Here is a 50,543-nt window from a genome sequence, read left to right as displayed (position 1 = left end):
GCAGTAGCGCCGGTGGTAAAAAGCGTGTGGGTGTTCTTCTCTTTATGTGAGAGCGGCGCCGTTCCTGCACATCCATGTGCCCTCGGCATTAGCGCATCCATGCACGTCATCGCTAGGCTTCTATTAAAAGAAACCCGTAGCTAAGGCTACGGGTTTTTTGCTTTCTGGGATTTCATAGAGCGATTATTTCCTTAATCGTGTTTTATCGTAACGAGCGTTAAATTTCATTTCACCTGATGGACTAAAGTCCAACCTACAAAGGACCTACGGGTGCTTATCCAAGGTGAAACCATTGTTTGTAGGTCGGACTTCAGTCCGTCAACCGTTCAGCGAGTGATTAGCTTGATAGAGTATTTGTCTTGTAGGTCGGACTTCAGTCCGACAACCGGTAAACAAGCGATTATTAACGTGATAGGCCACAAGCATTTACAGTAGGTATTTTTTTCCAGACGTTTATAGTCAATTTATATTGAAAAAAATAGTTAAATTGCATTTCACCTGATGGACTAAAGTCCAACCTACAGAGGTTCTGCGGGTGCTTATCTCAGGTGAAGCCATTGTTTTGTAGGTCGGACTTCAGTCCGACAACCGGTAAACAAGTGATTATTAACGTGATAGGCCACAAGCATTTACAGTAGGTATTTTTCCCCAAGCGTTTATCGTCAATTTATATTGAAAAAAACGTTAAATTTCATTTAACCTGATGGACTAAAGTCCAACCTACAAAGGGCCTGTGCGTGATTCAGGTGATAGGGCGATTGTCTTTAGGTCGGACGTCCGTCAACCGGTTAGCGATTGGTTAACGGGATGGTAGGGTAGTTTGATTAAAACCATTCGTCTTTTATTTTACCGTATTGAAAGTAACCCCACTGGCCGATTCTTCTAAAAGGGGCAAAGGGAAACTTTGGTAAAGGTTTTTGATATAAAGGCAAGTTAGGTACTTCTTCACCGGCAACTTTTTGCGCAAGTCGCTTCCCTGCTTGCACAGTAAAAGAGACACCACTACCGCAATAACCCATCGCATAAAACGTATTATGTTCGTCGTTTTGATAAACATGAGGCATATCATCTAACGACATGCTCAACCATCCTGACCAAGTATAATCATATTTTATTTGTGTTAAAGCCGGAAAGTTACTTTTTAATACGCCAAGAAGCCGATTTGCATAGTAGGGATCTTCAGCGCCTTTACCTGTAATAGCTCCTCGGCCGCCAAATAATATTCTATTATCAGGTAGTTTACGGTAATAGTATTTTAAAGCACGTGTGTCCATGATCACATTACTAGTGAGAAAATTACAAGCGGCGAGTTGCTCTGCTGAAAGCGGTTGCGTGACAATAATCTGAGATAGTACCGGTAACGTTCGGTTTTTAACTAAACTATGAAGATTTTTTGGCGTGTATGCGTTAGAAGCAATAACCACTTTCTTAGCTTTAACTATACCCTTAGGAGTTTGAAGCACCTGACGCTTATTGGCACCATGACCTTCTTCCGTCCAATGTTCAACAGGGCTACTACAATGAATTTTTGCACCGGCTTTACGCGCAAGCTTTTGATAGCCTCTTGCCAGTTTTAGTGGGTTTATTCCCTGCCCGTCTTGATAGCGAATTGCACCAAAGGCATTTTGATCGGCCATATAGTTTTGATGTAAGTCTGCTCGAGATAATATTTCAACATCGTAGTTAAACATTTTTTGTTGCAGCTCGGCGGTTGCTATTAAGCTTTTAAGCATTTTAGGTTTATGGGCAACCCTGATATAGCCAGGATCTTGTTGATCACAATCGATACCTTCAGCAATCAAACTTTGTACCGTATCAACACCCTCGCACATTTCTTGGTAAATGCCGCGCATAACTTCTTCGCCCCATTGCTGCTGCATTGTGGCATAAGGCTTTCTCCCTGACGATTTCAAAATGAAGCCACCATTACGGCCACTGGCACCCCAAGCTGTGCCATTGGCTTCTAATACTGTCGCTTTAATGCCATGCTCTCGTGCTAAATGCAGCGCGGTTGATAAACCCGTAAAGCCAGCACCTATAATAGCGACATCAACGTTGATATCGGCATTGAGCTGGCCATCATCTTCGGGGGCAGGTCCAGAAACGTCAGCCCAATAGCTATTAGGAAATTTTTCTCCGCAACCAGGGGAGTTATCATGTAGTGGATCGTACATATTTTAGCCTTATCTTCTATGTCTATTACTTAGCAAATTTAGGTGTATTACTTTAATTTTCTATACTTAGTTGTTTTTTACCACACGTAAAAAATCACCCGCTGCAACTTTCAGTGCTGTTGCTGACTCTTCAGAGATGACCAGGTGCTCGTCTTGAATATCAAGATAGATTTGTGCGGCTCTAAAGTCAGTTAATTTATTATTACATGCGATGTATCGTGTTTGCTCATTCGTAACTGCTGCTATTTTTACGGGTTTTTTAACGCTAGCCATTACCGTCTTTATTCTATCTAGTGGTGATATCAAGGCAGGCCCTGCGTCATTGACGCCGATGTAATCACCATATTTAAAGCCCTCCTTCTCCAATAGCGCTAATGCAGGTCGAGTACCTGGATGTACTTTATTAATGCCATCGCGAGCACTTTGCGTCATCAGTTTGGTATAAAGGGGGAACTTGGGCATTAGCTCTGAAACAAAGGTCATATCACCGGTACCAAAAAGGTAATTAGAGGTAGCAAAGTCAATGTCACAAAAGTTTTCTTCAAACCAGCTCCAAAAGGGCGATTCGCCGTTTTCGTCAGCATAACCACGCATTTCTGCCATAATGCGATTAGAAAAACGTTCAGGATGCTCACTCATAAATAAGAAGCGAAAGCGCGATAACGCTCGGCCATTGCCTTTAATGCGATAGTCACTTTTTAAAAATAAAGAACAAATTTCGCTACTTCCGGTTAGATCATTGCACAGCGTTAAGGTTTCCAACTCTTTATGAACTTTAAGTTTATCGTTATGGTGTATATGGGTACCAATTCGATGATGAAATAAGGGAAAATCACTACCTGTTGAAGCCTCTATACCACTGGTACCAACAATTTCTTTGCTGTTAGTATCTTCCATCACAAACAAATACCCCTGATTACCAGGAGACTTGATGTCAGCGGCAAAAGATTGCTGAGAGTGCTTAATACGATTAATCAGGTAGTCTTTATCTTCGGGCAGTGACGTAAAGCCGTGGCCCGATTCTTTAGCTATTTGAAATAACGCATCGTAATCATCTTTAGTAATAGGGCGAATAATAATCATAATGTCTCCGGAAAAAATATTCTTAAAGTTTGCACAGTCAGCGCTGAATGTAAGTATATTGGTGCTTTTTTCATGTTTATTCTTACGGGTAAAGTTATTATCTTTAATATACTTGTAAATTGTTAGTACTGTTATTAGCATAATGCTAAGTTATTTTAATCAATTTGATAGTTCTAGGTAGCAAAGTGATCACAGAAGCGGAAGAGAAGCTACTGAATCTTTTAAAAGAAAATGTTAGAGCGAGTATTTCTGAACTTGCCGCTAAACTAAAAGTTTCACGCGCAACAGTGCAAGTTAGAATGGCCAAGCTTGAGCGACTAGGGGTGATAAAAGCTTATACCTTAGAGTTAGGTGAAAGCTATATTGAAAATTTTATTTCAGCACATGTTGCTATTGCCACTGAGCAAGCTAAAGCCATTCAAGTTAGTTCAAAACTGCTGAAAATATCAGAGGTTACAAAAGTGCATTCTATTAATGGTGAATATGACTTGATCGCCATAGTGAAAACCAAAACAACAGAAATTTTAGATAATATTTTGTATGAAATAGCTAAGGTTGATGGTGTTGTACGCACTAACTCATCGATTATCTTAGCAACAAAACAACGGCGTTAATCAAGATTAACCTAGCTTATTTTTAACGAATAACTTTTTATCAAAAGAGGCGTGAAGGTATAAGCTAGTCACATATAAAGTCTAAATAGTGTGGATTCAACATTGCCTAATCTTGTTAAAGGCTTGAAGGGAAGTACTCGCCTAATCATCAATAAAGAGCGTAAGCAGCAAAAAAATTTTTTTTGGCAACCAGCTGATTATGATCGCGCGTCAACCGTTCAGCGAGTGATTAGCTTGATAGGGAAATTGTCTGTAGGTCGGACTTTAGTCCGTCAACCGGTAAACAAGAGATTCAGGTGATAGCACAACAAGCATTTACAGGGGGTATCGTTTCCCAAGCGTTTATCGTCAATTTTTATTGAAAAGAACGTTAAATTTCATTTAACCTGATGGACTAAAGTCCAACCTACAAAGGACCTGTGCGTGATTCAGGTGATAGTGCTATTGTCTGTAGGTCTGACTTTAGTCCGTCAACCGGTAAGCGAGTGATTCAGGTGATAGCACAACAAGCATTTACAGTGGGTATCGTTTCCCAAGCGTTTATCGTCAATTTTTATTGAAAAGAACGTTAAATTTCATTTAACCTGATGGACTAAAGTCCAACCTACAAAGGACCTGTGCGTGATTCAAGTGATAGTGCTATTGTCTGTAGGTCGGACTTTAGTCCGTCAACCGGTAAACAAGTGATTCAGGTGATAGCACAACAAGCATTTACAGGGGGTATTGTTTCCCAAGCGTTTATCGTCAATTTTTATTGAAAAGAACGTTAAATTTCATTTAACCTGATGGACTAAAGTCCAAGCTACAAAGGGCCTGTGCGTGATTCGAGTGATAGTGCTATTGTCTGTAGGTCGGACTTTAGTCCGTCAACCGGTAAACAAGAGATTCAGGTGATAGCACAACAAGCATTTACAGTGGGTATTGTTTCCCAAGCGTTTATCGTCAATTTTTATTGAAAAGAACGTTAAATTTCATTTAACCTGATGGACTAAAGTCCAAGCTACAAAGGACCTGTGCGTGATTCAAGTGATAGTGCTATTGTCTGTAGGTCGGACTTTAGTCCGTCTTCAGTAAAAACTAAAACCAACCGTGCCATATATCGTGTAAAACCGAGGTTTTTTCGAACTCAGTGGTGAAATACAGTAACGCCAGTCCTTTTAAGTTGTCATGCCGTTAATAAATCAGCCTATCCTCATGCGTCTTAGTCGTCTAGGTTTTGCTGTCTAAAGGAGAAAGTGATTAGCAGTTAACCATAGGCTTTCTGTAAAATGAGAAAATATTAGCCGCCGTATAACATTTAATTGCTAGCTTTTTCGTCCCGAATAATAATGTTTTCAATGCTTTTGATGTCAATCAAGGGTTTTTAGATTACTGCGATAGCAGTGGTTGATTGTTCGATATTCTTATTTGATATAAAAAAGCCCTTTATATTCTTTTTGTTCGGTATGATAACAGTCTATTCTTAGCCCATTAATCAGTAATGGGTGTATATTTGACATGTTGCCGGAACAGAAAAATTTAAATCAAACTATGCTAGATACCAAGCAATTGGCGTCTTTTAAGCAGAGTATTCAAGAGTTATCGCCACTACAACTTGCTTGGGCAAGTGGCTATTTAGCGGCGAAAGCCGAAGTGGCTGTTCCTGCGTCAGAGTCTTTAGCCGTTGCTAGTGCCGCGTCGTCGACGTTGACCATTTTATATGGTTCGCAAACGGGCAATGCTAAAGGCGTAGCGAAAGAGCTAGCGGCACAAGCCAGTGCAGAAGGGTTAACCGTTGAACTGAAAAGCATGTCGGAGATTAAACCCAAAGCTATCAAGAATATTAGCCATTTATTAATTGTTGCCAGCACTAACGGCGAAGGTGAAGCGCCTGATGATGCAATTGCCTTACATGAATTTTTGTCATCAAAGAAAGCGCCATCGCTTAAGCATTTACATTACAGCGTCTTAGCTTTAGGTGATACGAGTTATGAGTATTTTTGCCAAACCGGTAAAGACTTTGATAGCTTCCTAGAAAAGCTTGGCGCAAACAGAATTGCGCCGCGGGTTGATTGTGATGTTGATTATGATGCAGATGCGAAAGCATGGTCAAAGCAAGTCATTACCGAGAGTAAATCATTATTAAAAAGTGATACTAGTACCAGCAATGTCGTGCCGCTGCCCAATGTTGTTTCGACTGACTCAAGTTATAGTAAGCAAAACCCGTTTGCTGCAGAGTTATTGCTGAGTCAAAAAATCACTGGCCGAGATTCTGCAAAAGACGTTAGGCATGTAGAAATTGATTTAGCAGACTCTGGCTTGAGCTATCAGCCGGGCGACGCACTTGGAGTTTGGTTTGAAAATGCGCCAGCACTGGTCGAAGAGTTAATCAGTGCCTTGGCGTTTGATGGCGAGCAGCAAGTGACGGTTGGTGCAGAGAGCCTATCATTGAGTCAAGCGTTAACCAGTAAAGTTGAAATTACGCAAACGGCGATAAACTTTGTCGAGTTTTGGGCGAAAGCATCACAGGCTGCACATTTACTGCCCTTATTAGAAGATAAAGCGCTTTTACGCCAGTACGCTGCCAATAATCAAGTTGTTGATATTGTGAAAAGTGCGCCACTTGTTCAAGGTTATGAATTAACTGCGCAAACATTCGTTGATGCACTTCGTAAAATTACACCACGATTGTATTCCATTGCCTCTTCGCAAAGTGAAGTAGAAGAAGAAGTGCATTTAACGGTTGGTCTGGTGCAGTATCAAGCAGGTGACACTATTCGCCAAGGTGGTGCGTCTGGCTTTCTAGCTAATGGCGTTGCAGAGGGCGGAAAAGTTAAGGTGTTTATTGAGCACAACGATAACTTCCGCTTGCCTGCTGATAGTAATACGCCAGTGATCATGATTGGGCCAGGTACAGGTGTTGCACCTTTTAGAGCTTTTATGCAAGAGCGCGAAGCAACAGCTGCGACCGGTGAAAACTGGCTGTTTTTTGGCGATCAAACATTCACTCAAGATTTTTTATATCAAGTAGAGTGGCAAAATTACCTGAAGTCAGGCTTATTAACTAAAATTGATTTGGCTTTCTCGCGTGATCAAGCTAAGAAAATTTATGTGCAAGACAGGTTGCGCGAAAGTGCCAAAGAAGTCTTTGCCTGGTTAGAAAAAGGCGCACACGTTTATGTTTGTGGTGATATGAGCCGTATGGCAAAAGACGTAGAGCAAGCATTACTCGATATTATTGCTGAACAAGGGCAACTATCAAACGAACAAGCAAGTGCTTACCTAAAAGAGTTACGTGACGCTAAGCGTTATCAGAAGGATGTATATTAATGAGCAGCAATCATAGCACTGACAGTGCAGCGCAAAATGGCCCTTTAGTTGTTGAAGGTAAACTTTCAGATAATGAACGCCTTAAGCAAGAAAGTAACTTTTTACGCGGTACTATCGCTGAAGATCTTGAAGATAAAACCACAGGTGGAATGACGGGAGATAACTTTCAGCTGATCCGTTTTCACGGTATGTATCAACAAGACGATAGAGATATCCGCAATGAAAGGGCAAAGCAAAAGCTAGAGCCTTTACATAGCTTAATGCTTAGAGCGCGTCTACCTGGTGGTATCATTACGCCAGCGCAGTGGCTAGGCGTAGATAAGTGGGCAACTGAACATACCATGTACGGCAGTATACGATTAACGACACGTCAAACGTTTCAGTACCATGGTATTTTAAAGCCTAATATCAAAACCGTGCATAAAGCGTTAAATAGTATAGGCATTGACTCCATAGCCACTGCGGCAGATATGAACCGTAATGTGCTATGTACCTCAAACCCTTATCAATCTGAAGTGCACCAAGAAGCATATGAGTGGGCTAAGAAAATCAGTGAACACTTTTTACCGCAAACGCGAGGTTATGCTGAAGTATGGTTAGATGCAGAGAAGGTAGAAGATACTGTAACAGAAGAAGAGCCAATTTTAGGCAGCACATATTTGCCACGCAAGTTTAAAACCGCGGTGGTTATTCCGCCTTTAAATGATGTTGATGTGCATGGTAATGATCTCAGCTTTGTTGCTATCCAAGAGCACGGAAAATTAATTGGTTTTAATGTTTTAGTTGGCGGCGGCTTAGCCATGACCCATGGCGACAAGTCAACTTACCCCAGAAAAGCCGATGACTTTGGTTTTATCCCAGTTGATAAAACCTTGGCGTTTGCTGAAGCGGTTGTCACCACACAAAGAGATTGGGGTAACCGGGTGAATCGCAAAAATGCCAAAACCAAATATACCCTAGATCGTGTCGGCTCTGACGTGTTTAAAGCAGAAGTAGAAAAACGGGCTGGGAGCAGCTTTGCAGCAAGTCGCGCTTACGAATTTACTGAGCGAGGTGACAGAATTGGTTGGTCAAAAGGAATTGACGGTAAATATTATTTAGCGCTATTTATTGAAAATGGCCGTATTTTAGATCAAGCCAATAAAGCACTAAAAACCGGTATGGCTGAGCTTGCAAAAGTACACCAAGGGGATTTTCGCATCACAGCGAATCAAAACATAATTGTCGCCGGTGTGCCCGAGGCTGAAAAAGCGAACATAGAAGCAATCGCGATTAAGTACGGCCTAATGGATGAAGCCACAAGTGCACAACGTAAAAACTCTATGGCTTGTGTGGCGTTTCCAACCTGTCCACTGGCAATGGCAGAAGCCGAGCGCTATTTACCTGGCTTAGTCACCGATGTTGAGGGCATTTTAGCTAAACATAATGTTGCTGAAGAAAGTATTATTTTGCGCGTTACTGGCTGCCCTAATGGCTGTGGTCGTGCCATGCTGGCTGAAATTGGTTTAGTGGGTAAAGGGCCGAGTAAATATAATATGCATTTAGGTGGTAACTTAGCAGGTACGCGTATACCTAAAATGTATAAAGAAAACCTTAACGAAGCCGCGGTTTTACAAGAAATAGACAACTTAGTGGCACTTTGGGTAGCCGAGCGTAATGATGCCGAGGCATTTGGCGATTTTGTGATTCGCGCCGGTATTGTCGATGAAGTAAAAATCAGCAAACGGGACTTTCATGATTAACACTAATAACGCAAGTTACGCACCTGTGATCAATAATAAATTTCCAGCCTCTTTACCCGAGCCGTGGTTAAAGCAATGGAATGAGTTGTTGGAGCAACAAAGCGCAACACAACGTGTTGAATGGGCAATGGAAAACCTACCTTCGCAGTTCGTGTTATCGTCAAGCTTTGGCATTCAGTCGGCAGTGATGCTACACATGTTGACGAAAATTGAGCCCAACATACCAGTATTAGTGACGGATACTGGCCATTTGTTTCCAGAAACCTACCAGTTTATTGAGCAATTAACCGAGCGGCTAAAATTAAACTTGCAGGTATTTAGTGCTAAAGAAAGTGCCGCATGGCAACTAGCTAAGTATGGTAAAGAGTGGCAAGCCGGTGAAGCTGCCTTAAAAGCCTACAATCGTCGTAATAAAGTTGAGCCACTTGAGCGTGGCTTAAGTGAGTTGCAAGCCAATACATGGTTTAGTGGGGTACGACGCCAACAATCAAGTCATAGAGAAGGCTTGTCTGTGGTCAGTATTTTGCGAGGGCGATTTAAAGTTCACCCGATAATCGACTGGACCAATAAAGATGTACATCAATATCTAACTGAGCATAACTTACCTTATCACCCGTTGTGGGAGCAAGGTTATGTTTCCGTTGGTGATGTGCACAGCACACAACCGTTATCGGCAGGTATGGAAGAGAGTGATACCCGCTTTTCAGGTCTACAAAGGGAATGTGGCCTACATACAGACGGTGATGGTATTTAATCCTGTTGCGATTTTACTATCTTGGCTGATGAGTTTTTATCAGCCATTAATGGTGAAGTTTTCCGCTAAATCGTTTTTTATTGCGGTTAAAAAGCTGTCATCGGCGTTATCACTGACCAAATGAGCTAACTCAGTGCCTATGGCAGTAAATTTATAAAATGTCAGTATGCAGTCGGCTTTTTTGGCGACGAAGCTGAGTTGCTTGCCATTATAGTTAAAATGTATTTTTTCTCCTTTAGCAAGAGCATGACTCTCGGTTTCTTGAGCAAACAGTAAGTGGTTGTCTGCTAAGCTTAAAATATCTGCATAACTTAATCCTGCTTGGTTAAGATCGAGGCGTTGCTGGCGTTGGCGATTAAAAAAGTTGAACAGTTTTGGTGGCTGATAAGCACCACTAAGTAGCCAAATATTTTTTTTTCGCGTATCGGCTATTGCTAAGCTACAGGCTTTGGCGAGTAATTTTGCTTCGTTTATACTCATATTTTTAAAGGTTTTTAAAGTTTTCAATGAAAACGAGCCCGGTTGGGCGATTTCCCCTGCCAAAATTTTCGCCCATAAACTTTGCATGGTTTTATTACTGATACCTTCAGCTAAGCTGACAAAGTGACTAAACCAATCTTGGTCGGCGCGATCGGCAATGGTACCATCTGAGCAATATTGCACAGCTTTTAGCATAATCGCTTCAATATTTTGCTGTTGGCGCAATTCGGTTAGTTTTTTTCGGCGAAAACATCTGTCTTCAAGCGGGGCTTGCTTCGGCTCAGGTAAAAAAGCGGCGTCTAATGAATACTTTTTAGCTAACGCGAGGAGTTGTTTTTGCGGTGAGGTATTAGCAATAGAGGATTTAGCACTTTTTGCTGTTTCAATTTGCTGTTCATGCTCGATGATCACCGAATTTTTTTCTGGCTCGATATCTTGGGATTTGCTGACACTTTCATCTGAACTGGCCACCACATTGTTCCTTTACTTTAGTTTATCTGTTTTATAATCAAAGCTAACAATGCCCAATAATTTATCAGAGCGCAATTAACTTTTAATCTTGTTAGTGTGTATTTAGTATGCGTATTATTGATAACAACAGCATTACAATATCTGGCTTAATGAATATAATTAAAACGAATTGTTGAATAATCCGCGCCTGACTTTTATTATGTATATTAATATTAAGGTAATTTTTCGCAATGCTACGCTGAAAAGTTTCAACTAGTAGTTATTTACTAGTGCATAGAGGATGATATGCAAGCTTCAGAAAATACAAACGATGATTTTTTGTTTATCGATGATAGCGAAGAAGATGAATTATTTGACTCTGCTGTTACAGATACATGGAAGGTATTAATTGTTGATGATGATCCTGAAATTCACTCAGTAACTCAACTCGCCTTATCAGATTTAGTGGTTTTAGGGCGACATTTAGAATATATCCACGCCTACTCTGGGCAAGATGCTTGTAAACTGTTAGAAGATCACCAAGATATCGTCTTGGTGTTACTTGATGTTGTGATGGAAAGCGATGATGCTGGCCTAGCCGTGGTCAAGTATATTCGTGAACAATTAAAACGCGAAGACATTCGTATCGTATTGCGTACAGGACAACCAGGTTATGCACCAGAAGAAAGTGTTATTAAAGATTATGATATCAATGACTATAAAACCAAAACGGAATTAACGCGCCGCAAATTAGTGACCACAGTTTATGCGGCAATCCGATCCTATCAACAAATTGATTCTGTCTCGAAAAACCGACAAGGCTTAGAAAAAATTATCGGTGCCGCGGCTAACTTACTTGAACTGCACACAGTGCATGATTACGCTCATGGCGTTTTAGCTGAAATGAAGAAGCTGGTTGCTAATTCCAGCGGTATGTTTTGTGCGCGAGGTCAAGGTATTGTTGAAGGTGCTGATGATCTAAGTTTATATATTTTGGCGCAAGATGGCCGAACTGACGCAGAAGTAAATCAAAAGCTACTGGCGTTAGGCGATCGAAGCGCTAGCCAAAACATCACCAGTTGTTTTCAGCAAAAACAGCATATAATTACTGCCGACTCTTGTTCATTTTATTTTGTTAGTGGTGGTTTTCGTGCGGTAATCCATTTAACGTTAACTCAAGCACTTAGCACCATTGAAATGCAACATATCGAAGTGTTTTTAACGAGTATCGCGACTGGTTACGAAAATGTGCATTTGTTTCAAAAATTGCGTAACGCTGCCTACAAAGATTGGCTTACAGAACTACCGAACCGATTAGATTTTGTTAATTTGCTTGATAAATTTTGTCAAAGCGATGACTCAGAATTAGTCAGTGCCTTGATCGATATTAACCACTTTAGCGACATTAATGATGGTTTAGGTCAAGACGTAGGAAATCAATTATTAATGGCCGTTGCGGCGCGTATTAGTCATTTAAGCGACCAAAACCAACTCGCACGAATCGGTGCCGATGTCTTTGGCATTATCGGTCCGAAAAAATTCGTTAACCCTGAAACACTAATGAACTTATTTAGTCGTCCGTTTGCAGCTGGTGAGCAAAACTTACCTATCAGTGCTTGTATAGGTTTTTGTAGTAAAGGCTCAGCCGGCTCTCGCGGCTTAAGTGTGCTTAATCAAATTAATATCGCGCTTAATTTAGCGAAAAAGTCGCTTCATGAACCATTCGCTTATTACCATCAAGAGATGGAAGATAAAACGCTGTGGCGACTTGGTATGATCAGACAATTGCGTACTGACTTTGCAGATAATCGCTTAGCACTTTGGTATCAACCTCAATTAAGTTTAGCGACCGGCAAAGTTATTGGCGCTGAAGCGCTATTGCGTTGGCAAACCGTGGAAGGTAAATTTATTTCACCGGCGGTATTTATTCCGCTAGCAGAGTACTCAGGCTTAATCATTGAAATAGGGAACTGGGTTGTTGAGCAGGCATGCCAGCAATTGAGTAGGCTAGCCGCGAGCCAGTTTGAAGGTGTTAGTATTTCAGTCAACGTTTCGATACCACAATTTAAACGGGATAACTTTGTTGATACCATTATTGAAATAATTCAGCGCAATCAAGTTGATCCTAGCAAACTAGAGCTTGAAATCACCGAAAACGTGCTGATGGATGAGCCACAGGTTATTATTGACGCTTTGGTGAGACTGAAAAAGCAAGGAATTAGCATCGCACTAGATGATTTTGGTACCGGTTATTCCTCATTAAGCTATTTGCAAAAGTTACCTTTAGATCGCTTAAAAGTAGATCGCTCTTTTGTCAGTGATATTGCTAAAAAAGGTGGTTCAATTATAGCCGACACTATTATCAATTTAGGCCAGCAGATGAACTTAAAGGTTATAGCTGAAGGTATTGAAAATAGTGAACAAGAGCAACAACTTAAAGTGCTTGGTTGTGATGAGGTGCAAGGATTCTACTACGCAAAACCAATGCCAGTAGATGATTTTTTTGCCTTTTTAGAAAAAGTAAACCGAGGCTAGTCCGCTAAATTAACCCGTCATTAACGATGTCAAGGATGTCAAGGTTGCTGCTTAGCACTATTGGCTCTTTGGTAAAGTAACACAATGTAATAGCTCATAGCTTGGGCAATGGACTTTCGTTTGTTGTCTCTGAAGTGCTGTTCTAAAAATTGATAAACACTCAGGCAATAAACTTTATCTTTTTGCGCCGTTCGGCGCTATCAATTTAAGTGAATAAAAAGTATGACTTAGATGTGCTGCGCTATTTAGCGCGAGTGCGCTAGTCATAGCCGGTATTATTAGCAAAAGGCATACCCACAGTCGTTAGAAAAGTAAACGAATAACAGCAATTATACCGTAAGCCAAGGTACAAATATTTTAATACTTTATTGTTTTAATCGTTGCGATAAAACAAATTAATACACTTAATTAAAACGCTTGTTTAAAAATATTTGCTTTCCCTATTTTTTCAAGGCAAACTCATTGACACTTTATTTTTCTAACCTATACCTGATAGAGGTAGGTACGGAAAATATTCACACGTTTGGAGATCGGTTATCCTTACATCGATTTACCATCAATCATAATAAGTCAGGAGAGTAGGCATGTTATTTCAAGGCAAAAGCCTTTCTGCCCAGTTGTTAGATGACGGCATTGTTGAATTTAAATTCGATGCGCAAGGCTCAGTTAACAAATTTGATCAGGCAACATTTAAAGAATATATCGCCGTTGTTGATGCGATCAAAAATTGCAGCGAAGCAAAAGGGGTACTGGTTACCTCAGGAAAATCTACTTTTATTGTCGGTGCCGATATCACCGAGTTTTTAGAGATATTTAAAAAGCCTGAAGCAGAATTAGTACCTTGGATAAAGCAAGGCTCAGATGTTTTTGATGCATTTGAAGATATAGCGCTGCCAACCGTGGTTGCCATTAACGGTTTTGCGTTAGGTGGTGGCTGTGAAATGACCTTAGCTTGCGATTATCGTGTTGCTGATTCCTCATGTTCTATTGGCTTACCGGAAGTGAAGTTAGGCTTAATGCCTGGTTTTGGCGGCACAGTACGTTTACCGCGTGTTATTGGTGCTGATAATGCCATCGAGTGGATGTCAACGGGTAAAGCTTATAAAGCAGAGCAAGCCATGGCTGCTGGATTACTCGATGCCGTTGTCGCCCCAGAGCACTTGCGCGAAGCCGCCTTAAAAATGTTGCAACAAGCCATTGCAGGTAAGTTAGATTGGCGCACAAAACGACAAGCTAAATTGCTGCCACTAACACTTTCCCCAACGGAAACCATCATGACCTTTAACACTTGTAAAGGCATGATTGCAGCTAAAGCGGGTAAGCATTACCCCGCGCCAATGACTATGGTTAAAACCATTGAAGCGGCTGCAGGTTTAGATCGCGCTGGCGCTATGGCGTTAGAAAACGCAGGTTTTGCAACGTTAGCAAAAACCGATGCCGCAACCGCGCAAATCGGTTTGTTCATGGCTGATCAAGTGGTAAAAGGTAAGGCGAAAAAAGCCAGCAAACAAGCCACTAAAGTCGTTGATAAAGCAGCGGTGTTAGGTGCGGGTATTATGGGGGGTGGCATTGCCTATCAGTCGGCTTACACCGGCACTCCAATAGTTATGAAAGACATTAATGACCAAGCATTGGAGCTTGGCCTGTCAACCGCAGCAGGTATTTTAACGAAACAGGTTGATCGTGGCCGCTTAAGTGCCAAGAAAATGGCATCGGTGCTAAATAATATTACCCCAGCGCTCAGCTACGACAGTATGCAAGGCGTGGATGTGGTGGTTGAAGCCGTGGTTGAAAATCCGAAAGTAAAAGCTATGGTATTAGCGGAAGTGGAAAGCCACGTAGGTGAAGACACCATAGTCACATCTAATACCTCAACTATTTCTATCGATTTATTAGCCGAAAGCGTGAAGCGCAAAGACAAGTTTTGTGGCATGCATTTCTTCAACCCGGTAAACAAAATGCCATTAGTCGAGGTTATTCGAGGTAAAGAAACTTCAGATGAAACCGTGGCGGCTGTGGTTGCTTATGCAGCAAAAATGGGCAAGTCACCCATCGTAGTTAATGATTGCCCAGGCTTTTATATCAACCGTGTTTTATTCCCTTACTTTGCGGCATTTAGTTATTTATTGCTTGAAGGTGCAGACTTTACTGCGGTAGATAAAGTAATGGAAAAACAGTTTGGTTGGCCAATGGGTCCAGCACACTTGCTTGATGTTATTGGGATAGATACCGCTGATCATTGTACCGGTGTGATGTCTGCTGGCTTTCCTAGTCGTATGGGTAAAATCGATAATGATCCTGTCAGTGCACTATATAATAATCAACGATTGGGTCAGAAAAACGGCAAAGGCTTCTATGACTATGGCAAAGACAAGCGTGGTCGGCCAACTAAAGTGGCAGCACAAGCCGCTTATGAGGTAATTGCTAGTGTTGAGCAAAAAGACTTTAGCCAAGACGAAATTATAGCTCGCTTGATGATCCCTATGGTCAATGAAGTAGTGCGCTGTTTGGAAGAAGGTGTGGTTGATACTGCAGCTGAGGCGGATATGGGCTTAATCTACGGCTTAGGTTTTCCACCGTTTAGAGGGGGCGCAATTCGTTATTTAGAAACCTTAGGCTTAGATAACTTTATTGCCATGGCGGATAAGTACGCGCATTTAGGTGAAATTTATCAAGTAACTGACGGTATGCGCGCCATGGCGGCATCCGGCCAATCATACTTTACAACCGACGTTAAAACAGCTTAGGCGAAGGAGAAAATCATGAAAGAAGTCGTTATTGTCGATTGCATCCGTACCCCAATGGGGCGCTCAAAAGCTGGTGTTTTTCGTAATGTGCGTGCTGAAACTTTATCAGCACATTTAATGCAACAATTATTAGTTAGAAATCCAAATTTAGACCCTGCACTCATTGAAGATATTATCTGGGGTAATGTTAAGCAAACTAAAGAGCAAGGCTTTAATATTGCGCGTAATGCGCAACTGTTAACCGATATTCCAAAATCAACCGGTGCGGTTACGGTTAACCGCTTATGTGGTTCGTCGATGCAAGCCTTGCATGACGCTACCACCAACATTATGGCTGGCCAAGGTGATGTGTTTATGGTTGGTGGCGTTGAGCACATGGGCCATGTGCCCATGATGTATGATGTGGATTTTGATCCCGCTCTGAGTAAGCATATTGCTCGCGCTGCCGGTAACATGGGCTTAACCGCAGAGTTACTTGGTATGCAGCATGGTGTTACCCGAGCAGAGCAAGATGCCTTTGCCGCGCGCTCTCATCAGCTTGCCCATAAGGCAACAGTTGAGGGACGTTGGGCTAATGAAATTGTGCCGACATTAGGTCATGATGCGATAGGTGCGTTAACCTTGATTGAACACGATGAAGTGATTCGCCCTGAAACGACCGTTGAAAGCCTGGCCGGATTACGTCCTGTATTTGACCCGGTTAATGGTACTGTAACTGCGGGCACCTCTTCAGCATTATCAGATGGTGCTTCAGCCATGCTGGTTATGTCAGCAGAAAAAGCAAAAGCTTTAGGCTTAACACCACGGGTGAAAATTCGTGGTATGGGGGTTGCAGGTTGCGATCCGTCCACTATGGGCTTTGGTCCTGTGCCTGCCACGAAAAAGGCATTAAAGCGTGCCGGTTTAACGTTAGCTGATATTGAGTTAGCTGAATTTAACGAAGCCTTCGCTGCCCAAGCACTATCGTGTGTTCGCGCTTTAGGTTTAGAAGATAAAATGGATGACATGATCAACCTTAACGGTGGCGCGATTGCCTTAGGGCACCCACTAGGTTGCTCAGGTAGTCGTATTTCAGGCACCTTAATTAACTTAATGGAAGCGCAAGACGCTAACATAGGTTTAGCGACAATGTGTATTGGCTTGGGGCAAGGTATTGCCACGGTATTTGAGCGCGTTTAATGCTTTTTTGAAAAGTCACGTTAAGTCGAACAATCAAAGCCCAACTTAGGTTGGGCTTTTTGTTGAGAAGTAAAAACTCAGTGCGACACTTAATCTGTACTATGCTTATAGCACTCTGTTTGCGGAATGTTCTGTAAACGTGGTGAGTTTGGCTAAGTAACGGAGAAAACAGATGCCACTGATCACAGTAAGTATCATAGAAAATGTCTTTAGCGCGAAAGAAAAAGAGAACATTATTGCAAAACTAACTGACGCTATGGTGGAAATTGAAGGCGAGGGGATGCGACCCGTGACCTGGGTAAAAATTGAAGAAGTACCCGAAGGTCAATGGGGCATAGCCGGCACCTCAATTACTACGGCCATGGCCCAAGCTATGCGAAAAGCGTAGCAAACTAGATACCTAAGCAGGCAAAGCTGCTTAGGTATACTTTTATTAGGCGTGATTTTCCATGCGATATAGCACTACGTCTAAATCGCCCAGTTGTGAGTCTGAGTGGGTATACGCTTTCACCATATCCATACCGAGCTTTTTCATTACCGCAATAGAGCCGTTATTATCAGGTACCGCAATGGCGCTAAAGTATTTGTTTTCTGGCAATTTAGTCAGTGCTTGCTGTACTTGTAACGCAGCTTCTGTGGCAAAGCCTTTGCCCCAAGTCGATTGCTTAAACCGCCAACCTAACTCAATATCGTGCCATTTTGGTTGTGCTGAAAAAAAGTCCATCGGTCGTACTAATATCCAGCCAATATCTTGTTGGTTTTCAATCATGGTAACTTTCCAAAGACCCCAGCCTTTAGCAGGGTTTTTATAGGCATTGTGGCGAGGTATAAAGATGTTGTAAATATCATCACGGCTAGTCTTTTTTCCACCATTGATATAGCGCATTACCGCGGGATCTTGATCTAATTGAAACAGAAACTCTCCGTCGCTATCTTCAATCAGTTTATATTGTAGACGCGCAGAGTTTTCAATATTCATAAATAGCCTAAGTAGGTAAAGTGTAAAACGTTATCATAATAGCATTTGCGATTATTTTCATTAACTCAGAGTAAAATAGAGGGTCTGGTAGACATAGATCTTTGACTGCCCTATGATGACGGGCAAACAATAACTTCTAACCTTTGGTACATTATGAATTTTAAAAAAATCACCCTAAGTTCAGCGGTATTACTCGCAATTTTTGGTCTGGCTGGCTGTGGTCAAGATACAGCGCCAACTGCCTCAACAACAGATGTTAGTACGTCGGAAAACGTCAAAGCGGTTACTTACCCCAAGACAAAAAAAGTTGACGTGGTAGATGAGTATTTTGGCACCAAGGTCACCGATGCTTATCGTTGGTTAGAAGATGATATGAGCGCGGAAACAGCGGCTTGGGTTAAGGCACAAAATAAAACTACCTACGATTATTTAGCCCAAATACCGTATCGAGATAAAATTAAATCACGACTAGCGACATTACTCGATTATGAAAAAATCGGTATGCCGTTTATTGCTGGTGACTATAACTATTTTTTTAAAAACGATGGCTTACAAAATCAGTCAGTATTGTATCGCCAAAAAGCAGACGCACCGGCAGAGGTGTTTCTCGACCCAAATACCTTTAGTGAAGATGGTACAGTGTCGTTAGCCAATATCGAGTTTAGTGAAGATGGCTCGCTGGCGGTTTATTTAATTTCAGAAGGTGGCAGCGATTGGCGAAAAGCGCGCATTATTGATACCAAAACCAAAGCTGTGCTTGAGTCAGAGTTGGTGGATATTAAATTTAGTGGCTTATCTTGGCTAGGCAATGAAGGCTTTTATTATTCGAGCTATGATAAACCCAAAGGCAGTGAGCTATCGGCGAAAACAGATCAGCACAAATTGTATTACCACAAACTTGGCACAGCACAGGCACAAGATGTCTTAGTTTTTGGTGGCACAGATGCCCAGAAACACCGCTATGTTAGTGGTGAAGTCACTAAAGATGGTAAATATTTACTCGTTTATGCTGCTGTTTCAACCTCAGGAAATAAACTTTTTCTTCAAGATCTCACGCAAGCGAACGCGCCGTTAGTTGCTGTGGTGGATAACACAGACTCCGACACGCATTTAGTGGCAAGCCAAGGTGATGATTTATTATTTGTCACCAATATGGATGCACCTAATAAGCGAGTTGTCAAAGTTAACGCCTTAGCACTAACGCCTAAAAATTGGCAAGATGTTATTGCTGAAACGGACAATGTATTATCGGTTTCAACTGGTGGCAATTACCTGTTTGCCAAGTACATGAAAGATGCAACCTCTTATATTCAGCAATATGATCTAGCGGGTAACAAGGTGCGCGATATCACCCTGCCAGAAGTGGGCACAGCCAGAGGCTTTAGTGGCAAAAAGTCACAATCAACATTGTATTACTCGTTTAGTAACCAAAAAACCCCAAGCACCATTTTTAGTTTAGATGTTGCCAGTGGTGAATCAAAAGTGCACCTTAAATCGAAAGTGAAATTTAACAGTGACAACTTCGAGTCAAAACAAGTGTTTTATCGCTCGAAAGACGGCACTAAAGTGCCGATGATTATTACCCACAAGAAAGGCATAGTGCTAGATGGTAGTAACCCGACAATTTTATACGGTTACGGTGGTTTTAACATTAGCTTACAACCCCAGTTTAGTTCCACGCGTGCCGCCTGGTTGGAGTTAGGCGGTGTTTATGCCGTGGCTAACTTACGCGGTGGCGGCGAATACGGTAAAGCATGGCATAACGCCGGTACCAAAATGCAAAAACAAAATGTTTTTGATGACTTTATTGCCGCGGCAGAATACTTGATTAGCGAAAAAATAACCTCGTCAGGCAAGCTTGCAGTGATGGGCGGCTCTAATGGTGGCTTGTTAGTTGGCGCTGTGATGACACAACGTCCTGAGTTATTTCAAGTAGCATTGCCGGCGGTTGGGGTGTTAGATATGTTGCGCTACCATACCTTTACCTCTGGCGCAGGCTGGGCTTATGATTATGGCAAGTCTGATGACAGTGCCGAGATGTTTCAATACCTACTAGGTTACTCGCCATTGCATAATGTTAAAGCTGGTACACAATACCCCGCCACCTTGATCACAACCGGCGATCACGATGACCGCGTGGTTCCCGCGCATTCATTTAAATTTGCCGCCGAATTACAGGCCAAACAAGCTGGCGCTAAACCCACCTTGATCCGCATTGAAACCGATGCCGGTCATGGTGCCGGAACGCCGATCAGCAAAACCATAGATCAATATGCCGATATTTATGGCTTTACCTTGTTTAATATGGGTATCAAGGATATTTAAACCCTAGAATTACCCGCATAAAAAAGCCCAGAAGTCTGGGCTTTTTTTTCGCTAGTATTGGCTTTTACAACATCTACGCAGTAACTAGCTGCGACTGAAAAAAGTGCTTAAGCAAAGGTGTTTTGTAAAGGTGGCACAACTTGCTTTTTACGGCTCATTACGCCAGGCAACCAGGCCTTGCCATCAGTTAGTTTAGTATTGTAGGCTTGTTCTACTATGCTGCTATCATCGCTAACAACCAGTAACTCAGAGCCCTCTTGCATGATGTCTGTCAGTAATAACATCACAGTGTGACGATTACCTTCGGCCTTGACGGCTTGTAAGTCAGCATGCAGTTCGGCTTTCATGTCATCAAATAAAGCCAAATCAATGACTTCTAATTGACCTATGCCAACAAGGTTATCATTCATGTTAAAGTCTTTAAAATCACGCATCACTAGTTCGCGCACCGGCGTACCTTGCACGGAAGACTTAACGGTAAACATTTCCATGCCTAAAGCTTTATAATCTTCGATACCGGCAATTTCTGCTAAAGCTTCTACACATTTTATATCGGCGGTAGTACAGGTTGGCGATTTAAAAATAACGGTATCAGATAAAATGGCGCACATCATGGCGCCGGCGATGTTTTTTGGGATTTCAACATTGTGAAAATCATACATCATTTTAATGATAGTGTTAGTACAACCGACAGGACGTACCCAGATTTCTAACGGCGTGGCTGTGGTAATATCACCGAGTTTATGGTGATCGATAATACCTAATACGGTGCAGTCATCGATGTCATCAGGGCCTTGGATACGATCTGAATGATCAAGGATATAGATACCCGCAGTGTCGGCAAAGGTTAATTTAAGTTCAGGTTGCTCTAGACCAAATTTATCGAGAATAAATAAGGTTTCAGGAGATAACTCGCCTAAACGTGCAGGCCTGACATCTTCACCGATAGCGGTTTTTAGGTATGAAAGGGCGATAGCTGAGCATATTGAATCTGAGTCAGGAACCTTGTGTCCTACGGCGTAAGCGGGCATAGCGTGTGTTCTCCAAGTGCCTCAAGCATAGTTATGGCACGATTAAATAATGGGGTTATAAAAAATATGGCGCATATTCTAACAAAAAACTTTAGGTGCCGACTAGCAGTCATTTTAAGCTCACTAGCGAGACATTTTGCCTGTGATGTACTTTCTCGAAGCTAGGCGCTTTAAGCTTGGATTTTATTGCGTTAATATTGCGAAGTAATAAAAAAAGATTTGTTCAAAATAACAGCTCTCGTTTACCGAGAGTTTTTTGTAATAGAGGAACTTATGTCGAAATTAACATCATTAGTAGCGATGGTTGCCTTGGTAAGTACTAGCTCACTTGCAAGCGACGTTATTACTATCGAAGATATCCCAAAAATAAAGTCAGTACGCGATAGCATTATTAGCCCAAACGGGGAGTATATTGCCTTTACCCGCTCATTACCCAGAGAGTTATATGTCGATAAAGATGGTCGTAGTTATAACCAACTTTTTATCAGTGACATTCAAGGTAACGCACGTCCTTTTGTTACCGGTAAAGTCAATGTTGCCGGCTTAGAATGGTCAGCAGATGGCAAATATGTTTATTTCCTTGCTAAATTTAATCAAGATAAATTTACTCAGCTATATCGTATTCCGGTTGATGGTGGTGAACGTCAACGGGTTTTAGGTTTAAAAGACACATCAATAAGCCGTTATGATATTAGCCCTGATGGCAAGCAAGTGGCTTTATTAGCCATGCCAGCAAAAGACAAATCAGAAAAAAAACTTAAAGAGTTAGGTTTTAAAGCGCAAGTTTACGAAATGGGTTTGAAAAACAAACAATTATTTGTGACCGATTTGAGCATGCAGCAAACCGAGCTGAACTTAGATGCTATCAATATTAACGGTTATGTCAGTGATATGAATTGGGCGGCAGATAACCAGCAATTATTAGTAAAAACGCAAGCAACGGCGTTAATTGATGATACCTATACAAAAGCGCAGTGGCACGTTATGAACTTAGCCGAGCAAAAGGTGACTATGTCAATTGCCACTGAAGGAAAACTAGGAACGGCGGAGTTTTCAAAGAGTGGTAAACATATCGCTGTTATTGGCGCAGAAGACAAGCATGATCCTGCTACCGGGCGTTTATACCTAGCCAATGCAGAAACAGGCGCAATACAAGACTGGTTACCTAACTTTGCCGGCCATGTGAGCGATATTGCATGGTCACATAACAGCGATACACTCAACTTTATTGCACAAGTGGGCACTGAAAGTATCGTGGCGAACATCAAGCCAGGGAGTAAGCGTTATAAAACTAAGCTCAAAGCAGGGAAAGTTATTGCGTCGCAGCTATCGCTTTCAAGCTCAGATAAAACCATTGCGGTTAAAGGTCACACTGCCACGCACCCGAATGAAAGTTTTGTACTTCGCGGTAAAAAGCTGACAAAAGTGACAGACTCTAACCCTTGGCTAAAAAATAAGCGTTTTGCAAAGCAAGAAGTGATTAGCTTAAAAGCCCGAGATGGTGTTGAAGTGGATGGTATCCTCGTTTATCCCCTTGATTATAAAAAAGGCCAACGCTATCCCTTGATCATGCAAGTGCATGGTGGTCCAGAAAGTCATGAGAAAAATGGTTGGGTTACGGCTTATTCAAAACCGGGGCAAATGGGGGCAGCACGCGGTTACGCGGTATTTTACCCTAATTACCGCGGCTCGACGGGTAAAGGAGTCGCTTACTCAAAACTGGGGCAAAATGACTATGCGGGCGCCGAGTTTGACGATTTAGTGGATATGAAAAACCACCTCGTAAATATCGGCTTAGTCGACACTAAGCGGGTTGGTATCACAGGGGGCTCTTATGGCGGTTATGCCTCAGCGTGGGCCGCGACTAAATTAACTGAGCATTTTGCCGCTAGCGTAATGTTTGTTGGTATTTCTAATCAATTATCTAAATTTGGTACCACAGATATCCCAAATGAAATGCATTTAGTCCATGCCCGTTCTTATCCGTGGGATAAGTGGCAGTATTACCTAGAGCGCAGCCCTATCTATTGGGCACATCAGTCAAAAACACCACTGCTAATTATGCACGGTAAAGATGACCCGCGTGTGCATCCAGCGCAATCGATGGAAATGTACCGCTACATGAAAGTACAAGGTAAAGATGTACGTTTAGTGTATTACCCAGGTGAAGGTCATGGTAACCGTAAAGTCGCAGCACAATATGACTATAGCTTGCGTTTAATGCGCTGGATGGATAACTATTTGATGGCAGGAAATACCACCATGCCAGATTATAAGTTAGACCACAAAGCGAAATTAAAGGCGAAAAAAGCCAAGTCGGATAGCGAAAGTGAGGCTAAAACTAGCGCATAAACGCAAAGCTAAATTATGTGAACGCAAGTTGTAAGTTAGCTTAAGCCCGATAATGTAGTCGCATTATCGGGCTTTATCGTTAAAGCGCAACCAAAACACTTGTTTGCTGCAGTCCTAAGTTAACTTAGTAGTTAAGCTTAGTGGTTTTGCCCCAGAAAACTTTATAGGAGAAAATGGTATAACCGATAATCATAGGTAACACTAGGGTTGCGCCAACAAAAATAAACCACAAGGATTCACGCGCACTGGCGGCTTCATAAATAGTCAACTGAAAAGGCACTATGTAGGGATAAAAGCTGTAGGCTAGGCCGAAAAAGCACAAGATAAAGAGCATGATGGCGGAAAAAAATGGGTACCAGCAGCCGGTATCATTTGCAACGGGAACCTTGCGTAAATATTTATCGACAGCGAAAAAAGTAAAGCTAAACAAGGCTATAATGGGAATTAATACTAAGGCTTGTATGCCACCGAGCCATTTATCCATGATCCTAGCATCAAGTAACAAGTTGCTAACACAGACCAGTATAATACCCACCGCCATCAAGATATTGGCAACTTTTGCCCAGCTTGCAGCGCGGCGTTGCAAGTCGCCTTCTGTTTTCATCACTAACCATGTTGCGCCAATAAAGCAATAACCAGCGGTTACACAAATGGCTGACAAAATGGCAAAGCCCAAGCTTAACCAGCTATCATCAAATGCCGTGATATAGCGCCCCAACATATAGCCTTGAGACAAGGTTGCCAATACAGAGCCAAGCTTAAAGGCCAGCTCCCATTTTTGTTTATCGGCACTGGGGGCTTTGGTGCGAAAGTCAAAGGATACGCCGCGTAAAATTAACCCAGCTAACATTAACGCCGTGGGTAAGTATAACGCTTGAAAAATAATGGAATGTGCTTTTGGGAAGGCGATCAGTAAAAGACCCACTGCCAACACCAGCCAAGTTTCATTAGCATCCCAAAAAGGGCCAATTGAGTAAATCATAGTGTCGCGTTGTTGACTATTGTCTAACGGCAGCAGTACGCCGACACCTAAGTCATAACCATCGAGTATGGCATAAATCAAAAAAGACAACGCCATTAAGCCAATGAATGCGCTAGGCAACCAATCTAGTGTGGTATCTAACATTATTTCACTCCTTGGTTTTCAGTATTTGCTTGTTTATCCGCGAACTCAATATCTGTAGTGGTTGTCGCGCCGGTAATTGATGTATTGCCTTGCTCCAGTATTACCGCTCGATTAGCCATTACAAAAAGTGTGCGAATATAAGCGACAAGCAAAAAGCCATAAATGAGTATGTATAGTGTTAATGAGATAACTATATTCTCAGGGGCGGTCGTTGTTACCGCATCTTTGGTGCGTAAAATGCCGGTAACCAAAAAGGGCTGACGACCAATTTCGGTGACATACCAGCCGGCTAAGGTTGCAATCCAGCCTGAGAACGTCATCACAAGCCCAGTCTTTAAAAGCCAAGGCGGATAGCGTTTTTTAATGACATATTGATAAGTCGCTAGCCAAGAAAATAACCACATTAATATACCGATGGCAATCATAATGCGAAAACTAAAAAAAACGGGCGCAACGGGCGGGTGCGCATCGACAAAATCATTCAAACCCTGAATTTCGCCTTGGCTATCATGCGTTAAAATAAGGCTCGCCATGTTGGGTATTTTTATTTCAAAGTGATTTTTGCGCTGTGTCTGATCAGGTAGTGCGAATAGCAATAAAGGCACACCCGTATCGGTTTGCCAAACACCTTCCATTGCGGCAATTTTTGCCGGTTGGTGTTTTAAGGTATTTAGGCCATGCAAATCACCGATAAACATTTGTATTGGGATTAATATCGCCGCCAAGGCCACGGAAAAGTTCAGCGCATGCTTGACCGATTGTTTATTGTCGCCTCTAAGCAGCCGATACGCGGAAATACCTGAAATGAGAAAGGCAGCAGTTAAGCCAGAAGCAAGTAACATGTGCATCAGTCGATACGGCATCGAAGGGTTGAAAATAACCTCAAGCCAACTGGTGACATGGGCAACGCCGTCTATCATTTCGATGCCAGCGGGTGTTTGCATCCAAGAGTCTAACGATAATATCCAAAATGCCGACAAGCTTGTGCCTATGGCGACTAAAATGGTGGCCAGGGTGTGGACACGGTTAGACACGCGATTCATACCAAAGAGCATAATGGATAAAAATGAGGCTTCTAGGAAAAAGGCTGTCATTACCTCATAGCCTAATAAGGGCCCAGCAATATTGCCGACTGTTTCCATATAACCCGGCCAGTTAGTGCCAAATTGAAATGACATAGTAATGCCGCTGACAACGCCTATGGCGAAGGTGAGGGCAAATATGCGCACCCAAAAGCGGTAAACGCGCAACCAAGTTTCATCTTGGCTTAGGTTATAGCGCACTTTAAAAAATACTAGTATCCAGCAAAGGGCGATATTGATGGTGGGAAATAAAATATGGAAGCTAATATTGGCAGCAAATTGGATGCGTGAAAGCATGAAACTTGTGTCATTGGCGAGGGTGACTGCATCGAACATCTGAGTTACTCCAGATAGTGTAATTGCCTAAGCTAATTAATTTAATGTCGTGAAAATAACGTGTTTGTCTGTTTATCTTAGAAAATATATGCCTTTAACGCGAAGTGTATTGAATTCGCTACCTCAGCAGTAACTTGTCTTTCACATCTAATAGTTTGCTGATCCCTTCGCCAAGCTTAAGTAGCGCAGCAAGCTTGTCCGATGACATACCTTGTAGCTCTGTGGTCCACAACGTTACCATTTCCAGTAGATCATGCATTTGCTTGACCCGCATTTGCGCATATTGGTCGGCTTCACTAGTAGCTTGTTCCATTAAGGCATCGCGCAGGGTCGATAGCGTTGGATCTAATTCACGCTTGCGGCGCTCTAGCACTAAAGTACGGGCGATCTCCCAAATATCACTTGGTGCTGAAAAGTACTCTTTTCTGTCACCGGGAATATGCTGTAACTTGATCAGATTCCAAGATTTAAGCTCTTTTAAGCCCATACTGACATTTGAGCGAGAGATTTGTAATGCTTCACTGATCTGATCGGCGTTTAGTGGTGCTTCGGTTAGGACGATCAGCGCATACATTTGCCCTAACGTACGATTTAAGCCCCAGCGAGAGCCCATTTCACCAAAATGTAATACCAGTGATTGCGTCATAGGTGTAATTTTCATTTTGCTACTCTTTTGTTGTTTTCGAACTTTCAGTAATTTGTGAAAATTGTAGTCGGTTTTTGATCTAAGTCAAGTAGATGAGGTGAGAAAAATGACATTTGTCACATTGCAGGCGTGAGCACTTTATCTATTTTCAAGAGTACATGATTGGTCGGGGTTGGGAGGATTAAAAAAATACCAGAAGACAAAAGCAGCGAGCACCATTGGTGCCGCTAACGCTGAACTTTTGTATGCGAACCGTTGCTAGTGATTAATTGTTAGCCAAAGTTTTCGCTGAGCTGGGCGATCTTTTCAGCGCTATGATTAACTTCAACGCTTTTAGTAGAGACGGCACTTGCTAACTGCGTATTGTGTTTAGAAATATTGCTAATGTCATGAACGCCTTGCGTAATTTGCTCAGCAACTACACTTTGTTGTTCTGATGCCGTGGCAATTTGTGCGGTCATATCATTCACGTTTTGAATATTTTCAATAATACTATACATAGCTTGCTTGATTGACTTTGATTGCACACTACAGTCATCGGCATGGCTCTTATTCGCTAACATAACTTGGTTCCAAGTTTTTAAGGTTTGCTGTAGCTCTGCCACTGAAAGTTGTATTTGTTCTGTGGCACTTTGGGTTCTACTGGCTAAGGTGCGCACTTCATCGGCCACCACAGCAAATCCTCGACCTTGTTCACCTGCTCTGGCAGCTTCAATGGCGGCATTGAGCGCAAGTAAATTGGTTTGATCGGCGATGCCTTGTATTTCAGTCATGACAGTGGATATTTTATCGATATCATTGACTAATTCATTCGCATTGGTAGCAGCGTTTTCGACGTCATTGGCTAACTGGGTGATTTTAGTTTCATTACCTTCGACAACACCAATATTTTGTCGACACTCTGCCTCAACCGCTGACACTTGCTCATGGGCCATATTAGTGCTCTGATTGACCTCTTTAATGGTGGCACTCATTTGGGTAATTGCAGTGGCAAACTGGTCAATATGTTGGTTTTCTTCTTGAATACTGGTGTGCATTTCTGTTGCTGTTTGTGCAAGTTCTTCGGCAAGGGTTGCTAAGGTTTTGCCGGTATCTCTGCTACGGCCTAAAATGGTTTTTATTCTCGCCTGATAAAGCTCTGCTGGGTATTTGAGTATGTTAATAGCGCCTTTACCGAGAAAAATAAGCCGTGATGGGCTATCAAAACTTTGTTTGGTCTTCGCGAGCTGTCGCGGCATATAAATCAACTCTTCCGCGAAGATAGTGATAAAAATCACCATACATAGCGATAAAATGAGCACTGCGCTTAGCGCGCCGATTAATAGCCAGTTTAAGGTAATGGCGGCCATAAAAACTAAAGCTGCAATAATACGTTTTAAAGTGATATTAGCTTGAATATCAACCACAGGTTTATTGTTATTTAACTTTTGATATAGCGCTTGCGCTTGTGCTTTTTGCTGTTCACTGGGTAATGACCTAACCGATTGATAACCAACAATACTACCATCATTGACCAAGGGCGTGACATAGGCATCTACCCAGTAGTAGTCGCCATTTTTACAGCGATTTTTAATGACGCCACGCCATGAGTCGCCACGTTTTAATTTTTCCCATAAGTCTTTAAAAGCCGCTTTAGGCATATCAGGATGGCGTACGATATTATGATGTTGGCCAACGAGTTCTGCCAAGTCGTAGCCAGAAATATGGCAGAATTCTGGGTTTGCATAGGTGATAGTGCCTTTAAGATCTGTGGTAGAAACCAGTTGTTCTTGTGCAGAAAAAGTATGTTCAATTTCAGTGCTTACACTCATAACATCATCGTCCCTGGGCTAGTTGCTTTAGATAATATATTTATCACTATAGGTGATAAATACAGGATATTATAGCTAAATTCCAAGACGCTAAATAAATTTACTGCCTTCACGGCAGCTAATAGTCGCGATAGTTACAAATTTAAAGGGGCTAAAAAATGCAGGGGGCTAAGCAAATAAAGCACTGGCTGGTTAGCACAGTGCTTAAGAGAAATGAGGCGTTATTGGTAATAGGCTAAACAGGCTTGTACTTCATTTTTTGAGCCCATGATCACTTCAACGCGTTGATGAATATCAGTTGGTTCAATATCCATAATGCGACCTTGGCTGGTCATGGCTAAGCCACCTGCTTGTTCAAGTAAGAAACTCATCGGGTTGGCTTCATACATTAAGCGTAATTTATAAGGTTTTTCTGGATTTTTGTTATCGGCAGGATAAGTAAATAAACCGCCACGACATAAAACCCGATGAATATCGCCAACCATGGCCGCTATCCAACGCATGTTAAAGTTTTTGCCCCGTGGCCCAGTATCACCGGCCAATAAATCATTAATATAATTTTGCATGGGTTGTTGCCAAAAACGTTGGTTTGACATATTGATGGCAAACTCTTGGGTATCTTGAGGTACTTGGACATTACGTTCAACTTGCAAGTAGCCGCCATGGGTGCGATCTAAAACATAAAAGTGGGTGCCACTGCCGGTGGTCATTACCAGCATAGTTGACGGGCCGTAAAGAACATAGCCGGCGCAGACTTGTTTATTGCCTGCTTGTTTAAACATGTTGGGATCACTCGCGTCCATATCCGCTGGCGCTTGGTGAATTGAAAATATAGTACCAATTAACGAGTTTATGTCGATATTTGAACTCCCGTCTAGTGGATCAAATGAGACAATATATTTGCCGTTTTCATCACCCGCCACTGAGCTGTCTTCTTCTTCTGAAGAAATAGCTTTGACAAAGCCAGACTCTAATAAAATATCTTTGAAAAGTTCATTGGCCACTACATCAAGCTTCTTTTGCACTTCACCTTGAATATTTTCATCTAATGTTGACCCCATCAAACCACTTAAATGCGCTTGGCTAACGCGAAAAGAGATTTCTTTCGTTGCAGCTAGAATGGTTTTAATTAACGAAATTAAATCTAATGGAACATTATCTTTGCGTAAAGCGGGAGCTAGTCGTTGCATAGGGTTACCTAATTACTTTAGAGTAAGACTCAAATTGTATATTGTATTTAATTTTTAATATTATGGTATATTGTCAAAATATCAAAAGTTGTTTTAATCAAGCGATAAAGTAAGCTAACTAAGTGTTGAGTTTACTTTGACGGCGATTATAACAAGAACCAAAGTATTTTCAGTATTTCTATTATTTAATTTTACACACTGCAGGGATTTAATATGAAGTTTTTCGTTAGGGCTATGGTATTTTGTTGGCTTTTTGTATCTTCGATACAAGCGCAAGAAGCAAGCAGTTACGCCGAATTTATTAAAGACAAACAGCACCATCAAGGTTTCTTCTCATTTTATCTTGATCAAGAAACCGGCAAAGTATTTCTTGAAATAAGCAACTTTGAGCAAGCGTTTTTATTTCAAAGTAGTCTGCCACATGGTGTTGGCTCTAATGATATTGGTTTAGATCGGGGGCAATTAGGCGCTACTCGCATCGTACGCTTTGAAAGAGTGGGTAATAAAGTGTTGTTACGTCAACTTAATACCGATTATCGTGCAGATAGTGATAATAAGCTCGAGCAACAAGCCATAGATGAAGCGTTTGCAAGTTCAATTATCTGGGGCTTTAAAGTCAGCCACAGCTCAGTGGATAATAGCAAAACACTCATTGATTATACGCCATTTTTGTTATCGGATATTCATAACTTATCGGCACAGCTAAAAGCAACAAAACAGGGGCGTTTTAGTATAGATCTTAGCCGCAGTGCTATCTATGAAAAGCGTAGTAAAGCCTTTCCAAATAATACTGAACTTGAAGCTACCGTAACCTTCAAAGGTAGTGATGCAGGTGCCTATTTACGCTCGGTAACGCCAGATGCCTCTGCGGTCACTGTGAACTTACATCACTCATTAATCAAGCTACCCGATGACGGCTACCAAACGCGTGTTTTTCATCCCTATAGTGGTTATTGGCAGCATGCCTATGCCGATTACGCGAGTGCCATTGATGAGCCGTTAATTAAGCGTAATATTCCACGCCACCGTTTACATAAGCAAGATCCTACAGCAGCCGTGAGTGAGGCGGTTGAGCCGATTGTTTACTATTTAGATGCCGGCGTACCTGAGCCGGTGAAAACGGCGTTACTTGATGGCGCGCGCTGGTGGCAACAAGCATTTGAGGCAATTGGTTATAAAGATGCTTTCCAAGTGAAAATATTACCCGCTGACGCCGACCCTATGGATGTTCGTTATAATGTTATTCAATGGGTACATAGAGCAACGCGCGGTTGGTCGTATGGCTCATCGGTTATCGACCCTCGTACCGGAGAGATCATTAAAGGCCATGTTACTTTGGGCTCGTTACGGGTACGTCAAGATTATTTAATTGCGCTAGGTTTAACTTCACCGTTTAAAGCGGCCAATGCCGACACCAGTGCCATGAAGGAAATGGCCTTAGCACGCATTCGTCAATTATCGGCCCATGAAGTGGGGCACACTTTAGGCATAGCACATAACTTTGCGGCCAGTGTTAATGATCGCGCGTCTGTGATGGACTACCCACATCCACTCATCACTATTGAAAATGGTGAGATCAGCTTAGCTAACGCCTATGCAGAGGGGATAGGTGCATGGGATAAGTACGTTATTGCCTACGGTTATGCTGATGTACCAGCAGCGCAAGAAGCAAGCTTTTTGGCGGACTTAGTGGCGAACACGCAAGCATTAGGGCTCGAGTACGTTTCTGACCCCGATGCGAGGCCACAATCAGGCGCGCATGCAACCGGGCACTTATGGGACAATGGCGTAGACGCAGCGAAAGAACTACAACGGGTATTAGAAGTTAGGGCATTGGCATTGCAAAACTTTGGCTTGCATAGTATCCCCGTTGGCGCACCTATGTCTGAACTTGAACAAGTCTTGGTACCCATTTACAACTTTCATCGCTTTCAAGTACAAGCCGCTGCCAAGTTAGTTGCTGGTGTTGAATATGGCTATCAAATACGTGATGAACAGTTTAACAATCAACAAAAAATGGTTACTGGTAAAGCGCAACATGCAGCATTAGCAGCATTAATCAGCACTTTATCAACTCAGACGCTGACCTTGCCGGCAGCTATTAGTGCTTTGATCCCACCGAAAGCTTATGGCTACAGCCGAGATCGTGAAAGCTTTGTTAGTCGAACCGGTTTAACCTTTGACCCTATAAGTGCTGCAGAGGCCAGTGCCAAGCACACCTTATCACAGTTACTTAATGCGCAGCGCTTAGCGAGATTACAACAGCAAACCATGCTTGATAAAGAAGTGCCGTCGGTCGGTTTTTTACTTAACGAACTCGTGGCAAGCACCATTAAGTCAGCGCCTAAACAGGCGAGTGAATTATTAGTACAGCAACGTGTTAATCAGCAGTTAGTTGAGCATTTGTTAAAGTTATGGCACAGCACAGAAGTGGTACCAGAAGTACGAGCTGAAGTTTTTGTTACTTTGCAAGATCTAACCCAGTGGTTAACGGATAAACGCAGCATCAGAAAATATAAAGGCTCGCTGGCGCACTTTCAATTATTGGCACAACAAATTAAATACAGTTTAGCCCATGATAAATCGTCAACGCCGACGACAAATATTACCTTGCCACCAGGTTCACCCATTGGCAGTAACTAAAGACTAAAAAATCATACAAGATCGCTGGCTCAGCTTTTCTCAATAAGTCACTGTCAGCTTATTGAGAAAAGACGCTGACTAGGAAGGTAGCCAGCGTGTTGTGCTATGGGCACTTGCGTTAAGTGTATAAACACAGAAAGTAGCTCTGCAACAATCAAATTCAACATAGTACTAATCTTGAAAAATTTTATTGATATCGATGTGCTCAAGTGTCGATATCACAATGCTGTCAAGCCACTAATACAGTCGTTGCTCGCACTTAAATCAAGGTGAGCGGCCACATTAATGTTGGTTGTGTTTATCGCTTGTCTTTAGCCTCAAAACAGTCTCATTTCATATAGCTTTCGCTTGCCAAATTGGCAGGTTATACTAGCCCAGTTAACTTTTTCATTGCACGCAGGCAAATCTATGGCGGTAAACCAGATCGTCTGTGGCAATAAACAGCCTGCTTTTTTAAGTGTTGAAAAATTCACCACAGCAAGCGACTTGCTGTACTTGTGCTACTACCAATATGAAATAGCTGGCATTTACATGCATGCGATTAGGGTTATCAAACTCAGTAGTCAAAACCCGTTTTAGTCAATCACTAAGTCACGCATAATTGTGTGCAAAAAAGTTGCGGTTTATTGAGCATTTTAAGCACCAAGCGCTTGCTCGTTATGATGCAACGCTTAGACATTAATCAATTAGGGACGACTTTTTGAAAGCGCAAAAAAGCACCATTTTATTATCCCGGTTATTGCCATTGTTAGCGGCGATTATAGCGGTTTCACCATTAGCCATAGATATGTACTTACCTGGTATGCCAACCTTGGCTGACTACTTCTCAACCACTATGCCTTTAGTACAAAATAGCCTCAGTATTTATTTGCTTGGTTACGCCGTTGGATTACTAGTGTTTGGTCCTCTGGCAGACAAATACTCACCCCGAGTATTAGTGATGCTAGGGCTAACTGGATTTACTGTCACATCGCTTGCACTGACTTTGGTTAATAGCATTGAACAGTTTATCGCCTTGCGCTTTTTGCAAGCTTTTCTTAGCGCCGCCGCTACCGTTGTGGTACCTGGTATTATCAGGCAACTTTACGGCAAGGATACCGCTAAAGGCTTATCTTATGTCAGTATGATCATGATGCTTGCGCCTATGATAGCGCCGAGTATTGGTAGTGTATTGCTGCAACATAGTTGGCAATTAATTTTTTATGTTTTAGCGGGCTATGCGTTAGTTGTTTTTATTGGCAGCTATTATCAATTACCCGATGTGGATAAAATTCATTCCTCAGTTAAATTAACCGTATTGCAGCGTTATCAAGTTGTGTTTCGTAATCGTGCTGCGCGTTTTGATTTATTAACGGCAATGTTGGTTTCTCTGGCATTTTTTGCTTATATCACGGCAATATCATTTGTTTATTTAACCGTTTTTAAGGTTTCTGAGTTTGAGTTTAGCTTGCTGTTTGCCATTAATATTTTAGCCTTGATGACCGCACACTTTACGAATACGCGACTAGTGGGGCGAGTAGGCTCACGCAGAATGCTAGGTTTTGGTGTGCTAGTGGCGTTTGTGGCTTCTAGCAGCCTGTTATTGGCAAGCATATTGAACTTGCCCTTGGTCTATCATGTCTTAGCGATATTGCCGTTAATGGGCAGTTTATCCATGATTTCAGTTAATGCTGATGCCTTAATTCTACAGCAATTTTCAGCGCATGCTGGCACAGTAACGGCCGTTAACGGTACTTTGCGTTTTGGCATCGGTTCACTTGCTGGACCCATTTTAGCGTTATGTTATGACGGCAGTGCTTTACCTTTTGCACTCTTAATGGCGGTGGCGATTTATCTTGTTATAATTTGCCAATTTTGCGGATATAAACTAAGACAAGCAGCGGAGGATGTGTGAAAAATATAGCAGTGATTTTATCAGGATGTGGTGTTTATGATGGCACTGAAATTCACGAGGCGGTATTAACCTTACTTGCTATTGAACAAGCAGGCGCTAAATATCGTTGTTTTGCGCCGAATATTAACCAACACCATGTGATAAATCATTTATCTGGTGAGGTGATGGCAGCAGAGCAACGCAATGTGTTAATTGAGTCAGCGCGTATTGCCCGAGGTGATGTTGAAGATCTCAGTGAACTCATCGTAGCAGAGTTTGACGCTTTGATCGTACCCGGGGGCTTTGGCGCCGCGAAAAACTTAAGTGATTTCGCCATCAATGCAGACTCTTACACAGTTAATAAGCAGGTGCTTTCGGCTTGCCAAGGCTTTGCTAACGCCAGTAAGCCTGCAGGCTATATGTGCATTGCGCCGGCGATGGTGCCGATAATTTACGGCAGTAATGTGCAAGCAACCATAGGCCATGATGTCGGCGTGGCACAGTCGTTAACCGCGGCGGGGCTTGCTCATCAAAACTGTGCGGTGGATGATATTGTTGTTGAAACGCAGCATAAATTGGTATCAACGCCAGCGTATATGCTGGCAACGTCGTTAACTGAAGCAGCTAGTGGAATTAACAAATTGGTGGCAAAAGTTATCGATTTGACAAACTAAGCTTTACCTTGCCAAATCACAGCGCTGCATTTGCCTTACTCTTAGTCTTGTGTTGGCGCTTTATCTTGCTCGGCCGCAGCTTTTAATTCTGCTTGTTGTAAGCGCCATTTTTTACGCTCGGCGTAGTAATGATCCCAAACACAGGGGTTACATGCACCGCCGCCACAGCAATCGTCGTCGGCAGGGGGAAAGGGTTTTTCGAGTAATTCTGTCATTATAGCTCACCAAGTTCATGGCTAATACGTCGTTATTAAACGGCTATGATAGCATGTTCAGCGCTTGATATTGAACATAAAAAAAGCTCTGCAGGCAGAGCTTTTTTTATCGGGTTGTCGCTAGGCTAGCACTTATTCAAAGTCAGCAAGTTTCTTTTCAAGGTAGTGAATATTAGCACCACCATTAACAAAGCCTTGATCATTTAAAATATCGAGATGCAAAGCAACATTGGTTTTAATGCCATCGACAACGAGCTCGCTTAAGGCATTACGCATACGCGCAATCGCTACATCACGATTGTCGCCCCAAGTGATCAACTTACCTATCATGGAGTCGTAATGAGGAGGCACAGAGTAGTCAGCATAAATGTGTGAATCCCAGCGTACACCTAAGCCACCTGGTGGATGAAAGCGAGTAATTTTACCCGGTGAAGGAATAAAGCTGCGTGGGTCTTCAGCGTTAATACGACATTCAATAGAGTGACCGGAGATTTTAATATCTTCTTGGGTATAAGATAATGGTTGGCCCGCGGCAATGCGCAGTTGCTCTTTCACTAAATCAACACCAGTGACCATTTCGGTAATGGTATGCTCAACTTGGATACGGGTATTCATTTCAATGAAATAAAACTCGCCGTTCTCGTATAAAAACTCAAAAGTACCAGCGCCACGATAATTAATTTCGATACAGGCATTACAACAACGTTCACCGATTTTTGCCCGCATTTCCGGGGTAATACCCGGCGCCGGAGCTTCTTCAACCACTTTTTGATGGCGACGTTGCATTGAACAATCTCGCTCACCTAAGTGAATCGCACCACCTTGACCATCGGCCATGATCTGTACTTCGACATGACGTGGGTTTTCAAGGAATTTTTCCATGTAAACCATGTCGTTATTAAAGCTTGATAAAGCTTCAGACTTGGTCATTTTAATGGCTTCTATTAAATCTTCCTCACTGCGTACCACACGCATACCACGGCCGCCACCACCACCAGAAGCTTTAATGATCACTGGGTAGCCAATGCGCTTGCCGTGGGCTAAATTTAACTCATCATCATCGGTTAACGGACCATCTGAGCCAGGAACACAAGGCACACCAGCGGCTTTCATGGCTTTAATGGCAGAGACTTTATCACCCATTAAGCGAATGCTTTCTGCTTTTGGGCCAATAAAGGCAAAGCCAGACTTCTCAACTTGTTCAGCGAAGTCTGCATTTTCAGCAAGGAAACCATAACCCGGATGAATTGCCACGGCATCTGTTACTTCAGCTGCGGTAATAATGGCCGGAATGTTTAAGTAACTATCAAGCGCCGAAGGTTTACCAATACAAATGGTTTCGTCCGCTAACAGCACGTGCTTAAGATTTTTATCGGCGGTAGAATGTACAGCCACCGTTTTAATGCCAAGCTCTTTACAAGCTCGCAGAACTCTTAAGGCAATTTCGCCGCGATTGGCGATAACAACTTTATCTAACATGAAAATACCCTTAATGGTTGGGCTTATTCAATGATGAATAGCGGTTGATCAAATTCAATAGCGTCTTCGTTTTGCGCTAAAATTTGTTTGATAACACCAGATTTATCGGCTTCAATTTGATTCATCATTTTCATTGCCTCTAAGATACATAGCGTATCACCGGCATTGACATGTTGACCCACTTCAACAAATGCTGGCGCATCTGGAGAGCTTGCTGAATAAAAGGTACCTACCATAGGCGAACGAACAACGTGACCTGTTTCTGTTGGTGCTGCTTCAACCGCAGGTGCGGCTGGAGCTGCAGGTGCCGGTGCCGGTGCAGCAGCAGGAGCGGCATGCATGGCGGGCGCAGCTTGTACTAGTGTACCGCCGCGACTGATGCGAACAGACTCTTCGCCTTCTGAAATTTCTAATTCGTTGATGCCTGACTCTTCTACTAATTCAATCAGCTTCTTGATTTTACGAATATCCATGTGAATACCTTATTGTCTTCATTATTTAATCTAGTGTGTGGAAACTTAAACGATATATTGTCGCCTAAGTATTTATTTGTTTTCTTGTAACCAGTGTTGTGCCGCGGCTAAGGCATACTCATAACCTTTTGCCCCTAAGCCACTAATAACGCCTATGGCAATATCTGATAAATATGAATGTTGCCTAAATGCCTCGCGCGCATGAACATTGGATAAATGCACTTCAATAAACGGAATATTTACAGCAAGCAATGCATCCCTCAGTGCAACGCTCGTGTGTGTGAGTGCTGCAGGGTTGATAATGATAAAATCTACTTGCTGAAAACTTTGGTGAATTTCATCGATGAGTTGAAATTCAGCATTGGACTGTAAATGAGTGAACTTCATACCCATTTTGGCAGCCATGGCAGATAAATTTTGCATAATTTCAGCGAGCGATAACGTACCATATATAGTAGGTTCGCGTTTCCCCAACATGTTCAAATTGGGACCATTTAGAACTAAAACGTTAAACTTTGCTGTCATCTTCGGCAATAACACCTTGATTGCTATGTGATATCAATATCATGACACATTTTATTAGGTCAATGCATTAAAATTGACTCAAATGTCACATTTTATATTGTTTGCCGATTATTATAGTGTTTTCGCAGAATATAGCAGCAAAATACTGGTCTTATCACTTAGCGAAGAAAAAATAGCGATTCTAATTAGGTAAGTTTTCATAAATTGGCTAGACTTTACTAGCAAGGAATTATAATTAATTCATTGATTTAATCAGCACTTGGCAACCCCAAATCGGTTAAATGATGTTACGTCGCTTCATGTTAATGACAAGGATGCAATGATTAACAATAAACTTTTAAAAATTGTGCTCACAGTTTTGCTTTTAAGCCCGCCAGTTGAGGCAATTCACCTAATTTCAAATGTCACTGCTGATACGCGTTCGTTGTCAGTCAGTCAACTGCGTCGCATTTATACGATGCGTCAACTGTATTGGCAAAATGGCACACCTATCGTAATTTATGTGCTACCTAGTCAAGCGCCTTTACATCAACAGTTTTGTAAAGATAAATTAGCGCTTTTCCCCTATCAACTCGATCGAATTTGGCAAAAGCTAACATTTTCAGGCTATGGAGTTGCGCCGATTCAAGTGGCTAATCAACAGGCGTTACTACAAGCGGTGAAAACCACAAAAGGTGCAATAGGTTATGTGGAGACATTATCGGAGGTCAAGGATGTTAACGTCATTCAAATTGATGATTAGGCCAATTAATTTTTCATATGCGCTGCAGCTGCTATGTCATTTTTGTCTAGCATTTGCAGTGAGTGCTAAAGAGGTTAACCATGATGATTTGCAGATTCATGGCTTTGTAGCGCAGGGTATAATCGATGCCAATCACAGTAATTATATCAATTCAGATACAAGCTTATCACTGGAATTAACTGAAATCGGCATTAACGCATCATATCAACTGAATGATGATTTTCGTGTTGCTGGGCAGGCGGTCTACTTAAATGGCGGTAACCGTTATCATGCCGGTCCGCGTATTGATTACTTGCTATTACAGTGGAATGCTTTTCACAGTGAGCACTGGCAAGCTAACTTTTATTTTGGTCGAGTAAAGAATAATCACTGGTTATACTCTAGCACGCGCGATATTCCCTTTGCGCGCCCGTCCATTATTATTCCTCAGGTTGTCTATTTTGACGGTTTTCGTGACGTTGCCGTCGGTGGTGATGGCGCGGCCATGAAGCTGCGTTATAGTGATGATGATGTCGGTGAAATTGATTTCAATTTTAGTCGCGGTAAAAGTGCAATTTCCGAGCGACAATCAGATGTTATTATTGGCGAACTGGCTTTAGGCAAGCTAGATCATGATCTTGATATGCAAGCGAGTATTTATTGGCAACCGCCATTTTCAGGCTGGCGCTTTGGTTTGTCGGCGCTTGATTCGACGTTTGCTTATCAGCAAGCAGAAGTCGACAATTATTTTGACAGTGACTTTGTCTACCAATTTTATACCGCCAGTGCACTGTATGAAGGTGAGTTATGGCAATTTAGCATGGAGTTGTTCCAGCAACGCTTTGTCACCGAGGGTTTTTACTTCCCAGGTTTTTTTCAAGACAACTTAGGCCAGGGGTATTACCTACAGACTCGGTATCAGCTTACCGATAAATTATCCATATTAGCGCGACATGAGCGTTTTTATGCCGATAAAGATGATAAAAATGGCAGTAAACTCAAGCAAAAATCCGGTGGACGCATACCGTCATATTTTGCTTTTCACCACGATAATATGCTGGGTATTTCATATGACTTAGGCAGCAATTTTCGACTCAATGCTGAATACCATTGGATGCAAGGTGGCGCTAGGTTGTCGCCAATAGTGCAGCCTGATCCCATTGCTAATGCACAGAAAAACTGGCAAGTTTGGGCGATTCAACTTATGTATTGGTTTTAGTTATGAAGCTCAAGTTTGTCAGCGTTTCGGCGAAGTTTTTTGTGCTGGTTGTCGGCGCTTTATTAGTCTTAAGTTTATCCCTTGCCATGCTATCAATTTCGCGGCTAGAGCAAGAGTTTGCACACTATCAAAGTAATAAGTTACGTCAAGGTAAGGCGCAATTTGCCATGCAAAGTCGTATTCAGCGTGAACAAGCTGGCATTTGGTTGGAGTCGTTTACTGACCTAATTCAATTAAAGCAGCAAGAAAATTTTCAGCAAGCCGCTGTTGCACTCAAACAACAATTTGATTCGCTACAGATTAACCATAATGTGGAAGCGCTTTGGCTAGTATCAAGCGAGTTAACGCCAATTTATCAATCATCCTCGTTATCAAGGCAAGCGCTGAGCAGTATGGCTAGAGTGAAAGAAACTTTAGCACCAGACAGTTATTTAAGCTGTCAACAACGCTGCTTACAGTTGGTGTCTATTCCGGTGTTAAACGCTCGTAAGGACATGGCAATTGTCACTATGGCAATTTCTTTAGTTGATGTTATTTATGCGATTAATCAAGCGCTTGAAAACCAAGTGGCAATTGTGGCTTTTGCCAAGACACCGCAGGTAACATTAGCGCAAGCCAAAATCGTGACATCGTCAGCAACAAATTTAATGTCGGCACTTTTTAACCAAAACCCAAATAGTCATAAGGTGCGAAATGTGGTTGCTGATGGCTTACAAGTAGAGCATCTAACCCGTAGTTATTTGATTAATTTGCTGCCATTAGCGTCTTCCTCATCACAAGACTTCTACTTGACCCTAGTTGATGATGTCAGTTCATTCACCGAAAAATATCAAAGCTATCGCATGCAATTTGTCTTATCGGTGGTTGCTATCTTTATCATTATTGCGTTATTGGTGCACTTTGTTGCTGGACCTTTTACCAAAAGAATACTGGTGCTTTCTGATTTACTGCCCTTGCTTGCGCAGAAAGAGTTTGAACAATTTCGTGCCGTAACTATTAGCCAGTCGAAGTTATTCCCAGATGAAGTCGATATTTTAATTAACGCCTCGACCGAGTTAAGTTATGAGCTAGAGCAGCTTAATCGTGCTGTAACACAAAAAACTAAAGAATTAGAAAACATAGCCATGTATGACTTGCTAACAGGGTTAGCTAATCGAAATATGTTGAACTATCAACTGCGCAAGCAGTTAATTAGTGCCACACGCAACAACAGTAATGTTGGCATTCTGTTTCTTGATTTAGATGATTTTAAAAAGGTCAATGATAGTCACGGTCATGGTGAAGGTGACAAATTGTTGGTTGAAGCGGCGAAACGCATTTCGCACAATGTTGCCAATTTAGGAACTGTTTGTCGTTTTGGCGGTGATGAATTTGTCATAGTGTTAAACGAAAACACGCCAGATCAGGTGGCAAAAAGACTGGCCAAAGCCATTTTAGCGAGCTTTCATCAGCCGATTAAAGTTGATAGCGCCATGTTTTATGTTACTTGTAGCATCGGGATTGCAATGACAGAGGGCAAGTTAATTAAAGCGAGTGAATTGGTTAGCCATGCCGATATTGCCATGTATGAGGCCAAAGATAACGGTGGTGATCAGTACTTTATTTATCATGGTGATATGTTTCAGCGCGTGGCACACCGAGTCATGATGGAAGGTGAGGTAAAGCAAGCTCTCGCCAAAGGGCAGTTTAGTTTAAGTTTACAGCCACAACTGGTGGCTAAAACCAATAAAGTTTATGGCTTTGAGGCGCTATTGCGTTGGCAACATCCAGAGCGTGGTATGGTATCACCTGATGACTTTATTCCGATTTTAGAAAACTCAGAGCATATGATAGCACTGGGTTATTGGGTTATTCGTCGGTGCTTTCAACTGTCAAAAAAGATCAAGCAAGTTGGGCTTGATGATGTGGTAATTGCCATTAACTTGTCAGCGGCCCAGTTTACTGACGTAAACTTGCCCGATTATTTAAATAGCCTACTCGATGAGTTTCAATTAACCGCAGCGAGTTTCGAGCTAGAGTTGACCGAGCAAACGCTCGTTAAAGATATTGATAAGGCCATCATCAGCATGGATAACTTGCGATTACTAGGTTTTAGTTTTGCGATTGATGATTTTGGTACCGGCTATTCGTCGTTGGCTTATTTAAAACGTATGCCAGTTGATGTTATTAAAATTGATAAAAGTTTTGTTTTTGGCATGCTCGAGAATAATGCCGATTTTCAAATTATTATGTCAACGATTGCTATGGTGAAAAACTTAGGCTTAACGGTTATTGCTGAGGGAGTGGAAACACAGGCCCAGTTGCGTAGTTTGACCGAAAATGATTGTGACCTTATCCAAGGCTACTTTTTTTCTAAACCGATCCCAGAAACCGAGCTTTTTGAATTTATCGACAGTGAAATTGTTGATGGTAAATGGCGAGTCGATCTCATTGCTAAGCCGACAAGCCACTAAGTTTAAAACCGAAAGTTAATGCCCTAGCATTAACTGCACTGCTTACAGCAAGCTTTTTATGGTGCGAAGGTTTGTCTAACATGTGCAGCAAACTCATCGGCCGCCATAAAGCCAGTCACTCGGCGTTGTGGTAATTCATCGCCGTTTAAATCAAAGAATAAAATGGACGGTAAGCCAAATATGCCAAAGTGTGACATTAACTCAACACTGTCTTTTGAACCGGTATCGGTTAAGTCGATTTGCAATAATACGGTGTTGGCCAGCGCACTTTGCACCTGAGCTGCAAAAAACGTATATTCTTCAAATTCTTTACATGCGACACACCAGTCGGCATACAGGTCTACCATGACGGTTTTTCCTTGTGCATTAGCACTGGCAATGGCTTGGTTCATTTCCGTTAGATTTTTCACTTGCTCAAAGCTACGTTGTGCGCTTTGCTGACTAACGACAGTATGATTGCTAGGGTAAAGCAATTGGTAAGCTTTATTGGCGCCAACAAAGAAAATTAAAAAGATCACTATGCTACGCAAGCCAAAGCCAAAGCTTTTAGCAGAGCCTTGATTTACGGTATAAAAGTATCCCGCGGTAGCTAAAATAAGTAACGTCCAAAGTAGCTCTATCGCAACTGCAGGTAAGAAGCGCTCAAGTAAGAATATTGGCACTGCCAGTAATAATAAACCAAAGATGTTCTTAATTACCTCCATCCAGTTACCGGCTTTAGGTAGTAACTTACCGCCAGAACTGCCTAAAATTAGTAGCGGTAAGCCCATGCCTAAACTTAAGGCATAAAGTGCTGAAGCGCCAAGCAAAATATCTCCAGACTGAGAGATATAAAGTAGCGCACCTGTTAATGGTGCTGTCGTACACGGAGAGGCCACTAAGCCTGAAATGGCGCCCATGGCTAAAACACCAAAATAAGAGCCACTTTTTTGATTGTTACTTAATTGATTTAATTTGTTTTGCCAACGATTAGGTAGGGCTAAGTTAAAGAGGCCGAACATTGATAAAGCTAAGAAAATAAACAAGATACTTAAGGTGATCAGTACTACTGGGTGCTGAAACATGGCTTGAAACTGTGCGCCTGCAATAGCAACCACAATACCTAACAGTGTATAAGTTATCGCCATGCCTTGTACATAAGTAAAGGATAATGCGAAAGCCCGCTTTGTTGATAGTTTTTTACCTTGACCAACAATGATACCTGTTAGGATCGGGTACATAGGAAAAACACAAGGGGTAAAAGATAGCAGCAAACCACCGACAAAAAATGCCACTAAGGTAAGCCAAAGGCTATCGCTTTTTAGCATGTCAGCCAACTGGTGCTGTTCACTGCTATTTGCATTGCTATTATTGTTGCTTGTGCTTGCTGCCGGCGTTGAAGGCTGGTCGACAGTCAGTGCCGATAAGACCTGCTGCGGGTCGCTATCTGCGAAAGTGACAGCAGTTAAAGGCATTGTTTTTGTGGTTGGTGGATAGCATAAACCTTTATAAGCACATCCTTGGTAGCGCACTGTTAAGCTAGCATTAGCGCCGGCTTGTTCAATATCTAGCAGTAAGTTTAATTGTTCGGTATAGACTTGTTGGACACCAAAAAACTCATCTTCATGATGCTCACCTTGAGGTAAGTTAACGGGCACCAATGTGGCATTGTCAGTACTAAATTTAAATTGGTGACGATACAAGTAATAACCATCAGCAATATTAAAGCTAACTTGTAGCTTGTTTTTCTGTTGATGAAAATCAAAAATAAAAGCGTCATCAACTTTTAAAAATTCATTGTCATTACTAAATAATGACGATGGGCTACTAAAAATAGACTCTTGAGCATTCACTAACAAGGAGGGCACAAAAGATAAGGTAGCAACAATTAACCAAAAAACAGCAACAACTTTTTTCATAACCGTTATTTTAAAACTCATATATCCAGTGACATTATTGGCAATCGCCTTGCTGGATGTTCAAGGTGAAAGCTAAAGATTTTAGGCCGTACTTTAGTGCAGTTAAGACCATGAGCATTGTTTAGTAGCGCCTAACTAGCAAAGGCCTGTGCGAGTTACAACACACCCCACATATATTGTGCCATAGCTTGATTAAAGCACGACCACGTACGCTATCGCTCCACCTTAGTGTACGTGGGTTGATGCATTTGGCTAACGACCTTTGAGCAATTATCGCATCAGTTTACGCGAATATTCTTTGATCAGTAAGGTGTAAATTGTTAATAAGTGGTGCTTATTTTATCAACTGCAATTGGCATGCTTGAAAAAGACCTGCAAAGCCCCATATAAGTTTCATTAAAGATTTTTTAGGTGCGACTATGTTTCGCTTGTTATTCGTATTTTTTATTATCATTCCGATTATTGAAATTTCAGTTCTACTGCAAGTTGGTTCAGTATTGGGTTTATGGCCAACCATTGCTATTGTGATATTTACCGCATGGCTTGGGGCTAAGTATGTTCGCCAGCAAGGTCTGGCGACGTTAAATTCAGTGCAGTCTAAAATGGCGCAGGGGCAAATGCCCTCAGATGAAATAGTCACTGGGCTGATGTTATTAGTAGCGGGTGTTTTGTTAGTCACGCCCGGTTTTGTCACTGATATTTTTGGTTTAAGCTTGTTGGTACCTGCTGTGCGTAGCACCATAGTGTCGAGTGTTAAACCCCACATGGCTAGTAACGCTAGCGCAACAAGTTTTCATTTTCAGCAACACAATGATTTTTCGTCACCACCACCAGAGTCGTATCAAGATAATATTCAACCACCGCATAAAGGCACGACCTTAGATGGTGAGTATGAGCGCAAAGATTAGTGCTTAAATAGAGTGACGACCCGCGCTTGAGCGCAGAATAAATTTGATACACATTTGCTCCGTCGGTTTAGTATGCAGTGGTTGTTGCGAGCAAGTGGGTAAATAAACGACAAAAAAATTAAAAATTAGACTTGTGATGTTTTATTTTATCCCCATCTTACATCTACGAGTAAATAGCACCATGCTTTTATCCATTATTTTTATTAAATAGAACTTTTCTGGAGAACAAAAATGAGTATTCGTCCATTACACGATCGTGTGATCATTAAGCGCAAAGAAGTAGAGTCAAAATCTGCTGGTGGTATTGTTTTAACGGGTAGTGCTGCGGAAAAATCAACTCGCGGTGAAGTTGTTGCCGTTGGTAAAGGTAGAATGCTAGAGAACGGTGATGTTCGTCCGTTAGATGTAAAAATTGGCGATCAAGTTATTTTCAGTGAAGGTTACGGCGTAAAAACTGAAAAGATTGACGGTGAAGAAGTGCTTATTTTGTCAGAAGCAGACATTCTGGCAATCGTCGAATAATTAAAAAATTTTCCTCTCATTTTATTGTATTGATAATTTTTGGTACAAAACAGTTTATAAGGAGTCATGAAAATGGCAGCAAAAGACGTATTATTTGGTAATGACGCACGCGTAAAAATGCTTAAAGGCGTTAACGTACTTGCAGATGCGGTAAAAGTTACTTTAGGCCCGAAAGGTCGTAATGTAGTGTTAGACAAGTCATTTGGCGGACCAACGATCACTAAAGATGGTGTATCAGTTGCTAAAGAAATCGAATTAGAAGATAAGTTCGAAAACATGGGCGCACAAATGGTGAAAGAAGTTGCCTCTAAAGCCAATGACGAAGCCGGTGACGGTACGACAACTGCAACTGTATTAGCACAAGCAATTGTTAACGAAGGTTTAAAATCAATCGCTGCGGGTATGAACCCAATGGACCTTAAACGTGGTATCGACAAAGCTGTTGTTGCAGCTGTTGAATCCTTAAAAGGTTTATCGCAAGAATGTAGTGACAACAAAGCCATTGAACAAGTTGGTACTATTTCAGCTAACTCAGATGAAACTGTCGGTAAAATCATTGCCACAGCAATGGATAAAGTTGGTACAGAAGGGGTTATTACAGTTGAAGAAGGTCAAGCCTTAATTGATGAGCTTGACGTTGTTGAAGGTATGCAATTTGATCGCGGTTACTTATCGCCTTACTTTATCAACAACCAAGAAAGTGGCAGCGTAGAATTAGAAAATCCTTTCATCTTATTAGTGGACAAAAAAATCTCTAATATCCGTGAATTGTTAACAACATTGGAAGGCGTTGCGAAAGCAGGTAAACCAATCTTGATTATTGCTGAAGACGTTGAAGGTGAAGCACTAGCGACACTCGTTGTGAACAACATGCGCGGTATTGTTAAAGTAGCAGCAGTTAAAGCACCAGGTTTCGGCGACCGTCGTAAAGCTATGTTACAAGACATTGCGACACTAACTAAAGCCACGGTGATTTCTGAAGAAATCGGCATGGAGCTGGAAAAAGCAACCTTAGAAGATTTAGGTCAAGCCAAGCGCGTTGTTATCTCAAAAGATAATACTACTATCATCGATGGCATTGGTGAAGAAGCAGAAATTCAAGCACGCGTTGCGCAAATTCGCGGCCAAATTGAAGATTCTTCTTCAGACTACGACAAAGAGAAACTACAAGAGCGTTTAGCTAAACTAGCTGGCGGTGTTGCAGTAATTAAGATTGGTGCTGCAACTGAAGTTGAAATGAAAGAGAAAAAAGCCCGCGTTGAAGATGCCTTGCATGCAACTCGTGCCGCAGTTGAAGAAGGTGTAGTTGCCGGTGGTGGTGTTGCCCTAATTCGTGCTGCTGATGCTATTAAAGACCTGGAAGGCATCAACGAAGACCAAACTCATGGTATTAACGTAGCTATTCGTGCGATGTCTGCGCCTTTACGTCAAATCGCCACTAACTCAGGTGATGAAGCGTCAGTGGTATTAAACGAAGTACGCAACGGCGGCACAGGTAACTACGGTTACAACGCCGGTAACAGCACGTACGGTGACATGCTAGAAATGGGTATTCTTGACCCAACGAAAGTGACACGTAGCGCGTTACAATTTGCGGCCTCAGTAGCTGGCCTAATGTTAACCACAGAAGCCATGATCACTGACGCACCAGTGAAAGATGCTGCCGCACCGGCAATGCCTGATATGGGCGGCATGGGTGGTATGGGCGGTGGTATGCCCGGCATGATGTAATTTATGCTTGATTAAATTGCCTACTTCATCGTTGCTTTATTACTCGTTTAAGAAACACTAAGCGTCGTAAATAAAGCGCCTTGCCTACATGGATGTAGGTGCTTAGATTACGTCGGGAACAGGTAATCTGTAAATTAAACAATTTACTCGGCGCATAAATAGCCTTAGCTAGTTAACGCTTTAAATAAAAAAACCTGCTTCGGCAGGTTTTTTGTTTTTGGCTGGCACTAACGCCGTGTCAAATACACAGGTCTTTATGTCTTGTGCTGTCATGCTTAAAGGCGGCGTGACAAGTTGTTCGTGCATGTTTGGCAACATTTATCACAGAGACCATGAATATTGCGATGGCTGTGGCTTCGGTTGAATTTAGCGCTAACCAAGCTGGCAATGATGATAATCATAAGCGCAATAAAACTCTCACCTTGCCTTATGACCTTCACAGTTTCAAGATAGCTAAACTCAGCATTTACTCTGCATTAGAATCGATGGGAGCTCGCTAATGTGAGATCGATGACCTTGGTAAAATTTTATTGGGCAGTTACAATGTCGATGGCTATCCACTCGTATTGAGGTAAGGTTTTTGTACTTAACGTGGTAGTAGCGAAATCAAGCTTAATTTATCATCTTAGGCAAGGGTTTAGTTACGCAGTTTAGTGTGAGTTCGAAAAACCATTAAATTTAAAAGTAATGCTCGCTGAACAGCGGGTTTATCATGCAGGATAAAAAATGAAAAATATAATGAAAGCGTCTTCGTTAGCTATCGCACTTAGTGTTGTAATGCCGAGTCTGGCAGCAGAGTTTAGTTTCTCTTCAAATATCAACCAAGATGCCGAAACATTAGTGCTGCTTTATAGTCAAGACGGTAAAAACAAGCAATTTAACCGTTATAATAAACAGTTTAATCAACAATTACAGCGCACCATAACTATCGCAAACTTTAGCGGCGAATATGGCAGTGTTGCTGAAGTTATTGCTCCGCATAATAGCAACTACCAGCGAGTACTTGTGGTGGGAACTGGTAAGAAAAAAGAATTAGACAAAGCCCGTAGTGCCAAACTTGGTGGTAATATTCATGCGCGCTTATTAAGTGATAAAGTGGCATCAGCCAGTGTTGTTTTTGAAGATCTTAGCGGCGCAGTTAATAATGCAGCGTTAGCAGCAAACTTTGCCAACGGTGCTAACTTGCGCGACCACCGTTTTGAAAAGTACAAGCAAAAACCTAGTACTAATACCGTTAACTATACTTTTGATGTTGATAATACTAAAAAAACTAAAAAAGCCTATAAGCGCCTAGCGAACATTCAAGCAGGCGTGTTTTTGGCGCGTGACTTAACCTCTGAAGTTGCCACGCACATGACGCCAGTTGACTTTGCTAATGCCGCTAAAGAACTAGAGTCATTGGGTGTTAGCGTTACTGTGTTAGAGCCAAAACAATTGCAAGCACTTGGTATGGGCGCACTTGAAGCGGTAGGCCGTGGTAGCGATCAAGGTGCTCGCCTCGTAGTTGCACATTATAGAGGTTCAAACGCTGCGCCAATCGCCTTAGTGGGTAAAGGCATTACCTTTGATTCAGGCGGATACAGCATTAAAACCGGCGCATCGATTGCGCGCATGAAATCGGATATGGCTGGCGCGGCAGCAGTATTAGGCACAGTTAAAGCCATGGCACTAGAAAAAGCCGATATCAACGTGGTTGCCGTTATGGGCATGGCCGCTAATATGGTATCGCAATTTGCCGTTGCACCAGGCGATGTGGTGCGCACGGCTGAAGGCTTAAGTGTTGAAATACTCAATACCGATGCCGAAGGCCGCTTAGTGCTAAGTGATGCCATGTGGTATGCCCGCGAGCACTTTAAGCCTGAGATCATGATAGATGTGGCGACCTTAACCGGCTCTAAAGTCAGAGCTGTGGGTAACGAGTACGCAGCGGTATTTTCAAAAGATGATGAATTAGTCACCCAACTTACCTTTGCCGGCAAGCAGGTTAACGAAAACTTATGGCGTTTACCGTTAGGCTACAAAGACGCATTAAAGTCAGACATTGCTGATTTAACCAATACTGGCTCTCACGGACCAGGGGCGACGACTGCTGCGAGCTTTTTAGAGCACTTTGCCGGAGATACCCGTTGGGTACACATTGATATTGCTGGCAATGCCCTGATAACTAAAGGCAAGGATGAGCTAGCCGCTGGCGGCACCGGTTTTGGCGTGCGCTTGCTGAGTGAATGGCTGTTAAATAATTAAGTCTCTTAAAGCGTTAAAATTTAAAAAAACCTGCCTCGGCAGGTTTTTTTGTTTTCAGTCAGCAAGCGCCTCTGCTTAGCTAATCTCAGTTCGGGTTAATGGACTTTATAACCAGTCGCTGTGATTGATGTAGCGCAATATCCAACGCGTTTTGCATATTATCGATAGCGTATTAGCTCGGCATAATTTACAAACGACTTTAAACTTAAGCGCATTTGCCATAATGCGTAGCTTATTAAGCTCAATTGTTAATCGTTAACAAAAAAAGCCCAAATATGATTATTCGGGCTTTCATTTAAAGGCTAGTTGAGGCTGACTAGGCGCAGCTTAATATCAGCATTAAACCCTAGTCTCAGCTGATGCATGCTATGTCGTCTGTGGCTAAAAGTAGATCGGCGAACCAGGGCCAACAGGCAAGCCTAGGGCAAATACCCAAAGATAAAATAATGCTATCCAACCCACTAAGAAAGCCAAGCTGTAAGGTAGCATGGTAGCGATTAAGGTCCCTATCCCCATGTCTTTTTTATACTTAGTGGCGACCGCGAGGATCAGGCCAAAATAGCTCATCATGGGGGTGATCAAGTTGGTCACTGAGTCACCAATACGATAAGCAGCCTGAATTGTTTCGGGGGCATAGCCAATTAACATTAGCATAGGCACAAAAATTGGCGCGGTAGCAGCCCACTGCGCTGATGATGAGCCTAAGGTAAGGTTAATTAGCGCACACATTAAAATAAATAATACAAACACTTCTGGGCCTGACATTTTTAACGTTTGTAATAGTTCTGCGCCATTAATCGCTAATATGGTGCCTAAATTGGTCCAGTTAAAAAAAGCAACAAATTGTGCGGCAAAAAATACCAGCACAATATACATGCTTAGTGAGCCCATGCTTTTGCTCATGGCATCAATCACATCACGATCGTTTTTCATGGTGCCTACCACTTTGCCGTAAACAAAGCCGGGGATGGCAAAAGTGATAAAAATAAAGGCAACAATACCTTTTAAGAATGGCGAGCC

The 50,543-nt window shown here is 42.1% G+C and carries 37 protein-coding genes (1 of these 37 only partly in view); 21 read left to right on the top strand and 16 right to left on the bottom strand.

Annotation, left to right across the window (positions count from 1 at the left end; genetic code table 11):
• Nucleotides 1-824: 824 nt before the first annotated feature.
• Together B6K83_RS10915 and astA are read right to left on the bottom strand one after the other, a co-directional pair.
• The gene (locus tag B6K83_RS10915; RefSeq protein ID WP_085284946.1) at nucleotides 825-2,174 is read right to left on the bottom strand and encodes an NAD(P)/FAD-dependent oxidoreductase; all 1,350 of its coding nucleotides are present in this window, start codon (nucleotides 2,172-2,174) and stop codon (nucleotides 825-827) included.
• A gap of 66 nt (nucleotides 2,175-2,240) precedes the next feature.
• Nucleotides 2,241-3,257, bottom strand: coding sequence for an arginine N-succinyltransferase (astA, locus tag B6K83_RS10910; protein WP_085284960.1), 1,017 nt, complete (start codon nucleotides 3,255-3,257; stop codon nucleotides 2,241-2,243).
• A gap of 185 nt (nucleotides 3,258-3,442) precedes the next feature.
• On the opposite strand from astA, the gene B6K83_RS10905 reads away from it, so the two are divergent.
• From B6K83_RS10905 to B6K83_RS10890, 5 genes are all read left to right on the top strand, one after another.
• The gene (locus B6K83_RS10905) at nucleotides 3,443-3,871 is read left to right on the top strand and encodes an Lrp/AsnC family transcriptional regulator (RefSeq protein ID WP_085284945.1); all 429 of its coding nucleotides are present in this window, start codon (nucleotides 3,443-3,445) and stop codon (nucleotides 3,869-3,871) included.
• A gap of 815 nt (nucleotides 3,872-4,686) precedes the next feature.
• The gene (locus tag B6K83_RS18320) at nucleotides 4,687-4,827 is read left to right on the top strand and encodes a hypothetical protein (RefSeq protein WP_158088341.1); all 141 of its coding nucleotides are present in this window, start codon (nucleotides 4,687-4,689) and stop codon (nucleotides 4,825-4,827) included.
• Nucleotides 4,828-5,368: 541 nt separating this feature from the next.
• On the top strand, nucleotides 5,369-7,180 hold the full coding sequence (locus tag B6K83_RS10900) for an assimilatory sulfite reductase (NADPH) flavoprotein subunit (protein WP_085284944.1): 1,812 nt from the start codon (nucleotides 5,369-5,371) through the stop codon (nucleotides 7,178-7,180).
• Nucleotides 7,180-8,922: an assimilatory sulfite reductase (NADPH) hemoprotein subunit gene (gene cysI, locus B6K83_RS10895; protein ID WP_085284943.1), complete on the top strand. Its 1,743-nt coding sequence runs from the start codon at nucleotides 7,180-7,182 to the stop codon at nucleotides 8,920-8,922. The genes B6K83_RS10900 and cysI overlap by 1 nt, the downstream gene beginning before the upstream one ends.
• Complete coding sequence (locus B6K83_RS10890; RefSeq protein ID WP_085284942.1) at nucleotides 8,915-9,676, top strand: phosphoadenylyl-sulfate reductase; 762 nt, start codon at nucleotides 8,915-8,917, stop codon at nucleotides 9,674-9,676. Before cysI ends, B6K83_RS10890 begins: the two co-directional genes overlap by 8 nt.
• 39 nt (nucleotides 9,677-9,715) lie before the next feature.
• Here B6K83_RS10890 and B6K83_RS10885 read toward each other — a convergent pair whose 3' ends face one another.
• Nucleotides 9,716-10,627: a TIGR03899 family protein gene (locus B6K83_RS10885; RefSeq protein WP_158088340.1), complete on the bottom strand. Its 912-nt coding sequence runs from the start codon at nucleotides 10,625-10,627 to the stop codon at nucleotides 9,716-9,718.
• 285 nt (nucleotides 10,628-10,912) lie between these two features.
• Here B6K83_RS10885 and B6K83_RS10880 point away from each other — a divergent pair, with 285 nt between their 5' ends.
• From B6K83_RS10880 to B6K83_RS10865, 4 genes are all read left to right on the top strand, one after another.
• Nucleotides 10,913-13,141, top strand: coding sequence for a bifunctional diguanylate cyclase/phosphodiesterase (locus tag B6K83_RS10880; protein ID WP_085284941.1), 2,229 nt, complete (start codon nucleotides 10,913-10,915; stop codon nucleotides 13,139-13,141).
• A 584-nt stretch (nucleotides 13,142-13,725) separates the two neighbouring features.
• Complete coding sequence (gene fadB / locus B6K83_RS10875; RefSeq protein WP_085284940.1) at nucleotides 13,726-15,888, top strand: fatty acid oxidation complex subunit alpha FadB; 2,163 nt, start codon at nucleotides 13,726-13,728, stop codon at nucleotides 15,886-15,888.
• A gap of 15 nt (nucleotides 15,889-15,903) precedes the next feature.
• On the top strand, nucleotides 15,904-17,067 hold the full coding sequence (fadA, locus tag B6K83_RS10870; protein WP_085284939.1) for an acetyl-CoA C-acyltransferase FadA: 1,164 nt from the start codon (nucleotides 15,904-15,906) through the stop codon (nucleotides 17,065-17,067).
• A 172-nt stretch (nucleotides 17,068-17,239) separates the two neighbouring features.
• The gene (locus tag B6K83_RS10865) at nucleotides 17,240-17,455 is read left to right on the top strand and encodes a tautomerase family protein (protein WP_085284938.1); all 216 of its coding nucleotides are present in this window, start codon (nucleotides 17,240-17,242) and stop codon (nucleotides 17,453-17,455) included.
• 45 nt (nucleotides 17,456-17,500) lie between these two features.
• Here B6K83_RS10865 and B6K83_RS10860 read toward each other — a convergent pair whose 3' ends face one another.
• Nucleotides 17,501-18,046, bottom strand: a complete 546-nt coding sequence (locus B6K83_RS10860; protein ID WP_085284937.1) for a GNAT family N-acetyltransferase — start codon at nucleotides 18,044-18,046, stop codon at nucleotides 17,501-17,503.
• Nucleotides 18,047-18,199: 153 nt separating this feature from the next.
• On the opposite strand from B6K83_RS10860, the gene B6K83_RS10855 reads away from it, so the two are divergent.
• Entirely contained in the window at nucleotides 18,200-20,371 is a 2,172-nt protein-coding gene (locus tag B6K83_RS10855) for a prolyl oligopeptidase family serine peptidase (RefSeq protein ID WP_085284936.1), read from the top strand.
• Nucleotides 20,372-20,478: 107 nt separating this feature from the next.
• Here B6K83_RS10855 and B6K83_RS10850 read toward each other — a convergent pair whose 3' ends face one another.
• Entirely contained in the window at nucleotides 20,479-21,402 is a 924-nt protein-coding gene (locus B6K83_RS10850) for a manganese-dependent inorganic pyrophosphatase (RefSeq protein WP_085284935.1), read from the bottom strand.
• Nucleotides 21,403-21,702: 300 nt separating this feature from the next.
• On the opposite strand from B6K83_RS10850, the gene B6K83_RS10845 reads away from it, so the two are divergent.
• Nucleotides 21,703-23,754, top strand: a complete 2,052-nt coding sequence (locus tag B6K83_RS10845) for a S9 family peptidase (protein WP_408607211.1) — start codon at nucleotides 21,703-21,705, stop codon at nucleotides 23,752-23,754.
• Between the two features lie 124 nt (nucleotides 23,755-23,878).
• On the opposite strand, the gene B6K83_RS10840 is transcribed toward B6K83_RS10845, so the two are convergent.
• The 5 genes from B6K83_RS10840 to B6K83_RS10820 all read right to left on the bottom strand — a co-directional run bounded on the left by B6K83_RS10840 (nucleotide 23,879) and on the right by B6K83_RS10820 (nucleotide 29,945).
• Nucleotides 23,879-24,880 carry a cytochrome d ubiquinol oxidase subunit II gene (locus tag B6K83_RS10840; protein WP_085284933.1) on the bottom strand — a complete coding sequence of 334 codons (1,002 nt, stop codon included), beginning with the start codon at nucleotides 24,878-24,880 and terminating at the stop codon, nucleotides 23,879-23,881.
• A complete protein-coding gene (locus B6K83_RS10835; protein WP_198951681.1) occupies nucleotides 24,880-26,298 on the bottom strand; it encodes a cytochrome ubiquinol oxidase subunit I in 1,419 nt (472 codons plus the stop codon). The genes B6K83_RS10840 and B6K83_RS10835 overlap by 1 nt, the downstream gene beginning before the upstream one ends.
• Before the next feature lie 118 nt (nucleotides 26,299-26,416).
• Entirely contained in the window at nucleotides 26,417-26,959 is a 543-nt protein-coding gene (locus tag B6K83_RS10830) for a GbsR/MarR family transcriptional regulator (RefSeq protein WP_085284932.1), read from the bottom strand.
• 257 nt (nucleotides 26,960-27,216) lie between these two features.
• A complete protein-coding gene (locus B6K83_RS10825) occupies nucleotides 27,217-28,755 on the bottom strand; it encodes a methyl-accepting chemotaxis protein (protein ID WP_085284931.1) in 1,539 nt (512 codons plus the stop codon).
• A 221-nt stretch (nucleotides 28,756-28,976) separates the two neighbouring features.
• The gene (locus tag B6K83_RS10820; RefSeq protein WP_085284930.1) at nucleotides 28,977-29,945 is read right to left on the bottom strand and encodes a class 1 fructose-bisphosphatase; all 969 of its coding nucleotides are present in this window, start codon (nucleotides 29,943-29,945) and stop codon (nucleotides 28,977-28,979) included.
• A gap of 213 nt (nucleotides 29,946-30,158) precedes the next feature.
• Between B6K83_RS10820 and B6K83_RS10815 the strand changes: the two genes are divergently transcribed.
• From B6K83_RS10815 to elbB, 3 genes are all read left to right on the top strand, one after another.
• Nucleotides 30,159-32,588: a zinc-dependent metalloprotease gene (locus B6K83_RS10815; RefSeq protein WP_085284929.1), complete on the top strand. Its 2,430-nt coding sequence runs from the start codon at nucleotides 30,159-30,161 to the stop codon at nucleotides 32,586-32,588.
• 700 nt (nucleotides 32,589-33,288) lie between these two features.
• Nucleotides 33,289-34,482, top strand: a complete 1,194-nt coding sequence (locus B6K83_RS10810; protein WP_085284928.1) for a multidrug effflux MFS transporter — start codon at nucleotides 33,289-33,291, stop codon at nucleotides 34,480-34,482.
• Nucleotides 34,479-35,135, top strand: a complete 657-nt coding sequence (gene elbB / locus B6K83_RS10805; RefSeq protein WP_085284927.1) for an isoprenoid biosynthesis glyoxalase ElbB — start codon at nucleotides 34,479-34,481, stop codon at nucleotides 35,133-35,135. Before B6K83_RS10810 ends, elbB begins: the two co-directional genes overlap by 4 nt.
• 41 nt (nucleotides 35,136-35,176) lie before the next feature.
• Here elbB and B6K83_RS10800 read toward each other — a convergent pair whose 3' ends face one another.
• From B6K83_RS10800 to aroQ, 4 genes are all read right to left on the bottom strand, one after another.
• Complete coding sequence (locus tag B6K83_RS10800) at nucleotides 35,177-35,350, bottom strand: oxidoreductase-like domain-containing protein (RefSeq protein WP_085284926.1); 174 nt, start codon at nucleotides 35,348-35,350, stop codon at nucleotides 35,177-35,179.
• Nucleotides 35,351-35,482: 132 nt separating this feature from the next.
• Entirely contained in the window at nucleotides 35,483-36,829 is a 1,347-nt protein-coding gene (accC, locus tag B6K83_RS10795) for an acetyl-CoA carboxylase biotin carboxylase subunit (protein ID WP_085284925.1), read from the bottom strand.
• A 23-nt stretch (nucleotides 36,830-36,852) separates the two neighbouring features.
• A complete protein-coding gene (gene accB, locus B6K83_RS10790; RefSeq protein ID WP_085284924.1) occupies nucleotides 36,853-37,302 on the bottom strand; it encodes an acetyl-CoA carboxylase biotin carboxyl carrier protein in 450 nt (149 codons plus the stop codon).
• A 72-nt stretch (nucleotides 37,303-37,374) separates the two neighbouring features.
• Nucleotides 37,375-37,827 (bottom strand): type II 3-dehydroquinate dehydratase, encoded by a 453-nt coding sequence (gene aroQ / locus B6K83_RS10785; RefSeq protein WP_085284923.1) that lies wholly within the window; start codon nucleotides 37,825-37,827, stop codon nucleotides 37,375-37,377.
• 319 nt (nucleotides 37,828-38,146) lie between these two features.
• Here aroQ and B6K83_RS10780 point away from each other — a divergent pair, with 319 nt between their 5' ends.
• From B6K83_RS10780 to B6K83_RS10770, 3 genes are read left to right on the top strand one after another with little or no spacing between them, the layout of a single operon-like run.
• Nucleotides 38,147-38,569, top strand: a complete 423-nt coding sequence (locus B6K83_RS10780) for a hypothetical protein (protein WP_085284922.1) — start codon at nucleotides 38,147-38,149, stop codon at nucleotides 38,567-38,569.
• A 58-nt stretch (nucleotides 38,570-38,627) separates the two neighbouring features.
• Nucleotides 38,628-39,767 carry a TonB-dependent receptor gene (locus tag B6K83_RS10775; protein ID WP_139175533.1) on the top strand — a complete coding sequence of 380 codons (1,140 nt, stop codon included), beginning with the start codon at nucleotides 38,628-38,630 and terminating at the stop codon, nucleotides 39,765-39,767.
• A gap of 2 nt (nucleotides 39,768-39,769) precedes the next feature.
• Nucleotides 39,770-42,220, top strand: coding sequence for a bifunctional diguanylate cyclase/phosphodiesterase (locus tag B6K83_RS10770; protein ID WP_085284920.1), 2,451 nt, complete (start codon nucleotides 39,770-39,772; stop codon nucleotides 42,218-42,220).
• A 56-nt stretch (nucleotides 42,221-42,276) separates the two neighbouring features.
• On the opposite strand, the gene B6K83_RS10765 is transcribed toward B6K83_RS10770, so the two are convergent.
• Nucleotides 42,277-44,139 carry a protein-disulfide reductase DsbD gene (locus B6K83_RS10765; protein ID WP_233143951.1) on the bottom strand — a complete coding sequence of 621 codons (1,863 nt, stop codon included), beginning with the start codon at nucleotides 44,137-44,139 and terminating at the stop codon, nucleotides 42,277-42,279.
• 398 nt (nucleotides 44,140-44,537) lie between these two features.
• Here B6K83_RS10765 and B6K83_RS10760 point away from each other — a divergent pair, with 398 nt between their 5' ends.
• The 4 genes from B6K83_RS10760 (at nucleotide 44,538) to B6K83_RS10745 (ending at nucleotide 49,523) form a co-directional block, all read left to right on the top strand.
• The gene (locus tag B6K83_RS10760; protein WP_085284919.1) at nucleotides 44,538-45,026 is read left to right on the top strand and encodes an FxsA family protein; all 489 of its coding nucleotides are present in this window, start codon (nucleotides 44,538-44,540) and stop codon (nucleotides 45,024-45,026) included.
• Between the two features lie 231 nt (nucleotides 45,027-45,257).
• Nucleotides 45,258-45,548: a co-chaperone GroES gene (locus B6K83_RS10755; RefSeq protein WP_085284918.1), complete on the top strand. Its 291-nt coding sequence runs from the start codon at nucleotides 45,258-45,260 to the stop codon at nucleotides 45,546-45,548.
• A 72-nt stretch (nucleotides 45,549-45,620) separates the two neighbouring features.
• Nucleotides 45,621-47,279 (top strand): chaperonin GroEL, encoded by a 1,659-nt coding sequence (groL, locus tag B6K83_RS10750; protein ID WP_085284917.1) that lies wholly within the window; start codon nucleotides 45,621-45,623, stop codon nucleotides 47,277-47,279.
• Nucleotides 47,280-48,005: 726 nt separating this feature from the next.
• The gene (locus tag B6K83_RS10745) at nucleotides 48,006-49,523 is read left to right on the top strand and encodes a leucyl aminopeptidase (RefSeq protein ID WP_085284916.1); all 1,518 of its coding nucleotides are present in this window, start codon (nucleotides 48,006-48,008) and stop codon (nucleotides 49,521-49,523) included.
• A gap of 381 nt (nucleotides 49,524-49,904) precedes the next feature.
• Here the strand turns inward: B6K83_RS10745 and B6K83_RS10740 are convergent, their stop codons facing one another.
• Nucleotides 49,905-50,543 carry the 3' end of an AbgT family transporter gene (locus tag B6K83_RS10740; protein ID WP_085284915.1) on the bottom strand. Its footprint extends 936 nt past the window's final position, so the window shows 639 of its 1,575 coding nt (coding positions 937-1,575); its start codon lies off the right edge, out of view; it ends in the stop codon at nucleotides 49,905-49,907.

Origin of the sequence: Colwellia chukchiensis (assembly GCF_002104455.1) — a bacterium.
Lineage (GTDB): Bacteria > Pseudomonadota > Gammaproteobacteria > Enterobacterales > Alteromonadaceae > Cognaticolwellia > Cognaticolwellia chukchiensis.
The sequence above is the reverse complement of the archived record's forward strand: the minus strand, read 5'-3'. Positions and strand labels throughout refer to the sequence as shown.

What these genes read in the sequence shown, in the direction of transcription:
- B6K83_RS10915 (WP_085284946.1), bottom strand. Translation starts at nt 2,174, where the DNA reads ATGTACGATCCACTACATGATAACTCCCCTGGTTGCGGAGAAAAATTT.
- astA (WP_085284960.1), bottom strand. Translation starts at nt 3,257, where the DNA reads ATGATTATTATTCGCCCTATTACTAAAGATGATTACGATGCGTTATTT.
- B6K83_RS10900 (WP_085284944.1), top strand. Translation starts at nt 5,369, where the DNA reads ATGTTGCCGGAACAGAAAAATTTAAATCAAACTATGCTAGATACCAAG.
- cysI (WP_085284943.1), top strand. Translation starts at nt 7,180, where the DNA reads ATGAGCAGCAATCATAGCACTGACAGTGCAGCGCAAAATGGCCCTTTA.
- B6K83_RS10890 (WP_085284942.1), top strand. Translation starts at nt 8,915, where the DNA reads ATGATTAACACTAATAACGCAAGTTACGCACCTGTGATCAATAATAAA.
- B6K83_RS10880 (WP_085284941.1), top strand. Translation starts at nt 10,913, where the DNA reads ATGCAAGCTTCAGAAAATACAAACGATGATTTTTTGTTTATCGATGAT.
- fadB (WP_085284940.1), top strand. Translation starts at nt 13,726, where the DNA reads ATGTTATTTCAAGGCAAAAGCCTTTCTGCCCAGTTGTTAGATGACGGC.
- fadA (WP_085284939.1), top strand. Translation starts at nt 15,904, where the DNA reads ATGAAAGAAGTCGTTATTGTCGATTGCATCCGTACCCCAATGGGGCGC.
- B6K83_RS10865 (WP_085284938.1), top strand. Translation starts at nt 17,240, where the DNA reads ATGCCACTGATCACAGTAAGTATCATAGAAAATGTCTTTAGCGCGAAA.
- B6K83_RS10860 (WP_085284937.1), bottom strand. Translation starts at nt 18,046, where the DNA reads ATGAATATTGAAAACTCTGCGCGTCTACAATATAAACTGATTGAAGAT.
- B6K83_RS10855 (WP_085284936.1), top strand. Translation starts at nt 18,200, where the DNA reads ATGAATTTTAAAAAAATCACCCTAAGTTCAGCGGTATTACTCGCAATT.
- B6K83_RS10850 (WP_085284935.1), bottom strand. Translation starts at nt 21,402, where the DNA reads ATGCCCGCTTACGCCGTAGGACACAAGGTTCCTGACTCAGATTCAATA.
- B6K83_RS10845 (WP_408607211.1), top strand. Translation starts at nt 21,703, where the DNA reads ATGGTTGCCTTGGTAAGTACTAGCTCACTTGCAAGCGACGTTATTACT.
- B6K83_RS10840 (WP_085284933.1), bottom strand. Translation starts at nt 24,880, where the DNA reads ATGTTAGATACCACACTAGATTGGTTGCCTAGCGCATTCATTGGCTTA.
- B6K83_RS10835 (WP_198951681.1), bottom strand. Translation starts at nt 26,298, where the DNA reads ATGTTCGATGCAGTCACCCTCGCCAATGACACAAGTTTCATGCTTTCA.
- B6K83_RS10830 (WP_085284932.1), bottom strand. Translation starts at nt 26,959, where the DNA reads ATGAAAATTACACCTATGACGCAATCACTGGTATTACATTTTGGTGAA.
- B6K83_RS10825 (WP_085284931.1), bottom strand. Translation starts at nt 28,755, where the DNA reads ATGAGTGTAAGCACTGAAATTGAACATACTTTTTCTGCACAAGAACAA.
- B6K83_RS10820 (WP_085284930.1), bottom strand. Translation starts at nt 29,945, where the DNA reads ATGCAACGACTAGCTCCCGCTTTACGCAAAGATAATGTTCCATTAGAT.
- B6K83_RS10815 (WP_085284929.1), top strand. Translation starts at nt 30,159, where the DNA reads ATGAAGTTTTTCGTTAGGGCTATGGTATTTTGTTGGCTTTTTGTATCT.
- B6K83_RS10800 (WP_085284926.1), bottom strand. Translation starts at nt 35,350, where the DNA reads ATGACAGAATTACTCGAAAAACCCTTTCCCCCTGCCGACGACGATTGC.
- accC (WP_085284925.1), bottom strand. Translation starts at nt 36,829, where the DNA reads ATGTTAGATAAAGTTGTTATCGCCAATCGCGGCGAAATTGCCTTAAGA.
- accB (WP_085284924.1), bottom strand. Translation starts at nt 37,302, where the DNA reads ATGGATATTCGTAAAATCAAGAAGCTGATTGAATTAGTAGAAGAGTCA.
- aroQ (WP_085284923.1), bottom strand. Translation starts at nt 37,827, where the DNA reads ATGACAGCAAAGTTTAACGTTTTAGTTCTAAATGGTCCCAATTTGAAC.
- B6K83_RS10780 (WP_085284922.1), top strand. Translation starts at nt 38,147, where the DNA reads ATGATTAACAATAAACTTTTAAAAATTGTGCTCACAGTTTTGCTTTTA.
- B6K83_RS10770 (WP_085284920.1), top strand. Translation starts at nt 39,770, where the DNA reads ATGAAGCTCAAGTTTGTCAGCGTTTCGGCGAAGTTTTTTGTGCTGGTT.
- B6K83_RS10765 (WP_233143951.1), bottom strand. Translation starts at nt 44,139, where the DNA reads ATGAGTTTTAAAATAACGGTTATGAAAAAAGTTGTTGCTGTTTTTTGG.
- B6K83_RS10760 (WP_085284919.1), top strand. Translation starts at nt 44,538, where the DNA reads ATGTTTCGCTTGTTATTCGTATTTTTTATTATCATTCCGATTATTGAA.
- B6K83_RS10755 (WP_085284918.1), top strand. Translation starts at nt 45,258, where the DNA reads ATGAGTATTCGTCCATTACACGATCGTGTGATCATTAAGCGCAAAGAA.
- groL (WP_085284917.1), top strand. Translation starts at nt 45,621, where the DNA reads ATGGCAGCAAAAGACGTATTATTTGGTAATGACGCACGCGTAAAAATG.
- B6K83_RS10745 (WP_085284916.1), top strand. Translation starts at nt 48,006, where the DNA reads ATGAAAAATATAATGAAAGCGTCTTCGTTAGCTATCGCACTTAGTGTT.